The organism is Cellulosimicrobium sp. ES-005, assembly GCF_040448685.1.
Taxonomy (GTDB): Bacteria; Actinomycetota; Actinomycetes; order Actinomycetales; family Cellulomonadaceae; genus Cellulosimicrobium; species Cellulosimicrobium cellulans_G.
Genome location: NZ_CP159290.1, coordinates 1,831,857 through 1,889,394, shown reverse-complemented (window position 1 = coordinate 1,889,394; position 57,538 = coordinate 1,831,857). Strand labels below are relative to the sequence as shown.

Genomic DNA, 57,538 nt, shown 5'->3' with positions numbered 1-57,538 from the left:
CGTGGGTCGTGACCTCGTAGCCGGAGTCGGTGCGCACGTCGCCCGTCGTGCGCCGCGCGTCGACGGACAGGACCAGCACCTGGCTGCCGAAGCGGTCCGCGATCTCGGCGATGAGCTCCGGGCGGGCGATCGCGGCCGTGTTCACGCCGACCTTGTCCGCTCCCGCGCGCAGGAGGCGGTCCACGTCCTCCGCCGAGCGCACGCCGCCGCCGACGGTGAGCGGCACGAAGACCTGCTCCGCGGTGCGCCGCACGACGTCGTACGTCGTCTCGCGGTTCCCCGACGACGCCGAGACGTCGAGGAACGTCAGCTCGTCCGCGCCCTCGGCGTCGTACCGCGAGGCGAGCTCCACGGGGTCGCCCGCGTCGCGCAGGTTCTCGAAGTTGACGCCCTTGACGACGCGCCCCGCGTCGACGTCGAGGCACGGGATCACGCGGATCGCGACGGTCATGAGGACTCTCCTTGGTCGGCCGGCGCGTCGCCGGTCGTGTCGGTACCGGCGCCGTCGGTGCCGCCCTCGGCGGCTTCCTCGGCGGTCACCGGGAACTGGGCGTCGAGGATGTCCACGACGTAGACGAGCGTCTCGCCCGCGAGCGGGTTGGCCGTCTCGCCGTAGGCGAGGTCCGGCGGCACGACGAGCAGCACCTGGCTCCCCACGGACTGCTCCAGGAGGCCCTGCTCCCACCCCTCGATCACCTCGCCGATCCCGATCATGATCGACAGGGGCGCGGTGTCGTCGGTCCAGGTCGTGTCGAAGACCCCGCCGTCGGACCAGCGCACGCCCGTGTAGCGGACCGTGACGACCTGGCCGACCTCGACCTGGCGGCCGTCGCCGCGGATCAGCGGCTGCACGACGAGCCCGCCCGGCGCGGCCGAGTCGGGCGGGATCGCGACGCTCGGCGCGCCGTCCTCGGCGAGCGTGACGGTCGGCAGGCCCTCGACCGGCGCGACCGCCTCGCCCGACGCCCGGGTCGGGAGCACGTCCACGACCAGCGCGACGGGGACGCCGTCGTCCTCCTCGAGCCGCAGGAGGCGCGCGCCCACCCGCTGGCCGCGCAGCAGGTCGCGCAGGTCCCGCCCGACCGACTCGTCGGTCAGCGTGCGCCAGCGCGGCGCGTCGGTGTAGGTGTTCTGGAGCACCGTCCCGTCGCTGACGTCCTGCGCGTACAGGTTGAGCAGGAGCGGACCGCCGTCGACGAGCTCGGCGCCGGCGCCCGGCCACACCACCTCCGACGACGCCTCCGGCACGTCGAGCGGGGCGCGGTACTGCAGCTCCGGGGGCGCGCCGGAGGACCCGACGACCGTGAGGTCGGTGTTCAACGGGGTCGGCGTCGCGTCCTCGGGCTCCGTGCAGGCGGCGAGGGCGAGCGACGCGACGAGCGCCACGAGCAGTGCGAGCGCCCCCCGGGCTCCGGGCGCACGACGACGAGCGGACCGGAGGCCCGGCACGGGGCGCCCGGTCGGAGGAACCAGGTTCGTCACATCACGTCCCGCATCACATCGACTCGATGAGGCGCTCCACGCGCTCGTCGACGTTCCGGAACGGGTCCTTGCACAGGACCGTGCGCTGCGCCTGGTCGTTGAGCTTGAGGTGCACCCAGTCGACCGTGTAGTCCCGGCGTGCCTCCTGAGCGGCGCGTACGAAGTCGCCGCGCAGCTTGGCGCGCGTCGTCTGCGGCGGGACCGCCGTCGACTCGAAGACCTCGAGGTCCGTCGTGACGCGCTCGACCATCCCGCGCGCGGCCAGGAGGTTGTACAGCCCCTCGGTCCGCGAGATGTCGTGGTACGCGAGGTCCAGGCGCGCGATCCGCGGGTCGTCGAGCTCGAGCCCGTGCTTGGCCTGGTACCGCTGGATCAGCCGGTACTTGATGACCCAGTCGAGCTCGCGGTCGACCAGCGAGAGGTCGCCCGTCTCCAGGGCGCGCAGCCCTCGCTCCCACAGGTCGAGGACCTGCTTGACGACCGGCGTGGGCGAGACGTCCTGCTCGACGAACTCCTTCACCCGCTGCAGGTACTCGCCCTGCAGGTCGATCGCGGTGACGGTCCGTCCGCTCGCGAGCTGGACCGGCTGCTTGCCGGTCATGTCGTGGCTGATCTCGCGGATCGACCGGATCGGGTTCTCGAGCGCGAGGTCGCGCATGGGCACGCCCGCCTCGACCATGCGCAGGATGAGGTCGGTCGTGCCGACCTTGAGCATCGTCGTCGTCTCCGCCATAGACGAGTCGCCGACGATGACGTGCAGCCGCCGGTAGCTCTCGGCGTCGGCGTGCGGCTCGTCGCGCGTGTTGATGATCGGGCGGGACCGGGTCGTCGCGCTGGAGACCGCCTCCCAGATGTGGTCGGCGCGCTGCGACAGGCAGTACACCGCGCCGCGCGGCGTCGTGAGGACCTTGCCCGCGCCCGTGAGCACCTGGCGGGTGATGAGGAACGGGACGAGCACGTCCGACAGGCGCGAGAAGTCGCCCTGGCGCCGCACGAGGTAGTTCTCGTGGCACCCGTACGAGTTCCCCGCCGAGTCGGTGTTGTTCTTGAACAGGTGGATGCGGCCGGGCAGGCCCTCGTGCTCGAGGCGCTGCTGCGCGTCCGCGACGAGACCCTCCAGGATCCGCTCCCCGCCGCGGTCGTACGCGACGAGCTGGTGCACGTCGTCGCACTCCGCCGTCGCGTACTCGGGGTGCGAGCCGACGTCGAGGTACAGGCGCGACCCGTTGCGCAGGAAGACGTTCGACGACCGGCCCCACGCCACCACCTTGCGGAACAGGTAGCGCGCCACCTCGTCCGCCGACAGCCCGCGGCCGTCGTCGGACGCGCACGTCACGCCGTACTCCGTCTCCAGCCCGAAGATCCTGCGGTCCATGCGGTCCTACCCCTCGTCCGTCGCGGCACCGGTGTCGGTCGCGTCGTCCGCGAGCAGGTCCTCGAGGGCCTGCCCGGACAGCCGCCGGAAGGCGCGTCGCGGGCGCGTGCGGTCCAGGACGGCCACCTCGAGCTGGGCGGCCGGGATGGTCCGCACCTCCTCGCCGTCGCCGCCCGACCCGAGCGCGCGCACGGCGAGGCGCAGGACCTCGGCCAGCCCCAGACCCGGCTGCCACGCGTCCTGGAGCACGCGGCCGAGCTGGTCGGCCTGCCCGCCCATGACGACGACGCCCTGCTCGTCCGCGACCGACCCGTCGTAGGAGATCCGGTAGAGCTGGTCCTGCGCCGCGGTGCGGCCGACCTCCGCGACGACGAGCTCGACCTCGAGCGGCTTGGACTCCGTGGTGAACACCGTGCCCAGGGTCTGGGCGTAGGCGTTCGCGAGACCGCGGGCGTTGACGTCGGTGCGGTCGTACGAGTAGCCGCGCAGGTCCGCGTAGCGCACCCCCGCGACCCGCAGGTTCTCGAACTCGTTGTACTTGCCCACCGCGGCGAACGCGATGCGGTCGTAGATCTCCGAGATCTTGTGCAGCGCGCGCGACGGGTTCTCCGTGGCGAACGCGATCCCGTCCTCGTAGGCGAGGACCACGACGGACCGGCCGCGCGCGATGCCCTTGCGCGCGAAGTCCGCCCGGTCCTTCATGAGCTGCTCGGGCGAGACGTAGAAGGGCATGTTCACTCGGCGTCACCTCCCGACGCGGGGCCCTGCGACAGGTCGTCCGGCTGGTCGTGCGGGACGGACTCGGCGTTCGTCGCCGCGGGGCCGCGGCGCGGCACGCCCGTGCCCGACCGCTCGGCCACGATCTGCTCGACGACGGCGGCGAGCTCGTCGTCCGGGACGCGCTCGTAGCCGTCCCGGGTCACGACCGCGACGACGGGCCAGATCCGGCGCACCGGGTCGGGACCGCCCGTGGCGGAGTCGTCGTCCGCCGCGTCGTACAGGGCCTCGACCGCCACGCGCACGGACGCGTCCCGGTCGAGCTCGGTGCGCCAGAGCTTCTTCAGCGAGCTCCGCGCGAACACCGAACCGGAGCCCACCGAGTGGTAGGCGCGCTCCTCGTACCGGCCGCCGGTCACGTCGTAGGAGAAGATGCGGCCCGTGGCCCGGTCGAGGTCGAACCCGGCGAACAGCGGGACCACGGCGAGGCCCTGCATCGCGAGGCCGAGGTTCTGCCGGATCATCGTGGACAGCCGGTTCGCCTTGCCGTCCAGCGAGAGCAGGGTGCCCTCGATCTTCTCGTAGTGCTCGAGCTCGAGCTGGAACAGGCGCACGAGCTCGACCGCGATGCCCGCCGTCCCCGCGATCCCGACCGCCGAGAACTCGTCCGCGGGGAAGACCTTCTCGATCTCACGGTTCGCGATCATCGAACCCATCGTCGCGCGACGGTCGCCCGCCATCACGACGCCGCCCGCGACGCCCTCCGCGCCGAACGTGAGCGCCACGATCGTCGTCGCGTGCGGCGCGTCGGGCGCCGCGCCCCCGGACGCGTGCCCGGCGGCGCGACGCGACGGCAGCAGGTCGGGGGCGTGCCCGGACAGGAAGTCCAGGAAGGACGACGACCCGGGGGTCGTGAAGGCGTCGGGCAGACGCCCTGGCTGGTCCGTGCTCATCGGGTTGCCGTCACCCTTCCTACTCGCCGCCCTTCTGGACGAAGCCCCGGACGAAGGACTCCGCGTTCGTCTCCAGCACCTCGTCGATCTCCTCGAGGAGCGCGTCGACCTCCGCGTCGCGCGACTGCGCCTGCGGCGCGACCGGGACCTCGGGGCCCTCGGGCTCGTCGTCGGGACGCCGGTCCTCGTGCGACGCGTGGGTGCGTTCGGTACCCGCCATGGCTGCCTCCTCGTCCGTCGGCCCGGTGCCGCGCCGACGCTCTGTCCGTTCCAACCCGGTCGGGGCTCGCGCCCTTCCCGGCCCTGCTCGCACGCGGCGCCCGTTCCGCGAGGGGCGGGGCGCCGTCGTACGTCCAGCCTAGTCGCCGCCGCTCACGACGGGCCTGCCAGACCCGCCAGGAGCGCCGCCGCGTCCGGGCTCGCGTCGAGCAGCGCGCCGATGTGCGCGCGCGTCCCTCGCAGCGGGTCCATCATCGGGACCCGCTGGAGCGACGGTGCCCCCTGGACGTCGAAGATCACCGAGTCCCAGCTCGCGGCCGAGACCTGGTCGCCGTAGCGGGCCATCACCTCGCCGCGGAAGTACGCGCGCGTGTCCTCCGGGGCGTGGTGCACGGCGGCGCCGACCTCGCGCTCGGTGACGACCCGGTCGACCGCGCCCGCCGCGAGGAGCCGGTGGTAGATGCCGCGCTCCGGGCGCACGTCCGACCACTGGAGGTCCATCGCCGCGAGCCGCGGGTGGCCCCAGTCGATCCCGTCGCGTTCCCGCAGCCGGTCGAGGAGCCGCAGCTTGGCGACCCACTCGACGTCGCGCGCGCACGCGGCGCGGTCCGTCCTCAGGCGCTCGAGCACGGAGGCCCATCGCGCGAGCACGTCGCGCGTGGGCGCGTCGACGCCGTCGGTGCCGGCGAGCAGCTCCGCCGCCTGCGTCGCCACGTCGAGGTACTCGCGCTGGACCTCCAGCGCCGTCAGCTCGCGCCCGTCGGCGAGGGTGAGCCGACGCGTGAGGTCCAGGTCGCGGCTGACCCGCTGCACGTCGGCCACCGGGTCCGCCAGCCGCAGGCCCGCGAGCCGCGACCGCACCTGCGGCCCCAGCTCCTCCAGGTGCTCGACGACGAACAGCACGAGCGACGTCGTCCCCGTCTTGAGGTAGGTCGCGGTCTCGAGCATGTTCGCGTCGCCGATGATGAGGTGCAGCCGGCGCCAGCGCTGCCGGTCGGCGTGCGGCTCGTCGCGCGTGTTGACGATCGGGCGGCGCAGCGTCGTCTCCAGCCCGACCTCCGCCTCGACGTAGTCCGCGCGCTGGGAGATCTGGAACCCGTGCTCCTCGCCCGCGGGGCCGAGGCCGACGCGCCCCGAGCCGGCGAACACCTGCCGGGTCACGAGGAACGGCGTGAGCATCTCCACGAGCACCCCGAACGGGACGTCGCGGTCCACGAGGAAGTTCTCGTGCGTGCCGTAGCTCGCACCCTTGCCGTCGACGTTGTTCTTGTAGAGCACGACGGACCCGCCGGGCACCTGGTCCAGCTCGCGCGACGCCGCGAGCATGACGCGCTCCCCCGCCACGTCCCAGCACACGACGTCGTGCGGCACCGTGACCTCGGGCGAGGAGTACTCCGGGTGCGCGTGGTCGACGTACAGCCGGGCACCGTTCGTGAGGATGACGTTCGCGGCGCTCGGGTCGTCGTACTCCTCCGTCGTCGGCCGTGCGACCTCCTGGAGCGAGCCCTCGGCCGCCCCGCCCCCGGCGGGCTCCGCCACGGGCCCCGAGGGCGCGGGCCGGGTCGGGTCGTCGGTGAGCAGCGACGGGTGCGCCGACGCGCGCGGCACGTGGAACCCCCGTGCGTCCTGCAGCGGGTCCTCGTCGTCGTAGTCCCACCGGGCCCGGCCGCGGGCGCCGTCGCTCCGCGCGGCGAGCGCCCGGTAGGTCGTGACGACCTGGCTCGACAGGAGCATCGGGTTCGCCATCGGCTTCCCCGGCTGCAGGACGCCGTACTCGGTCTCGATCCCCATGACCCGTCGCACGCTCACGCGCTCACCCTATGTCGGTCCTCCGACGGCGCGCGGACCGTGTCCACCGACGACGGCCCCCTCCCACGCAGCGGCGAGACCCCGCCGGTGCGACGGCCCGCGCGAGCAGGTCGCCGACCCGACAGGGTCTGGGGGTGTCGGTCGGGCGGTCCTACAGGTACTGGCCGGTGTTGGTGACCGTGTCGATGGTGCGCGGGGAGCCGCCCTCGCCCTTCTTCTGGACGATCGTGCGGATGAAGACGATGCGCTCGCCCTTCTTGCCGCTGATGCGCGCCCAGTCGTCGGGGTTGGTCGTGTTGGGCAGGTCCTCGTTCTCCTTGAACTCGTCCACGCACGCGGCGAGCAGGTGGTCGACGCGGATGCCGCGCTGGCCCGTGGCGAGGAAGTCCTTGATCGCGGACTTCTTGGCCCGGTCGACGACGTTCTGGATCATCGCGCCCGAGTTGAAGTCCTTGAAGTAGAGGACCTCCTTGTCGCCGCTCGCGTAAGTGACCTCGAGGAACTGGTTCTCGTCCTCCTCGGAGTACATCCGCTCGACCACCGACCGGATCATCGCGTCGAGCGCCTCGCGCTGGTTGCCGCCGTGCTCGGCGAGGTCCGCGGCGTGGATCGGCAGGTCCTCGGTGAGGTACTTGGCGAAGATCTCCTTGGCGCCCTCGGCGTCCGGCCGCTCGATCTTGATCTTCACGTCGAGGCGACCGGGCCGCAGGATCGCGGGGTCGATCATGTCCTCGCGGTTCGACGCGCCGATGACGATGACGTTGTCGAGCCGCTCGACGCCGTCGATCTCGGCGAGGAGCTGGGGCACGATCGTCGTCTCGACGTCGGACGACAGACCGGTGCCGCGCGTGCGGAACAGCGACTCCATCTCGTCGAAGAACACGACGACCGGGGTGCCCTGGGACGCCTTCTCCCGGGCGCGGGCGAAGATCAGGCGGATGTGCCGCTCGGTCTCGCCCACGTACTTGTTGAGGAGCTCGGGACCCTTGACGTTGAGGAAGTAGCTGCGCGCCGCGCCCGACCCGGCCTCGACCTGCTCCCCTCGCGCCCGCGCGACGGTGTGCGCGAGCGAGTTCGCGACGGCCTTGGCGATGAGCGTCTTGCCGCACCCGGGCGGGCCGTACAGGAGGACGCCCTTGGGCGGGTGCAGCCCGTGCTCACGGAACAGGTCGGGGTGCGTGAACGGCAGCTCGACGGCGTCGCGGATCTGCTCGATCTGCGGGCCGAGGCCGCCGATGTCCTCGTACTCGATGTCCGGGACCTCCTCGAGGACGAGCTCCTCGACCTCGGACTTGGGGATCACCTCGAACACGAACCCGCTGCGCGTGTCGATGGTCAGCGAGTCGCCGACGCGGAGCGACGCGTGCGCGACCGAGCCCGCGAGGCGCACGACGCGCTCCTCGTCGGCGCGCCCCACGACGAGCACGCGGTCGGCGTCGAGGATCTCCTTGGCGGTGACGATCTCGCCCGTGCGCTCGTACCCGCCGGCCGCGACGACGGTCATCGCCTCGTTGAGCTTGACCTCCTGGCCGGGGCGCAGCCGCTCCACGTCGAGGCTCGGGCTCGCCCCGACGTGCATCTTGCGCCCGGCGGCGGACACGTCGACCGACCCGTCCGGGTGCGCGGCGAGGAACACCGCGTACGTGCCGGGGGGCTTGGCGAGGTCGTCGATCTGCCGCTTGAGGTCGAGGATCTGGTCGCGCGCGGCCCGGAGGGCCTCGGCGAGCCTCTCGTTCTTCGCGGACAGCAGCGCGAGCTCGCGCGCGCTGCTCTGCGGGGCCTCGTCGCTACGGCCGAATGTCTCGCTCATGGGGTGTCCCCTCTCGCCGGCGGCTCGCCCGACCGCGTGGTGGACGGCGGACGACGGACCCGCGGGAGGACCCGTGCCGACCACCGTCCGGCGGTCGGGTGACGACCTTAGGCACAATTCTCGCCCGAGCACACCGACGACACCCAGGGTGAGACGACCGGGTCCCGATCGTTACCGGACCGTCACGGCCCCGACACCTCGGCCGGGTGCTCGCCCGGCTCGGCGTCGTGGCCGGGGACCTGCTCCGCGCCGCTGGCCTCGGGCTGCTCCGGCCCCTGTCCGACGTCGCGACGCACGCGACGGATCTTCTTCTCCGACACCGGACGCTCACCGAGCTCCTCGGGCGACCACTGCTCGGCGTCGGTCGGGTAGGCGCCCTTGGCCGGGCGGCGCTTGCGCTCCGGCGGCGCGACGCCGTCGGCCAGACGGCGCGCGGTGAGCAGGAAGCCCGTGTGCCCGATCATCCGGTGCTGCGGGCGCACCGCGAGGCCCTCCAGGTGCCAGCCCCGCACCATGGACTCCCACGCGACCGGCTCGGCGTAGCGCCCGTCGGCGCGCAGGTCCTCCGCGAGGCGCGAGAGCTGGGTCGTCGTGGCGACGTAGCACACCAGCACGCCGCCGGGGACGAGCGCACGGGCGACGACGTCGAGGTTCTCCCACGGCGCGAGCATGTCGAGGACGACGCGGTCGACCGTGCCGTCCTCGGTGACGGTCGGCAGCACGTCGGCGAGGTCGCCCACGGAGAGCGTCCAGGCGGGGTGCGCGCCGCCGAAGAAGGTCTCGACGTTGCCGCGCGCGATGGCCGCGAAGTCCTCGCGACGCTCGATCGAGTGCAGCTCGCCCGCGTCGCCGACCGCACGCAGGAGCGACATCGTCAGCGCGCCCGATCCGACGCCCGCCTCGACGACGCGCGCGCCGGGGAAGATGTCCGCCATCGCGACGATCTGCCCCGCGTCCTTGGGGTAGACGACCGCGGCACCGCGCGGCATGGACAGCACGTAGTCCGCGAGCAGCGGGCGCAGCGCGAGGTACTCGATCTCGGCCGTGTTGCGGACGACGCTCCCCTCGGGCTGCCCGATGAGGTCGTCGTGCCGCAGGTAGCCCTTGTGCGTGTGGAACGTCGCGCCCGGCGCGAGGGTGATGGTGTGCAGGCGCCCGCGCGGGTCGGTGAGCTGGACCTTGTCCCCCACGCGCAGGGGACCGCGGCGCTCGTCGGCGCCCGTCGCGCCGGGGCGGTCCGGTGCGTCCGCCGCGGGCGCGGCGGTGTCCTCCGGTCCGGAGGGCGTCGTCTGGGGGCCGGGCGTGGCGGCGGGCTCGGAGGTCACGGGCGACCATCCTACGGGCCAGACGCGGTCAGCGACCGCGCTGCGCGTCCCGCAGCGCCGCCACGACCCGCGCGACCTCGAGCGCCCCGACGACGCGGCCGCCGTCGGTCACGACGACGACGGCGGCCTCGCGCCCGACGCGCGCCAGCGCGGCGAGCATGTCCTGGCCCTGGAGGTGCGCGTCGATCGTCGCCCCCGGGGGCAGCGGCACGGCGACGGCCCCCACGGGCGTGGTCTCGGCGGCGTCCGGCGGCACGGCGGCGGCGGCCGTGGGGTCTGCGTACCCCAAGGGCAGCCCCGCCCCGTCGACGAGCACCGCGAGGACGTGCGGCCCGCCCGCGAGCGCCACCGACCGCCCCACCGCCCCGACCGTCGCCGTGGAGGGCACGGCGACCGCGGGCCGTGCGAGGCCGCGCACGGAGAGCCCCGAGACCGCCTCGCGCGCACGTCCCGCGGCGATCGCCTGCCCGGCACCGCTCCAGAGGAACGCACCGATGAGCGCCGCCCACGCGACGGTCCAGAGGTCGGGCTGGCGGCCGAGCGTCAGCGGCCAGACGAGGGCCCACGCGACGACGCCGACGGCGACCGCGCGCCCGACCCAGCCCGCCGCGACCGTGCCGCGGGTGCGCGAGCCCGTCGCGGCCCACACGGCCGACTCGAGGATCTGCCCGCCGTCGAGCGGCAGCCCCGGCAGGAGGTTGAAGAACCCGACGAACGCGTTGGAGAACGCCCCGGCGTAGAGGAGCAGCGCGGGCACGGAGAACGTCGGCTGCGCCTGGAACGTCACCCAGAACACGACCGCGAGCGCCAGGTTGGTCAGCGGCCCGACCACGGAGATGAGGAAGCCGTCGAGCGGGCGGGCGGACGTCCCCGAGTACGCGGTGTGCCCGCCCCACAGCGTGACGGCGAGCTCGGTGACGTGCTGCCCGCGGGCCCGCGCGACGAGCGCGTGCGCCACCTCGTGCAGGAACACGGAGGCGAACAGCAGGAGCACGAACGCGAACGACACGAGGTACACCTCGTTGCCCAGGTGCGGCGCGAGCCGGCGCACCGTGGGGACGAACAGCAGGGTGAGGATCGCGGCGGCGAGGAACCACGACGGCGTGAGGATGACCGGTGCGCCGACGATGCGGCCGATGACCCAGCCCTTCGTGCGCGGGCCGACCGGTGCGGGCGTGCGGGGGGCGCTGGGCTGGGGTCCGTCCACCCGGAGAGCCTATGCGTTCCGCGCGCCGACCCGGACGTCGGGCGAGCGGCGGGTGCGATGATCGGGCCGTGCACGCTCACGACGACGACCAGGTCGAGGTCCCGCTGACCGGAGGGAACGTCAACGCCGTGGTGCGCGTCGGCGACACCGTGCGGCGGACGGCCGGTCCGTGGACGCCGACGGTCCACGCGCTCCTCGCCTGGGTCCGCGCCCAGGGGGTCTCCGTGGCCCCCGCGCCGCTCGGCCGCGACGCGGCCGGGCGCGAGGTGCTGACCTGGACCGAGGGCGAGGTCGGCGGCTGGCCGCTCCCGGACTGGCTCTGGGACCGCGCGACGCTCCGCCAGTCGGGCGCGATGCTGCGGGCGTGGCACGACGCGACCGTCGGCTTCGCGCTCGCCGGGGCGGTGTGGCGCTCACCCGTGCGCGAGCCGGCGGAGGTCGTGTGCCTCAACGACGCCGCGCCGTACAACATGGTCCGCGCGGGCGGCGCCCTCGTCGGGTTCATCGACGTCGACATGGCGTCGCCAGGGCCCCGGGTCTGGGACGTCGCCTATCTCGCCTACCGGTTGTGCGGCTGGTGCGAGGACATGCCGGCCCCGCCCGGGCTCGCGCCCGAGGAGCGGCTCGCCGAGCTGCTCGTCGGCTACGGCCACGACCGCGCGCCTCGTCCCGACGACGTGCTGTCGACGATGCACGACCGTCTCCTCGACCTCGCCGGCTGGACGGACGCGCACGCCCGGGACACCGCTCGGCCGGACCTCCACGACCACGCGGCGCTGTACCGCCGGGACGCGGCACGCCTCGCGCGAGGCTAGGCGGCGTCGTCGTCCATGAGGTCGACGACCTCGCCGGAGACGAGCCGGGCGAGCAGGCCGAGGTCGACGAGCTCGAGCGACGGCGTCCGGCTCAGGCCGGGCGCGGGCAGGACGGGGACCACGGCTTCCACGCCGAGCGTCGCCGCGCCGGCCGCGCGGGCCGAGGCGATGCCGGCAGGCGAGTCCTCGATCGCGACGCAGCGCGCGACGTCGACGCCGAGGCGCTCGGCCGCGAGCAGGTACGGCTCGGGGTCGGGCTTGCCGCGCTCGACCTCGTCCCCGCACACGAGCACCTGGAACGCGTCGTCCGGCGCGAGCTCCGCGACGGGCGCGGCGAGCTCGCGGTAGGACATCGTGACGAGCGCGCACGGCACGCCGGCCTCGCGCAGCGCCGTGAGCAGCTCGCGCGCGCCGGGCTGCCACGGGACCTCGGCCCGCACCTGCTCGATGACCCGGCCCAGGAGGAACGCGACGATCTCGTCGACCGGCAGGTCGACGCCCCCGCGGTCCCGGATGATCCGCGCGGACTCGCGCAGCGGGTTCCCCACGAGCGACATGGCGTCCTCGTGCGTCCACGTGCCCCCGCGCGCCTCGACGAGCTCGTGCTCCGCCGCGATCCAGTACGGCTCGGTGTCGACGAGCGTCCCGTCCATGTCCCACAGGACGGCCTGCGGCAGGACGGGATCGGTGGACGGGCGCGGGGACGTCACGGCATGGCTCCAAGGACGAGGGGTGGGGGTCCGGGCGGGGCACGACGCTGTGCACCCGGTCCCTCCACCCTACGTGCGGCTACGCCACGCGCGAACCCGCTCCGCCGTCGTCGGGCCCGGCCGCATAGGCTGGGGCGATGACCGAGAACGCGACCGAGGGCACCCGGCAGACCGTGATGATCGCGGCGTTCGAGGGCTGGAACGACGCGGGGAGCGCCGCCACGGCCGCGCTCCAGCACCTGCACGAGGTGTGGGGCGCCGAGGACGTCGACGAGCTCGACCCGGAGGAGTACCACGACTTCCAGGTGAACCGCCCCGTCGTGACGACCGACGACGACGGGCTCCGGGAGATCACGTGGCCGACGACGACGATCGCGTCCGCGACCCTGTCGCCCGGCGGGCGACGGGTCGTGCTCGTGCACGGCATCGAGCCGTCCATGCGGTGGCGCCGGTACTGCCGCGAGCTGCTCGACATCGCGGAGGAGCACGACGTGCGCACGGTCGTCACGCTCGGCGCGCTGCTCGCCGACGTCCCGCACACGCGGCCCATCCCCATGACGGCGACGTCGGAGAGCGTCGGGCTCCAGGCGGTGCTCGACGTCGAGCCGAGCACGTACGAGGGGCCGACGGGCATCGTCGGGGTGCTCCAGCACGCCGCCGCCGAGCGGGGCCTGCAGTCGGTGTCGCTGTGGGCGGCCGTTCCGCACTACGTGGCGCACCCGCCGTCGCCCAAGGCGACGCTCGCGATCCTCGCGCGCATCGAGGAGCTCCTCTCGGAGCCGATCCCCCTCGGGGACCTGCCCGAGGACGCCGAGGCCTGGCAGCACGGCGTCGACGAGCTCGCCGCGGAGGACGCCGAGATCGCGGAGTACGTCCAGCAGCTCGAGGAGGCGAAGGACACCGCTGAGCTGCCCGAGGCGAGCGGCGAGGCGATCGCGCGCGAGTTCGAGCGCTACCTGCGCCGTCGCGACCGCGGCAACCCGGGCAAGGGACCGACGGTCTGACGCCTCCCCGCCGCCGCGGGCGTGCGGCGGCGCGTCAGAGGCGCACGCCGAGCAGCGCGTTGACCGCGCGGGCGACCACGCCGGGCGCGCCCTCGTCGTCGCCGGACGTGTCGCGCCCGGGACGCAGCGACTCCGCGGCCCACGCGTCGACGGCCGCGAGCGCCGCGGGCGCGTCCAGGTCGTCGGCGAGCGCGGCGCGCACGGCGGCGAGCGTCGCGGTGGCGTCGGGACCGCCGTTGCCGGAGACGGCGTCGCGCCACGTCTCCAGGCGGCGCACCCCCGCGGGCAGGTCGTCGTCGGTCCACTCCCACTCACCGCGGTAGTGGTGCGCGAGCAGCGCGAGGCGGATCGCCATGGGGTCGACGCCCGTGGCCCGCAGCTTCGAGACGAGCACGAGGTTGCCGCGCGACTTGCTCATCTTCTCGCCCTCGTACGCGACGAGGCCGGCGTGGACGTGGGCGCGGGGCGCGCCACCGCCCGAGAGCATGCGGTCGTGCGAGGACGACATCTCGTGGTGCGGGAACAGCAGGTCCGCTCCCCCGCCCTGCACGTCGAACGGCAGGCCGAGGCCGTCGCGCGAGATGACGGCGCACTCGACGTGCCAGCCGGGCCGCCCGGTGCCGAGCGCGCCACCGTCCCACGCGGGCTCGCCCGGGCGCTCGCGGCGCCACAGGAGCGGGTCGAGCGCGTCCTTCTTGCCCTCGCGGTCGGGGTCGCCCCCGCGCTCGGCGAAGAGGTGCTGCATGACGTCGCGCGCGAGGCGCGAGACGGAGCCGAACGCGGGGTCGGCCGAGAGGTCGGCGTAGACGTCACCGAGGCCCGGGTCGGTCCCGCCCGCCCCGGGCTCGACCGGCACGCGGTAGGCGAGCCCGGCGTCGAGGAGCTGCGTGACCGCCTCGACGACGGCGGGGATCGTCTCGACCGCGCCCTCGTAGACGTCCGGCGGGACGACGCCGAGCGCCGTCATGTCCTCGGCGAAGAGCGCCGTCTGGTCGACGGCGAGCGCGCGCCAGTCGACGCCCGTCGCGGCGGCGCGCTCGAGGAGCGGGTCGTCGACGTCGGTGACGTTCGACGCGTACCGCACGCGCTGGCCGGCGTCCGTCCACGCCCGCACGAGCAGGTCGAACGCGACGTAGGTGGCCGCGTGGCCGATGTGGGTCGCGTCGTACGGCGTGATGCCGCACACGTACAGGGTCGCGTCCTCGCCCGAGGCCGCGACGACGAGCTCGCGGGTCGTCGAGTCGTGCACCCGGACCGGGAGGCCTCGTCCGGGGAGCTCGGGGATCTGCGGGGCGGGCCAGCTGTGCACGCGTCAACCTTAGCCGTCGGGACGTCGGCGCCGGACCGTCGTCCGGAAGGCGGGCGCCGCGCGCACGGGACACGGACGGCACGCCGCTGCCCGCACCGACGGCGATCCCGCGCGACCGGGCAGGTCCACGCCGGGCGCGGGAGAATGCGGACGTGACGAAGCCCACCGACCCGCGCGTCGACGCCGCGCGAGGCCCCCTGCTCCCCGACGCCACCGTCCTGGCGGCGTGGACCGTGGACCCGGGTGCGGCCGAGGTACGCGAGCTCGACCCCGGCACGCTCGGGGACGCGCGCGCCGGGGACGACCCGGCCCGCGACCACGAGGGCGGCGACCATGACGCGGGCGAAGGCCGGACCCCGCGTGGCCCGGCGACGTGGGCGCGGGTCGCCGACCTCGACGCCGTGCTCGACGCCGCGGCCCGTGTCTCCACGAGCCCGGGACCGACGCACCACGAGCTGTCCCGGCACGCGCACCACCCGCTGGCGCACGTGCGCCGCCTCGCGCCCGACTGGCTCCTGCTCGTCACGCCGACGGCGTGGTTCACCGAGGCGGACCGCCAGGTGCGCACCGGCCAGTTCGCCGCGCTGCTCGGACCGGGCACCGTCGTCACCGCCGAGGAAGGGGACGCCGGCGTGCACGCGACCATGCTCGACAAGCTCGCCGCCCCGGGGGACCCGCGGGGCACGCCCGTCCAGCGGATCGTGTCGGCCGCCGTCCTGGCGATCGTGGGCGGGGCGTCGCAGGTCGAGCTCGGCCTGGGGGACGCGGTCGCGGACACGGAGCGGGTCGTGTTCGACCAGCAGCGCGAGGACCCGGTCGAGCGCATCTACGACCTCAAGCGCGAGATCACCGAGGCGCGGCGCGCGCTCATGCCCGTCTCGGCGGAGCTGCCCGAGCTGCTCGACCCCGACGTCCCGGACCACCTCGCGGTGAACCGGCGCATGCTCGAGCGCGTGGTGACGACCGTCGAGCGGATCGACCGCCACCTCGACGCGCACGACGACCTGCTCTCGGACATGCTGCAGGTCCACATGTCCCAGGTGTCGGTGCGCCAGAACGAGGACATGCGCAAGATCTCGGCCTGGGCCGCGATCCTCGTCTACCCGACCATCGTCGCGGGGGTCTACGGCATGAACTTCCGGAACATGCCCGAGCTGCACTGGGCGTTCGGCTACCCGTTCGCGCTCGCGCTCATGGCGGTCGGCTGCCTCGTGCTCTACCGCGTGTTCAAGCGGGTCGGCTGGCTCTGACCGCGGGTCACGGGGTGGACGTGGCGGTCCCGCCGGGCTCGAGCACGCCGGTGAGCAGGAGCAGCACGACGAGCGCGGCGAGCACCAGGCGGTAGACCACGAACGGCGTGTAGCTGAAGGTCGAGACGATCTTGAGGAACGCGATGATGACGAAGTAGCCGACGACGAACGCGACGAGCGTGGCGATGAGGGTCGCGCCCGCGCCGGGCGCGCCGGGGGCCGGCTCGTCCGCGGACTTGACGAGCTGGTAGAACCCCGAGCCCATGACCGCGGGGATCGCGAGCAGGAACGAGTAGCGCGCCGCGGCCTCGCGCGTGAAGCCCATGAGGAGGCCCGCCGTGATCGTGCCGCCGGACCGGGAGACGCCCGGGACGAGCGCGAGCGCCTGCGCGAAGCCGAACGCGACGGCCTGGCCGGGCGAGAGCTCGCGCAGCGTGCGCCGCTTGGCGCCGATCCGGTCCGCCCAGCCGAGCAGGAGCGCGAAGACGGCGAGCATGAGCGCGGTGAGGTAGAGGTTGCGGAACGTGTTCTCGATCGCGTCCTGGAAGAGCAGGCCGAGCACGACGATCGGGACGGAGCCGAGGGCGATGTACCAGGCCATCGCGGCGTCGTGGTCGTGCCGACCGAGGCGCGACCTCCAGTCCGTACCGTGGTCGCCGCGCACCGAGCGCCACCACGCCGCGCAGATCCGCGCGATGTCGCGACGGAAGTACAGGAGGACCGCCGTCTCGGTCCCGATCTGGGTGATCGCCGTGAAGGCGGCCCCCGGGTCCTGCGAGCCGATGAGCTCGCCCACGATGCGCAGGTGCGCGCTCGAGGAGATCGGGAGGAACTCGGTCAGGCCCTGGACGAGGCCGAGGAGGACGGCTTCCCACGCGTTCACGAGCGGCCACGATACCCGCTCGGGCAGGCCCTCCCGGCACCTCGTCGGCGGGTCGGCGCCCCCGGATGAACGCCGGGCGACGGGCGCGTGAACACCGTCCCGCGGACCCGGCCCGCAGGCTTGGAGGGACGGGTGAACCTCGCCGCTCCCGGGGTCCGTCGCGCGCCCCGACGGTCGCGCGGCGGGGTCCGCCGGTACCCTCGGCTCCCATGGAACACCGCCACCTCGGCAGCACCGGCCTGCGCGTGTCCGAGCTCGGCCTCGGCACCATGACGTGGGCCCGGGACACGGACGAGCTCGACGCCGCCGAGCAGCTGCGCGACTTCGTCGACGCGGGCGGGACCCTCGTCGACACCGCCGCCTCGTACGCCGACGGGGACGCCGAGTCCCTGCTCGGGTCGATCCTGGGGACGAAGGTCGACCGGCGCGACGTGCTCCTGTGCACCAAGGCGGGCGTGCGCCGCACGGCGCAGGGACCGGTCGTCGACGCGTCCCGCGGGGCGCTCCTCGACTCGCTGGACGACTCGCTGTCGCGCCTGGGCACCGACCACGTCGACCTGTTCCTCGTGCACGCGCCCGACCCGCGCACGCCGTTCACCGAGACGCTCTCCGCGCTGCGCCACGCCGTGACGTCCGGCCGGGCACGGTACGTCGGGCTGTCCAACCACCCCGCGTGGGCGACGGCGCGCGCCGCGACGCTGCTCGGCGGTGCCGACGACGTGGGCCTCGCCGCGGTCGAGCTCGAGTACTCGCTGCTCCAGCGCGGCGCGGAACGGGAGGTCGTGCCGGCCGCCGAGGCGCTCGGGCTCGGCCTGCTCGCCTGGTCGCCGCTGGGCCGGGGCGTGCTCACGGGCAAGTACCGCCGCTCGCTCCCCGCGGACTCGCGCGGCGCGTCCCCGCACCTGTCCGGGTTCGTCGAGCCCTACCTGGACCAGTCCTCCTCGGGGATCGTCGAGGCCGTCGTCACCGCGGCCGACGGTCTCGGCCGCGCCCCGCTCGACGTCGCGCTGTCGTGGCTCCTGGGCCGCCCCACGGTGGCGAGCGCGATCGTCGGCGCCCGGACTCCGGCCCAGCTGCGCACGTCGCTCGCCGCGACCGACCTCGAGCTCCCCGACGCCGTCCGCGCGGCGCTCGACGACGTGAGCGACCTGGAGGTCGGCTACCCCGAGCGGTGGTGACGACGGCGCCTCAGCGCGCGCCGTCGGTCTCCAGCTCGCCGGTCAGGACGTCGTCGTCGAGGGTGTCGTCGAGGTCGTCGAGCGCGTCCTCGTCCTCCTCGTCGTCGTCCTCGTCCTCGTCCTCGTCGTCCTCCTCCGCGAGGTAGAACGGCGTCGCCTCCCCGTGGACCTGGCCGAGGGCCTCGTCGTAGACCTCGAAGGCGTCCGCGAGCACGTAGTAGGCGTCGTCGACGGCGGGGTCGTCCTCCCCGCGGCGTGCGGCGACGGCGTTGTAGTGGGCCTCGAGCGCGGCGATGAACCGGTCGAGCGCGGCACGCGGGTCAGCGGTCATACCCTGACGGTAGCGCCGAGAGGGGCACAATGGCACTCGTTAGTCGAGCGGGTTCTCCCGCCCGGCCGACGACCGAGTCAGGCGAGAGAGGACGGTGGCACGTGGAGGAGAGGCCGACGTCACGTCGGCGGTCCGGATGGGCCGCGCACGGCGGGCAGTACGAGTACCGCGTCCTGACGATCGACCGCTCCACGAGCCGGTCGGACGCGAGCAGGCTGCTCACCGACGAGGCCGAGTACGGGCGCTGGGAGCTCGCCCGGACGCGGCTCTACGTCGGGGGCGAGCGCCGCGTGTGGCTGCGCCGCAAGATCATCCGGGTCAGCTCGACCCTGTGAGCCCTGCCCCGTGAGCGGTCCCGGCCGCGGGGACGGCTCCGCGGGCTCCCCGCCGGACGTCTTCACGAAGTCGCGCGCGGACGCGCCCGCGGGCTTCTTCGACTGCGAGGCCGCGGGGCTCGCGTGGCTCCGCGTCCCGGGCGGGCCGCGCGTCGCGACGGTGCGCGGGGTCGGCCCGACCCGGCTCGACCTCGAACGCGTCCTGCCCGCCGCACCGACGCCCGAGGCGGCGCACGCGTTCGGCCGGGCGCTCGCCGTCGTGCACGACGCGGGAGCGCAGGCGTGGGGCGCGCCGCCGCCCGGCTGGTCGGGCGACGCGTTCTTCGGTCCGCTCGACGACCCGCTGCCGATGCCGACGGGCTCGTGGCCCGACTGGCCGACCTTCTACGCCGAGGCGCGGCTGCTCCCGGTCGCGCGCCAGGGCCGCGACCGCGGGGCGCTCGACGCCGACGACGCGCGCCTCCTCGAACGCCTGGGAGCACGCCTCGCGGACCTCGCGCGCCCCGCGCTCGACGACTCCCCCGCGCGCGTGCACGGCGACCTGTGGTCGGGCAACGTGCTGTGGTCCCCGCTCGACCCCGGTCCGGACGGACGACCGGGCGACGTCGAGGCGGTGCTCGTCGACCCCGCGGCGCACGGCGGGCACCGCGAGGCCGACCTGGCGATGCTCGCGCTGTTCGGCGCCCCCTTCCTCGAGGAGATCCTCGCCGGATACGACGCCGCGCACCCGCTCGCGCGCGGGTGGCGCCACCGGGTCGCGCTGCACCAGGTGTACCCGGTCGCGGTGCACGCGGTGCTGTTCGGCGGCGGCTACCGCGCGCAGCTCCGCTCGTCGGTCCGGGCGCTGCTGGGCGACGCCTGAGCGGTCGACCCGGACGGCGTCAGCAGGTGCGCAGCAGGCGGTCGAGCACGCGCACGCCGAAGCGCAGCGAGTCGACCGGGACCCGCTCGTCGACCCCGTGGAACATGCCGGAGAAGTCGAGGTCGGCCGGGAGGCGCAGCGGCGCGAAGCCGTAGCCCGTGATGCCGAGGCGCGCGAGCGACTTGTTGTCCGTGCCGCCCGAGAGCGTGTACGGCAGCACGGTCGCCTCGGGGTCCTCCGCGAGCAGCGAGTCGACCATCGCGTCGACCAGGTCGCCCTCGAACGGCACCTCGAGCGCGATGTCCCGGTGGATCTCCTCGACCCGCACGTGCTCGCCCGCGAGCGCCCGCAGCGTCGCGAACCCCTCCTCCTCGTGCCCGGGCAGCAGGCGCGCGTCGATCGCCGCCTCCGCCCGGCCCGGGATGACGTTCGCCTTGTACCCGGCGGAGAGCTGCGTCGGGTTGGACGTGTGGCGCACCGTCGCGCCGACGAACCGCGACGCGGGGCCGAGCGCGGCGACGAGCGCCGCGACCGACGACGGGTCCTCCGGGTCGTACCGGAGCCCGGTGAGGTCCGCGACGCCGCGCAGCAGCCTGTCGACGGTCGGGGTGAGCGTGTTGGGCCAGTGGTGGGCCCCGATGCGCGCGACCGCCTCCGCGAGCCGCGTCACCGCGTTGTCCTCGTTCACCTGCGACCCGTGACCCGCGCGGCCCTCCGCGACGAGGCGCAGCCACGCGATGCCCTTCTCCGCCGTCTGGAGCAGGTACGCGCGCCGGCCCCCGACCTCGACCGAGAACCCGCCGACCTCGCTGATCGCCTCGGTCGCACCCTCGAACAGCTCGGGCCGGTGGTCGACGGCGTAGCGCGCCCCGTACACGCCGCCCGCCTCCTCGTCGGCGAAGAACGCCACGACGACGTCGCGCGCGGGCTTGCGCCCCTCGCGCGCCATCTGCCGCACGACCGCGAGGATCATCGCGTCCATGTCCTTCATGTCGACCGCGCCGCGGCCCCACAGCAGGCCGTCGATCTCCTCGCCCGCGAACGGGTCGACCGACCAGTCCGCGGCCTGCGCCGGCACGACGTCGAGGTGCCCGTGGAGCACGAGCGCCGGGCGGGTCGGGTCCGCGCCCTCCAGACGCACGACGACGCTCGCCCGGCCGGGCTCCGACTCGAACAGCTCGGGCTCGAGCCCGACCTCGTGCAGCAGCCCCATGACGTACTCCGCCGCGCGACGCTCCCCCGGACCGGTCCCGTCGCCGAAGTTCGACGTGTCGATCCGCAGCAGCTCCCGGCAGATCCGCACCACCTCGTCCTCCCCCCGCGGCACCGTGCCGGAGGGGACGTCGACGGTCGCCGGGGTGCCGGCGCTGGCCTGGGATTCCGGGTACGGAGCGGTCATGGCCACACGCTACCCGTCGCGATCGCCCCGCCCGCCTGTCCCCGCCGCCCCTCCCACATCCCGGACGCTCCCCCACCATGCCAGCCGCCGCGTCGAGCAGGTCGTCCGGGCGCGTCCGGGTCGCGTGACGCGCCCCCATCGCCTGCTCGACCCGGCAGGATGGGCTGGTCGGGTCCTCGGGGTCAGTGGGTGGTGCCGTGGGGGTCCGGGGCGAGGTGGCGGGGGCCGGTGCCGTCGCCCGGGAGCGTGTCCGCGTGGTCGGGGTGGGTGGCGCCGTCGGGCACGTCGATGCGGGACGGCGCCCGCTCCCCCGGCGCGACGACGACGAGCTGGCCCATCATGCCCTGGTCCTCGTGCGTGAGCAGGTGGCAGTGGAACATGTACGGGGTGCTCGGGTCGGTCGCGCCCTCGGCCGCCTCGAACCGGACGAGCAGGCGCGTGACGCGGCCGGGCTGGACGTAGACGGTGTCCTGCCAGCCGTCGAGGTCGGGCGCGGGCGGCTGCCCGCCGACGTCGAGGACGCGGAACTGGACGTCGTGGACGTGGAAGTTGTGCGGGGTGTCGTCGAGCCCGGTGACCTCCCAGACCTCGGTCTCCCCGACGGTCACGACCTCGTCGACGCGGGAGATGTCCATCGACCGCCCGTTGATGGACCGGCCGGAGAGCTGGAACGTCCGCGTCCGGACGGCGTCGGCCTCGTCGAGCACGTCCGCCGGGTCGGTGCCGAGGGTGTCGGGGACGGCGGGGCTCGGCGCGAGCGTGGGAGCAGCGCGCAGCTCCAGGAGGTCGAACGTGTCGTCGCCGCCGGAGAAGCGCTCGAACAGCGGGTTGACGCCGAGCTCGGGCGGGAAGCTGCGCAGGACGGCGCGCTGCCCCGGGGCCATGGTCACGACGACCTCCGCCCGGTCGCCCGGGGAGAGGCGCACGCGCTCGACCGTGCGCGGGGCGGGGAGCAGCCCGCCGTCGGTCCCGACGAGCTGGACCGTCCCGCCGTCGGCGAGGCCGACGTCGTAGACCCGCGAGTCGGAGCCGTTGAGCAGGCGCAGGCGGACGCGCTCGGTCGTGACGTCGAGGTACGGCCCGGGCGTGCCGTTGACGAGCACCGTGTCGCCCAGCGTGCCGACCGGTGAGAGGAACGAGGCGGCGTCGTCGAGCCGCCCGTCGGGGTGGAAGCTCTTGTCCTGGAGGATGACCGGGACGTCGTCGACGCCGTACTCGTGCGGCAGGCCGGCGGCGGGGCCGTCGGCGGCGGCCGGGTCGTCGAGGAGGAACATCCCCGCGAGCCCCCGGTACACCTGGCTCGCGGTCCGCCCGTGCAGGTGCGGGTGGTACCAGAGCGTCGCGGCGGGCTGGTCGATCGTCCACGTGGGCGACCACGTCTCGCCGGGCTCGACCATCTGGTGCGGGCCGCCGTCCATCGCGGGCGGGAGGTGCATGCCGTGCCAGTGGAGCGTCGTCGTCTCGTCGAGCGCGTTCGTCACGTCGACGCGCACGCGCTCGCCGCGCGCGGCCCGCAGGGTGGGGCCGAGGTAGTCGCCGTTCAGGCCGATCGTCGGGGTCGGGGCGGACGCGCCGAGGTCCGCGACGCCCGCGCGCGCCTCGAGCTCGAAGACGCGTACGCCGTCCTCGACCCGGGACTCCGCGAGAGGCGGGACGGCGAGCGGCCGCGTGAACTCCACGGCACCCGCCGTGCTCGTCGCGGCACGCGCCCAGGCGACGCCCACGACCGCGACGACCGCCCCGACGAACAGGACGACGACGAGCCCGAGCACCACGAGGACGCGGGCGAGCGGGCCGCGCCGCCGTCGCGGACGACCTCCGGGTGGTCCGGCGGGCGCACCGGGCGCCGGCGGGACGGCAGGCGGCGGGGTGGTGTACGTGGTCGTCATCAGGTCTTCTCCAGGGTGGACGACGGCGGTCGGCGGGTGCGGGTCGACGGCGGCCCGGCCGTGCGGGCGACGCCGTCGACGCTAGGGACCGGGCGGTGCCGGGCGCGTCCGCTCGGAAGCGTACGCGGGCCCGGAACCGACCCCGAGCGCACGGGGGCGCGGCTCGGGGTGGTGCCGGGTCGGGCGGTGCGGGTCGGGTGTGCGGGTCGGGTGTGCGGGTCAGGGGTTGCGGGTCGGGCGGGATCGGCAGCCGGCCTCAGCGGCGTCGGGCCGCGAGGAGACCGAGCGCCACGGCCCCCGCGAGCGCGCCCCAGACCGCGTTGGTGAGCAGCATCGGGACGATCGCGACGGGGTGGGCGACGGGTCCCTGCAGCTCCCCGGTGAGGATCGGCGACAGCACCGCGCTGAGCACCAGCGCGAGCACGCCGTAGGCGAGCCCGACGGCCACGCCGGTCGCGAGCGGGTGCGCGGGGCGGGCGACGACGATCGCGACGATCCACACGACCGTGAGCACGAGGGTCGTGAGCAGGGGTGCGGCGGGTCGGCCGATCGCGTCGTCGAGGCCGGTGACGCTCAGGAGCGGTCGGACGAGCGCGAGCGCACCGAGCCCGAGGACGAGGGGCCAGCTCAGCGAGCGGACGGTCTCGCCGAGCGTGGGGCGGGCCGCAGGAGCCGGCGCCCTCGACCCTCCGGGAGTGACGGCGGGGCCGGGTGGGACCGGGCCGTCAGGTGGGACGGACGAGGCGGGCGGGGTCGGGCGGTCCGGTGCGGGGCCGGGGATCGGGTTCATGCCGTCGACGCTAGAGATCGGCATCGCCTCGCCGCGTCCGCCCCGGCGCGCGGCACGATGCGTCGTCCCGCGCCCCGCGCCTACGCGTCTCGACGTAGTCGACCCTGACGCGGACCCGCCCCGCGACGGACGCGCGTCGGGGTGCGTCTTCCTAGACTCGATGGTTGTGACGTCCCCCGACCTCCCGCACGAGCGGCCCGCCGGGTCGCCGCCCGCGACCCGGGCGGCGCGCCCGTCGCCGCCGCCGTGGCTCATCGACGCCCTGCTGGGGTTCGCGGTGTTCGACGTCGTCGCGTTCGCCATCGCGGCCGACGTCGGCGGCACGCGCGCCGACCCGTGGGTCGCGTACCCGCTCGCCCTCGTGCTGGGCCTGCTCGTCCTCGGCCGGCGCCGCTTCCCCGTGGGGGTGCTCGTCGCGACGGCGCTCGTGATCTGCGCCTACTACACGCTCGACCTGCCCGCGATCGGCCTCGCCCTGCCCGTCTCGGTCGCGCTGTACTCGGCGGCGGTCGCGGGCCGGCTCGGGTGGGCCGTGGGGGTCGCGGCGGCGCTCGTGGTCGCCTCGACGTACTTCCGGCTCGCCGAGGGCGACGACGTCCGGTACGTCGTCGGGTACGAGCTCGCGACCACGGTCGCGCTGATGGCCGCCGCGATCGCGCTCGGTCACGGCGCGTTCGCCCGCCGGCAGCGCGACGAGCAGCGGCGGCACGCGGACGCGCTGCTGGAGCAGACCCACGAGCTCGAGGCGGCCGACCGGCTCGCGCGCGACCGGGAGGCCGTCGCGCGCGACCTGCACGACGTCGTCGGGCACCACCTCGCCGTCGTGTCCCTGCATGCGGGCGTCGCGCGCGAGGCGCTCGACGACGTGGGACGCGCCGACGGCGCCGGGCGGGAGGACGCGCTCGCGGCGGCGCGCGCCGAGCTCGACCTCGTGCGCACGTCGGCGACGGCCGCGCTGGCGGACCTGCGCGCGACCGTGCGCTCGCTGCGGGGTCCGTCCGGGCCGGCGGGCGTCGCGGAGCAGGCCCGCCTCGACCGGCTCGGCGACCTCGCCCGCACGGCGCGGGCGGCAGGCCTCGAGGTCACGCTGGACGTCGACCTGCCCGCGGGCACGCCGGACGGCAGCGCGGCGGGTGCGGCGGTGTTCCGCGTCGTGCAGGAGGGACTGACCAACGTCCTGCGGCACGCCGGGGCGCGCGCCGCCGTCGTGCGCGTGACGCTCGAGCCCGCGACCGGGACGCCCGGCGACGTGCTCGCGGTCGAGGTGCGCGACGACGGTCGCGGCGCACCGGGCGGCACGTCGGACCGGGAGGGGTTCGGCCTGCGCGGGCTGCGCGAGCGGGTCGCCGTGCTGGGCGGCACCGTCACGACCGACGCGCCCGACGGCGGCGGCTTCCGCCTGCGCGCCAGGGTCCCGGTCGGCGCGGCCGGCCCCGCACCGGCGCCGGCCGGGGCACCGGGGAACGAGGCCGCGGGCGGAGGCCCCGCGTGATCCGCGTCGTGCTGGTCGACGACCAGCCCCTCGTGCGAACGGGCATCCGCGCGCTGCTCGAGCGTGCGGACGACGTCGAGGTCGTCGGCGAGGCCGCCGACGGTCGCGAGGGCGTGGCGCTCGTGCGCCGGTCGCGGCCCGACGTCGTGCTCATGGACCTGCAGATGCCCGTCCTCGACGGGGTCGAGGCGACGCGGCAGATCGTCGAGGGCGCCACCGGCACCGACACGCCGGTCGCGCGCGCCGTGTCGACCGGCCACCGCCCGGACGGTCCCCGCGTCGTCGTGCTCACGACGTTCGACGACGACGCGAACCTCTTCGCGTCGCTGCGGGCCGGGGCGTCGGGCTTCCTGCTCAAGGACGCGAGCCCGGACGAGCTGCGTGCCGCCGTGCGCACCGCAGCCGCGGGCGACGCGCTGCTCTCCCCCGCGGTGACGGCGCGCGTCGTCGCGCAGGCGGTCGACGCCGGGCGGCGGGACGACGCGCTCGCCGCCGCGGTCGCCGACCGGCTCACGGACCGCGAGCGCGAGGTGCTCGCGCACGTCGGGCGCGGCCTGACCAACGACGAGATCGGGTCGGCGCTGTTCATGAGCCCGGCGACGGCGCGCACGCACGTGGGCCGCGTCCTCGCCAAGCTGGGCGTGCGGGACCGGGCCGGCCTCGTCGTCGTCGCGTACGAGACCGGCCTGGTCCGCCCGGGCACCCCGCCGAGGTAGAGGCGTGGTCATGACCACGCCTCTACCTCGCGGTACCGGGCTCTACCTCGCGGTACCGGGCTCTACCTCGCGGTACCGGGCTCTACCTCGCGGTACCGGGGCTCTACCTCGGCGGGGGCGGGTCGTCGGGTCAGGCGTCGAGGCCGCGGCGCGCGAGGAGCGGCGCGATGTCGGCGTCGCGGCCGCGGAGCTCCCGGAACGACTGCAGCGGGTCCTGCGAGCCGCCGCGCGCGAGCAGCACGCGGCGGAAGCGCTCGCCGTTCTCGCGCGACAGGCCGCCGTTCTCGCGGTACCACTCGACCGTGTCCGCGTCGAGCACCTCGGACCAGATGTAGGAGTAGTACCCGGCCGCGTACCCGCCGCCGAACACGTGGTTGTAGTACGTGGTCCGGTAGCGCGGCGGGACGGGCGCGAACGCCACGCCGGCCGCCTCCAGCGCCGCGGCCTCGAACGGCACGACGTCGGCCTCGGACGACGGGACGCCGTCCGGCCCGACCTGGTGCCACGCCTGGTCGAGCAGCGCCGCCGCGAGGTACTCGGTCGTCCCGAAGCCCTCGTTGAACTGGCGCGAGGCCAGCATGGTGTCGACCCACTCGGCGGGCATCGGCTCGCCCGTCACGTGGTGCACCGCGTAGGAGCGCAGGATCGACGGCTCCCACGCCCACATCTCGTTGACCTGCGACGGGTACTCGACGAAGTCCCGCGGCACCTCCGTGCCGGACTGCGACGGGTAGCGCACGTCGGAGAACAGCCCGTGCAGCGCGTGCCCGAACTCGTGGAAGAGCGTGATGACCTCGTCCCACACGAGCAGCGTGGGCTGTCCGGCCGGCGGCTTGACGATGTTGAGGTTGTTGACGACGACCGGCTTCTGGCCGAGCAGGTGGTTCTGGTCGACGAGGTTGTTCATCCAGGCACCGCCGCGCTTGGACTCGCGCGTGTACCAGTCGGCGAGGAACAGGCCGAGCCCCTGACCCGGCTCCCCCGGCGTCTCGCTGTCGAAGACCTCGAAGACGCGCACGTCCGGGTGGTAGCCGACGAGGTCGTGCCGCTCGGCGAAGGAGACGCCGAACAGGCGGTTCGCGGCCAGGAACACGCCGTCGTGCACGACGCGCTCGAGCTCGAGGTACGGGCGCAGCAGCGCGTCGTCGAGCGCGTAGCGGTCCTTGCGCACGCGCTCGGCGTAGAACGACCAGTCGGAGGCGCGCAGCGTCGCGCCCGGCTCGTCGGCCCGCAGCGCCGTCTCGAGGTCGGCCGCCTCGCGGCGCGCGTTCGCGACGGCGGCGGGAGCGAGCCGGTCGAGCATCGCGTTCACGGCCTCGGTCGTCTTCGCGGTCGCGTCCTCGGCGACGTACGCGGCGTGGTGCTCGTACCCGAGGAGGCGCGCACGCTCGGCGCGCAGGCGCACGGTCTCCAGCACGATCTCGCGCGTGTCGTGGTCGTCACCCGTCCCACCGCGCGACTCCGACGCCTGCTGGACGCGCTCGCGGACGTCGCGGCGCGCGAGCGACGCGAGGACGCCCTGCTGGGTGGGGAGCTGCATCTCCAGCAGCCACGCCCCCTCGTGCCCGCGCGAGGCGGCGGCGGCAGCCGCGCCCGCGACCGCGTCCTCGGCGAGGCCGTCGAGCTCGGCGCGGTCCGTGACGAGCACGCTCGCCGCGTTGGCCCCCGCGAGCAGCTTGCGGCCGAACGCGGCCTCGAGCGTGGTGAGGCGGCCGTTGAGCTCGCGCAGGCGCGCCTGCTGCTCCGCGTCGAGCTCGACGCCGGAGCGGCGGAACCGGACGAGCAGCGTGTGCAGCAGCCACGCGGCGTCGGGGTCGAGGATCTGCTCGCCGGCGTCGACGGCGTCCTGCAGGGCGCGGGCACGCGCGTAGAGGCGCGCGTCCATGTAGATCGCGTCGTGGTGCGCGGCGAGCTCGGGCGCGAACTCCTCCTCGATCTGCTCCAGTCCCGGCGTCGCGTCGGCGGAGAGCTGGTTGTAGAACGCGTTGAGCACGCGCGCGAGGTCGCGGCCCGACCGCTCGAGCGCCGCGAGCACGGTGGCCTCGGTCGGGGGTGCGTCGTCGGTCGCGACCGCCTCGATCGCGGCGCGCTGGGCCGCGGTCGCGGCGCGCAGCGCGGGGAGGTAGTGCTCCTCGCGGATCGCGTCGTAGTCGGGCAGCTCGTACGGCAGCGCGGAGGGCGCGGCGAACGGGTTGGCGGGATCGAGGTCGATCAGGGCGGAGGCGACTGCGGGCGCGGAGGTGGGCGCGGGCGCGTCGGTGCGCGTCGTGGGCTCGGAGGTCATGGTGCCCATCTTGACCCCGCGGGCGGGCACGACGGAAACGCATTCGCGGACGCCCCTTGGCGACCGCCGGCGAGTGCGTCAGGCGGCGCGGCCCGACGACGGCGCGTCCGCGGGCCACGGCTCGTTCGGCGCGCGCGGGTCGTCGGGCAGGAGCGTGCCGAGCCACGCGTCGCGGCGCTCGCCGCGCTGGAGCGCGAACCCGCGCACCGTGCCCTCGACCCGGAAGCCGAGACGCCAGGCAGTGCGCCGCGACGGCCAGTTGCCGACGTACGCCTGCCAGAAGAGCCGCGCGAGCCCCCCGCCCTCCGGGTCGAAGGCCCAGTCGACGACGAGCCGGCACGCCGCGGTCATGAGGCCGCGGCCCCGGGCCTCGGGAGCGGTCCAGTAGCCGATCTCGGCCGACCGTCGCCCCTCGGGCGCGTCGTCGAGGCTCAGCCCGACCATCCCGAGAAGGGCACCGACGCCGTCGGGGCCGGGGATGCCCGCAGGGCCGGCGCTGTCGCGCACGCCCCAGGTGAGGACGTCGCCGCGCTCCCAGCCCGGTCCCACGTACTCCGACACGAACTGCACCGCGTCCTCGCGCGCGTACGGGGACGGGACGACCGTCCACGCAGCGGTCTCCGCGTCCTGGCACGCGGCCGTGATCGCGTCGACGTCGTCGAGGGTCGGGGTGGACAGGTGGACGCGGCCGTCGTCGAGGGCGAAGGGGTGCACCCGCACGAGCCTGGCACGTCCCCCGCACGTCGTCACCCGGATTCCCGAGCGTGGCCACCCCGCGGGGCCACCGACCCGGCGTCCCCGTCCCGCGGGTGCGTCACGGGCGCAGGGCGTCCTCCGCGGGCGTCCACGGCAGGCCGTGCGCGGCGGCGACCGCCTCGTTGAGGAGCGCGCCGCGGTGGGTGGACGCCCCCGACCGCAGGAGCGGGACGTCCCGCACCGCGTCGACCCCGCCGTCCGCGAGCGCCGCGAGGTACGGGAGCGTCGCGCTGGTCAGCGCGAGCGTGCTCGTCACGGGGACCGCGCCGGGCATGTTCGCGACGCAGTAGAACGTCGTGCCGTGCACCGCGAACGTCGGGTCGTCGTGCGTGGTGGGCCGCGACCCCTCGAAGCAGCCGCCCTGGTCGACGGCGACGTCGACGAGCACGGCGCCGGGGCGCATGCGTGCGACGAGGTCGTCGGTGACGAGGCGCGGGGCCCGCGCCCCCGCGACGAGCACGGCCCCGACGACGAGGTCGGCCTCCAGCACCTCCCGCTCGATCGCGTACGCGCTCGACACGACCGTGCGCACGTGGCCGGAGAACTCCTGGTCGACGGCGCGCAGGACGGGCAGCGACAGGTCGACCACGCTCACCTCCGCGCGCATGCCCACCGCGACCTCGGCCGCGTTGCGGCCCGCGGTCCCGCCCCCGAGCACGACGACCCGCCCGGGCCGCGTGCCGGGCACGCCGCCGAGCAGGACGCCGCGACCTCCCGCGGGTCGTTGCAGGAGCCAGGCGCCGACCTGGGTCGCCATGCGCCCGGCCACCTCGCTCATGGGGGCCAGCAGCGGGAGCGTCCCGTCGGGGGCCTGCGCCGTCTCGTACGCGACGGACGTCGTGCCCGCGTCGAGCAGGGCACGCGTGCAGGCCGCGTCCGCGGCGAGGTGCAGGTAGGCGAAGAGCAGGAGGTCGTCGCGCAGCAGCGGGTACTCGCTCGCGACAGGTTCCTTGACCTTGCACACGAGCTCGGCCTCGCCCCAGACCTCCTCGGCGCTCGGCACGATCCGCGCACCGGCGTCGGCGAACTCCGCGTCGGGCAGGTGGGAGCCGACCCCGGCCCCGGACTGGACGAGCACGTCGTGCCCGGCCCGCACGAGGTGGTGCGCGCCGGCGGGGGTGAGCGCGACGCGGTCCTCGTGGTTCTTGACCTCGGTGGGTATGCCGATCCTCATGGTCCAGTGTGGTCGCACCGTCCCGCTCCGCGCAGGGTGGCAGGATCTTGTCGGAGAGTGACCTTCCTGCCGCTCGTTCCGGGACCGGCCCGCTGCCAGGGTGGGCGCGTGGACACGACGACTCCCCTCGCGACGCCGCGCGTCGCACCCCGCCCCGCGCCGACGGCGAGCGAGCACGCGCCGGCGGGCACCCTGGGGCTCGCGCGCGGCAGCGCCCTGTACGTGGCGAGCGTGCTCGGCACGGGAGTGCTCGCCCTGCCCGGGCTCGCCACGCGGGTCGCCGGCCCCGCCTCCGTGCTCGCCGTCGCCCTGGTGCTCGTGGCGAGCGTCCCCCTCGCGGGAACCTTCGCGGCGCTGGCGGCGCGGCACCCGGACCGGGGCGGCGTCGCGAGCGCGGTGCGCGTCGCGCTCGGCCCGACGGCGGCCCGCGCCACGGGCTACTGGTTCTACCTGGGCGTGTGCGTGGGCGTGCCCGTCGTGGCGGTGCTGGGGGCGGAGTACGTGGTCGCGGTGGTGGGCGCCGATCGCGGGGCAGTCCCGGTCGTGGCCGTCGCGCTCGTCGTCGTGCCGGCGGTCGCCGTGGGGCTCGGCGTCCGTGTGGCGGGCGCCGTCCAGCTCGCGCTCACGTCGCTGCTGCTCGCCGCCGTCGTCGTGGTCGTCGCCGTGGCGGCGCCGGCGGCGAGCGCCGAGCGGTTCACCCCGTTCCTCAGCGAGGGGTGGTCCGGCGTCGGCTCCGCGGTGAGCCTGTTCGTGTGGGCGTTCGCGGGCTGGGAGGTCGGCACGCACGTCTCGGCGGACTTCCGCGACCCGCGCCGCACCGTCCCCGCCGCGACCGGGATCGCGCTGGTCGTCGTCGGCGTCGCCTACCTCGCCCTGCAGGTCACCACGGTCGGCGTCCTCGGCGCCGAGGCCGGCTCCGGCACCGTCGCCCTGCTCGACCTCGCGCGCACGGGCGCACCCGCCGCGGGGCCCGTGGTCGTCGGCGTCGTCGCGGCGATCGTCACCTCGGGCGTGCTCACCGCCTATCTCGCGGCGTTCGCCAACCTCGGCCAGGCGCTCGCGCGCGACGGCGACCTGCCGCGCCCGCTCGCCGCTCTCTCCGGTCGCGCCGGGGTACCCCGGCGGGCGCTCGCGGTCACGCTCGTGCTGAGCGCGGCGTACCTCGCCGTGCTCGTCGCCACCGGCCTCGACCTCGAGCCGTTCGTGCGCGTCCACACGAGCTGCATGGTGGCGGTCTACGCGCTCGGCATGGTCGCCGCCCTGCGCCTGCTCCCCCGCGGCACGGTCGGCTGGTGGCTCGCGGCCGTCGCGACCGTCCTCACCGGCGTGCTGCTCGTCCTCGCCGGGGCGTCGCTCGTGGCCCCCGCGCTCCTCGCCCTGGCCGCCGTCGCGGTCGCGCTGGCCCGCCGCCGTCGCCCGCCGCGCTGAGCGGCCCGCCGGCCGGAGAGGTTCGCCCTCCTGGCCCGTTCCCCGCAGCGGCGGCGTCCGCTACGGTCGACGGCATGCCCACGTGGACGGACCCGGGCCCCGTCGAGTTCGACGCCGTCGTGATCGCCGCCGGGACGCGCACGGGAGCGTTCGTCGCTCTCCCGTACGACGCCGTCGACCTCTTCGGCACGCGCGGTCGCGTCCCCGTGGTCGCGAAGGTCGACGACGTGCGGTACCACGCCTCCCTCGTCGCCTACGGCGGTCCGCACCTCCTCGCCGTCCTGCGCTCCGTGCGCGCCGCGACCGGCAAGGGCGTCGGGGACACCGTGCACGTCGCGGTCCGGCTCGCCGCGGAGGTCTCGGCCGTCCCGCGGTGAGGCGCCGGCCGCCCGCGCCCCGGCGGTCGCGCGTCAGCCGGCCGCGTCGGGCGCCGTGCGGTCCGACGACCCGGGCACGGCGTCGCCGAGCGCGATCTCCTTCGCCGTCGGCAGGTCCTCCTCCATGGGTGGGTCCTTGTGCCGCAGGTGCGAGAACACCGACCACGCGACGGCGACGAGCGGCACGGACACGACCGCGCCGAGGATCCCCGCGAGCAGCGTCCCCGCCGTCACCGCGATCGCCACGACGACCGGGTGCAGCGAGACCTGCTTGCCCATGACGAGCGGCTGCAGGATGTGACCCTCGAACTGCCCGATGAGCGCGATGCCGATCGTCACGACGAGCGCGATGACGATGCCCTTGGCCGCGAGCGCGACGATGGCCGCGATGATCATCGCGAGGGGCGCGCCGATGATGGGGATGAACGCCCCGATGAAGACGAGCACCGCGAGCGGCGCCGCGAGCGGCACGCCCAGGGCTCCCAGGAAGATGCCCGCGAGGATGCCGTCGACGAGAGCGATGATCACGGTGCCCCGGGCGTAGCCGGAGAACGTGTACCAGCCCGCGCCGCCCGCGACCTTCCAGCTGTCGCGCGAGCGGGCCGGGAGCTGGTTGAGGAACCACGTCCACATGTCCTTGCCGCGGGCGAGGAAGAACACCGTGCAGAAGATCGCGAGGGCGATCGCCGCGAACGCCTCGAACACCGAGCCGGCGCTCGCGGCGGCCTGGCTCGCGATGTCGCCGCCGTGCTCCGTGAGCCACTGCCGGCCGTTGTCGATCCACCCGTTGACGTCGTCCGCCGTGATCGTGACCGGCAGCGGGCCGTTCTCGAGGAAGTCGAAGATCTGCTCGATGCCCTGGTCGAACTGCTCCGCGAGGCTCTGCCACTGCCCCGCGACCGAGGTGATGACGTACGTCAGCAGACCGGCGATGAACAGCAGGGCGGAGAGGATCGCGAGCCCCGTGGCCAGACCCCGCGGCATGATCCGCGCGTAGAAGTCCGTGACGGGCCGCAGGACCGACGTGATGACGAGCGCCAGGAAGACGGCCACGAACACGAGCTGCACCTGCGCCGTCGCGAAGAAGATGAGCGCGACGGCCGCGACGATCATGAGCAGGCGCCACGACCAGCCCGCGGTCGTGCGCAGCCACGCGGGCACCGACTCGTCGTACCCGACCACCGACGGGTTGCGTCGCGCCCCGGCCACCTTGCGTGCCGCGCTCGACGCCCCCGCGAGGTGCTTCACCGACGCCGCCGCGCGGTCCGAGCCGGAGCCGGGCCTCGGGGTCGGCGCTGCTGCCACCGGCCGCTGCTCGTCCGTCACACGTGCCTCCGCCCGGTCGTGGCCACCATCCGCCCAGTCTGCCCCAGGTCGTCCCCCCACGCCGGGTACCGCGGTCGGCCCGTCGTCCCACGTCGGCCCGGCACCGACCGGCGACCGCGATGTGAGGACCACGCCCGAACCGTGCTATGTTTTTCCCCGCACCGGAACGGCGGAAACGCCGGGAAGGTCCACTCGTCCGGGTGGCGGAATGGCAGACGCGCTAGCTTGAGGTGCTAGTGCCCTTTATCGGGCGTGGGGGTTCAAGTCCCCCTCCGGACACCGCGTGGCACACCTCGTGCCACGGAGGCCGGGTCAGGAGATTCTTCCTGACCCGGCCTTCTGCGTATCCCGCCGCCTCGGTCCGGCAGGCCTCGCCTCAGCCGCCCGTGTCGGTCCAGGACGCGACGTCGACGCCGCGGTCGTCGGGCGACGCGAGCGACCACCACGTCGAGGCGCGTCAGTCGTCGGACAACGCGAGCGCTCGTCGAACTGGCAGAACACTCCCCCTCGACGCCGCCGGGGCTGACTCCGGCGCGCCCGGCCCGCGGAATCTCCTCGTCGCGAGTCGCCGTCCGCGCGCCACGAGATGCGGGGTCGGACGTCCCGCTTTACGGTGACGTGTCCTTTCTGATGCTTTTGAGGCGGTATGCAATGCTCGACGTCCATCACTTCACCTACGGTGCCGTGACCCCGCTCATCTCCTACGTGGCCGCGGTCTCCGGGTCTGCCTGCGGCCTGTCCGCGGTCTCCCGCTCCCGTGTCGACGCGCCGTGGCCCGTGCGCTCGGCGTGGCTGTGGCTGGGGGCCGCGGCCATCGGGGGCACGGGCATCTGGGTGATGCACTTCGTGGCGATGCTCGGGTTCACGGTCACCGGCATGCCGATCCACTACGACGTGCCGCTCACGATCGTCTCCGCGCTGGTCGCCGTGGTGGTCGTGTCGGTCGGCCTGCACCTGGTCATGATGTTCGGCTACCGGCCCCTGCTGCTGGCCGTGGGAGGCGCCGTGGCCGGGCTCGGCGTCGCCGGGATGCACTACCTGGGCATGGCGGCGATGCGCATGCACGGGACGATGCACTACAGCGCGGTCTCCGTCGTCCTGGCGGTGCTCGTCGCGGTCGCCGCCGCGACGGCGGCGCTCTGGCTCTGCGTGCACGCGCGGGGCGGGCTGTCCATGACCGTGTCGGCCCTCGTCATGGGGGTCGCTGTCGCGGGGATGCACTACACCGGCATGTGGGGCGTCTCGGTGACGGGTCAGCCGGGCGCACCGGACGGCGGCGTCCCGATGCTGGACCTGCTCGGTGCCCTCCTCGTCGGGGGCGGCGGCTCCGTCCTACTGCTGGTGTTCGTCGTCGTCGGCTCCCGGACGGAGAGCGAGCGGCAGCGGCACGAGGCATTCCGGGACCGCATGGCGCAGGAGACCGTCTCGGTCGGCAAGTAGCGGCACGCGGGTGCGCCGTCTCTCACGGCCGGCGCGCGCGTGCCCGGTCCTCCGTCTCGAGCACCCGGCGCAGGCCCGTGAAGTCACGCAGGAGGATCCGCGCCAGGACCGCGGTCGGGAGCAGCGCCACCAGCCGGAGCGCCGACGCCACGTCGCCGTGGTAGTCGGCGCGCACGCGCGTCCCGCTGCCGTCGGGCGACGTGACGTACTCGACGCGAGAGTTCCAGGGCGCGGTGGAGTGCCACACGACCCGCAGGTCGGGCTCGACGACCTCGAGCACGTCGGTGAACCGCACCCGGAACGGACCGACGCGGTCGACGGCGGCCCAGCGGCTCCCCACCCGCAGCGGCCCGTCGTCGACCGGGCGGCGGGAGACGACCGCGGGCGCGAACTCCGGCCACCGGCCCGGGTCGGCGAGGTACGGGAAGACGCGCGCCGGCGGGTGGTCGAGGTGGACGTCGAGCGTCACGCGTCGCCACACGGTCCGGTCTCCTTCCGCCGCCCGGCGTCAGACCATCGCCGGCACGGGACGGTCCGGGTAGAGCTCGCGCATCGCGTGGTCGTACCGACGCTTCAGGAGCAGGAGGTACAGCACCCGGACGGGCGCGGGCACGTTCGCGCGGAACCACTCCTCCCGCTCGGCCTCGGGGACGCTCGCGAGCAGCAGGCCGAGCTGCAGCGCCACGAGGTCCTTGCCGAGCTCCTTGCGGTGCTTCACGAGGGTGGCGCGCGTGTGCTCCTCCATGGAGTCCCACTCCTGCTGCGACATCACGTCCCCGGCCACGGGGAGGATCTCCACCTCCTCCTGCCCGAGGTGCGCCGACAGGAGGTCCCGCAGCCCCTCGACGTCGGTCGCGAAGGCGTCGCGGAGCCGCGGGTCGGCCGTGGCCACCCACGGCTCGAGCTGCGGCTCGACCCGCGCGAGGCGCACCGCGACCTCGGCGTGCTGCGCCCGCATCTGGCCGACGTGCAGCGCGCACGCGGGCTCGCGCGCCTCGAGGCGGTCCCAGAGCACCCGGTCCTCGGTCTCGTGGTGCAGGTGCAGCGCGAAGAAGTCGAGGTGGGCGTAGCGGCCCACGACGGCCGAGCGCCCGGTGTCCCCGGGCCGGACCTCGCGGACCAGCACGGGGAGCTCGCGGTAGAGCCAGCGGAAGATCCGGTGGACGAGGAACATGCCCGACGTGTCGCACCCGGGGTGCTGCCCCGCGGGCAGCGGCCCGGGGAGAGGGAGCCTGTCGGTCATCTCGTCCTCCGCCCGTCGGACGACGTCGGTGTCGTCGTGGCGCTCTCCGACGCTACGCCCGCCCGCGGCGTGGCCACAATGCCCGGTCCGCAGGTTCACCCGGGCAGCGAGAAGCCCCGCCGTGTGGAGCGGCGGGGCTTCTCGATCCGCTGTCTCATTCGGATCCCGCCGGCGCTCTCACGCCGGAAGCATGCGTCCAGTCTAGGGCGTCGCGACGGCCGCCTCCGACCCCGGCACGACCGCCTCCTCCCCGAGGAGGAGGTCGCGCCCCCGACGATCTCGGCCGACGGCGGGAGCCGGCGTCCCCGCGCCCGTCCGTAGCGTCGACGACGGCGGTGCCCGAGGACCGGGCGCCCGCGACGACGGGAGGACGCATGATCCAGGTGGAGGCGCTCACCAAGCGCTACGGGCCGACGACGGCGGTGGACGGGCTGACGTTCACGGCACGCCCGGGCACCGTGACGGGATTCCTCGGCCCGAACGGGGCGGGGAAGTCGACGACGATGCGGGTCGTGGTCGGGCTGGAGCGGCCCACGTCCGGCACGGCGACCGTCGACGGACGCCGGTACGCCGACCTCCCGGCGCCGCTCCACGCCGTCGGCTGCATGCTCGACGCGCGGTCCGTGCACCCGGGGCGCACGGCGTTCCGGCACCTGCGGGCCCTCGCGCGGACCCACGGGATCGGCCGCGCCCGCGTGGACGAGGTCATCGGGATGACCGGGCTCGAGAGCGTCGCCGGACGGCGCGCCGGGACCTTCTCCCTGGGGATGGGCCAGCGGCTCGGCATCGCGGGAGCGCTGCTCGGCGACCCCGGGACGCTCCTCCTCGACGAGCCCGTCAACGGCCTCGACCCCGACGGCGTCCTGTGGGTGCGGGGGCTCGTCCGCGGCCTCGCGGCCGAGGGACGGACCGTGCTCCTCTCGTCGCACCTCATGCACGAGCTCGCGCTCTGCGCCGAGCGGGTCGTCGTCATCGGCCGGGGCCGGCTCCTCGCGGACGCACCGGTCCAGGAGCTCGCCGCCGACGCGGGATCCCTCGAGGAGGCGTACCTGCGGCTCACCGCGGGGGCGGTCCAGTACCAGGGCCGCGCCTCCGGCGGGTCCGACCGCGCCGCGGCGGGCGGTGCCCGATGACCGCCGCGACCCCCGCCCCGGTGCGCACTCCCCCGGCCCTGGCGCCGGCCACGCCCCCGGGCCCGACGCTCGCGCGCGTCGTCGGCTCCGAGTGGACCAAGCTCACGAGCCTCCGGTCCTCCTGGTGGGCGGCCGCGCTCACGGTCGCGGTCTCGGCCGCGCTGACCCACCTCTCTGCCCAGGCGTCCTCCGTGGACCCCGGGTTCGACCCGCTGGGATCCCTCACGTCGGGCGTGCTGCTCGCCCAGGTGCCCCCGCTCGTCCTGGGCGTGCTCGTCGGGACGGGCGAGCACAGCACGGGCACGTTCCGCACGACGTTCCTCGCCGTCCCGAGGCGCTGGCCCGTGCTCGCCGCGCAGACCGTCGTCACCGCCGCGTTCGCGCTGCTCACGGCCGTGCTCGCGGTCGGCGCCGCCGTGCTCGCCCTGCTCCCCTCGGCCCGGGCACGCGGCATCGCCCTCGATCTCGCGAGCGACGGCACGCCCCGGATGCTCGGCGGGATGGTGCTCCTGCTCGTCGCGACGGCCCTGCTCGGCCTCGCGCTCGGCGCGCTGCTCCGGCGGCCGGTGCCCGCCCTGACGGTCGCGGTCCTCGTCGTCCTCGTCCTGCCCGTCGCGCTCGTGCTCGCGGCCGACCTGGCGGGCGACCCGCTCGCCGCGTCCGCGGGCGTGCCGCCCGCCCAGGCCGCCGTCAACACCGCCGTGACGTTCCTCCCCGCCGGCGCGGGGTCCCTGCTGACCACCGAGGGCGCCGTCGAGGGTGCGCCCGACCTCGGCGCGTGGGGCGGCGGGCTCGTCCTGGCGGCGTGGGTCGCCGTCCCCCTGACCCTGGCCGGTATCCGCCTCCGCGCGCGGGACGTGGTGTGACGTGGCCGCGACGACGCAGACGCCCGCCGCCCCGCCCGCGAGCCGCTCACCGGTGACCCTCCGCCGGGTGCTCGCGGCCGAGTGGGACAAGCTCACGAGCCTGCGCGCGACGGGCTGGCTCGCCCTCGCGACGGTCGCGGCGTCGGCCGCGAGCGCCTGGGCGCTCGGCCTGTTCGCCCGGCCCGACGACGGCGCGTCCGGCGCGCCCGTGGCCGTCGCCGGGTACGTGCTCACCCAGCTCGGGTTCCTCGTGCTGGGCGCGACGACCGGCGCGGGCGAGTTCCGCACCGGCACGGCGCGCGTCACCTTCGTCGCGGTGCCCCGGCGGGTCCCGGTGCTCGTGGCCCAGGCGCTCGTCACGACGACGGTCGCGGCCCTCACGGCCGCGGTCGCGCTCGGCGCGGCGCTCGCGGCGACCGCCGGGCAGCGCGCGGCGACCGGGCTGGTGCTGGACGTCGCGGACCCGGAGACGGCGAGGCTCCTGGTCGGGTTCGTGCTCTACCAGACCGGGGTCGCGCTCGTCGGGCTCGGGCTGGGGGCGCTGCTGCGCCGACCCGACGCCGCGCTCGTCGCCGGGGTCGTCCTGGTCGTCGTGCTCGACCACCTCCTCGCCACGAACCCCGGCCGGGTCGCCGACACGGCACGCTCCCTCCTCCCGGGCGCCGGGGCGCGGCTCCTCCAGGCCGACGAGCGGCTCGCCGCGCTCGACGCGACGACGCTGGGCCCGCACGTCGGCCCGTGGACGGCCGGCCTCGTGCTCGCCGCGTGGGCCGCCGCGCTCCTCGTCGCGGCGGGGTACCGCCTGCGGCGCCATGACGTCACCTGACGTGGACCGGCACGGATGGGAGAGTGGGCCCATGCCCCTGCCGTCCCCCGCCACGTCCGCGCGCGGGACGACCGACGGCGGCGCGCTCACCGAGACCGACGTCCAGCGGCGCGGGCCGCTCGGCCGGCTGGTCGAGGAGCACCCCCGGGCCGCCGACGCCGCGCTCGTCGCCGGCGTCGTGGCGCTCGGGCTCGTCACCGCGGTCCTCGGGCTCGCGACGGTCGAGGGGTCGACCGGGCTCGGCCTCTTCCGGCCCGACGAGCCCGTCGCCCAGATGGTCGTCACGGCGTGGCTCGCCGGGGCCGTCCTCGGGGCGACGCTCCTGCTCGCCCGCCGCGCGCGACCGCTCGTCGTCGCGGCCGCGCTCACGGCGCTGGCCGTCGCCTCGCTCGCGACCGCGGGCGTGCTGGGAGTGCTCGGGGTGTGCCTCGCGTGCGCGGTCCACGCCGTGGCGGCCTCCCGCCCGCCGCGCACCGCGTGGCTGACGTGCGCGGCGGTGCTCGCCGTCGTCACGGTGGCGATCTGGTGGTGGCAGGACATCGGTCTCGCCGAGATCCTGCTCTGGAGCGACCCGGTCGTGTCACCGGACGGCGATCCCGTGCGGGACCTCGCCGAGCCACCCTTCTCCCCCGGCCGCCGGTCCGCGTCCGTCTCGCTCCTGCTCGCGCTCCTGCTCCTCGGCATGGCCACGGGTTCCGGCGCGCGCGCCCGTCGGCTCCACGCCGAGGACCTCACGGAGCGCTACCGGGCCATGGCGCGGGACCGCGACCAGAGCGCCGCGCTCGCCCGCGCGGCCGAGCGCACCCGCATCGCCCGCGAGATGCACGACGTCGTCGCCCACAGCGTCTCGGTGATGGTCGCGCTGTCCGACGGCGCGGGCGCAGCGCTCGACCGTGCACCCGACCGCTCGCGCGAGGCCCTGCGGGAGCTCTCCCGGACGGGGCGCGAGGCGCTGACCGACATGCAGCGCGTCCTCGGTGCGCTCGACCCCGGCGACGAGGAGCCCGTGGCGCCGGACGGGCGGCCCGAGCCGACCGGGACGGACCTCGCGGCCGTCGTCGCACGGTTCCGCGCCGCGGGCGTCCCGGTGACCGCGACCGGCCTCGACGTCCCGCTCCCGGACGACACCTCGCTCCGGCTCGCGGTCGTGCGGGTCGTGCAGGAAGGGCTGACGAACGTCCTGCGGCATGCGCCCGGTGCTCCGACGGCCGAGGTCGAGGTCCGGCGCGGCGCGGACGTCGTCGAGGTCGAGGTCCGCGATTCCGGCGGCACCCGGCCAGGCACGGGCGGCGGGACCGGTCGCGGCATCGTCGGGATGCGCGAGCGCGCGGCCCTGCTCGGCGGCAGCGTCGAGGCCGGCCCGCGACCCGAGGGTGGGTGGGTCGTGCGGGTCGTCCTCCCGTGGTCCGGGCGGGACGCGCCGTGGGACCGGCCGCACGACCGGCCGTACGACGAGGACGACGGAGGGCTCCCGTGACGACCGTGCTGCTCGTGGACGACCAGGCGCTCCTGCGGATGGGCTTCCGGCTCGTGATCGAGTCGGAGCCCGACCTCGAGGTGGTCGGCGAGGCGTCCGACGGCCGGGTGGCGCTCGACCAGGTCGCGGCGCTCGCCCCGGACGTCGTCGTCATGGACGTCCGGATGCCCGGCATGGACGGCATCGAGGCGACGCGACGCGTCGTCGCGGAGCACCCCGCGACGCGCGTGCTCGTGCTGACGACGTTCGACGTCGACGAGTACGCGTTCGCCGCGCTGCGCGCGGGCGCGAGCGGGTTCCTGCTGAAGAACGCCCGCCCGGACGACCTCGTCGAGGCGATCCGTACCGTCGCGGCAGGGAGTTCGGTCGTCGCGCCCCGGGTGCTGCGCCGCATGCTCGACCTCTTCGCCCCGCACCTGCCCGTCGGGGACCGGCCGGCGGACGACGGCGTCGACCCGCGCCTGCGGTCGCTCACGCCCCGCGAGCTCGACGTGCTGCGGTGCGTGGCCGACGGCCTGTCCAACGCCGAGATCGCCGAGCGCCTCGTGCTGTCGTCGACGACGGTCAAGACGCACGTGGGCAACCTCCTCGCCAAGCTCGGGGTCCGGGACCGCGTCCAGGCCGTGATCGTCGCCTACGAGAGCGGCCTGGTCGGCTCCCGCCGCTGAGCGGCACCGCTCTCCGTCGCCGCCGCGTTCACCCCCGACGGGTGAGGCTCCGCCCCGGGTCCGCTGCGACCGTGGTGCCGAGCGCCGGAGAGGAGCCCACGATGACGGCTGCGCAGATCCCCCGACAGCAGGTCCCTGCCGCCACGGGCCCGTGGCACACCGCGTCGACCCAGGCCGTGTGCGCGGCGCTGGACGTCGACCCGGCGGTCGGGCTGACGACGGCGCAGGTCGCCGAGCGGCGCGCCCGGTACGGGCCGAACGCGCTCGCGGAGGAGCGCAGGGAGAAGCCGTGGCAGGCGTTCCTGCGCCAGTACCGGGACCTCATGCAGCTCGTCCTCGTCGGGGCGGCGGTCGTGAGCATCATCGCGCTCGGCGACGTCACGACGGGCGTCGTCGTGCTGGGCCTCACCGTGCTCAACGCCCTCATGGGCCTGCACCAGGAGGGCAAGGCCGCCGAGAGCGTCGCGGCGCTGCAGCAGATGCTCGTCATGACGGCCACGGTGCGCCGCGACGGACGCCAGGAGCAGGTGCCCGCGGAGGAGCTCGTGCCGGGCGACGTCGTCGGCTTCGAGGCCGGGAGCAAGATCCCCGCGGACGGGCGGCTGCTCGTCGCGGCGTCGCTGGAGATCGAGGAGGCGGGGCTGACCGGCGAGAGCACCCCGGTCGCCAAGGGCGTCGAGACGGTCGTCGCCGAGGACGCGCCGCTCGGCGACCGCACCGACATGGCGTACATGAACTCGCAGGTGACGCGCGGGCGCGGCGAGATGGTCGTCACGGCGACGGGCATGACGACCGAGGTGGGCCGCATCTCCGGGATGCTCAGCGGCGTCGAGCAGGACAAGACGCCGCTCACGCGCCAGCTCGACCGCATCACCGTGATCATCACGGTCATGGCGGCGATCGCCCTCGTCGTCGTCGTGGTCCTGGGCCTGGTGCGCGGCGAGGACTTCGACAGCCTGTTCGTGGTCGGGATCAGCCTGGCCATCGCCGCGATCCCGACGGGTCTCCCGGCCGTGGTGACGATGCTGCTGTCGCTCGGCACGCGGCGGCTCGCCGAGGAGGGCGCGATCGTCAAGCGCCTCAAGTCGGTCGAGACGCTCGGGTCGACCTCCGCGATCTGCTCGGACAAGACCGGGACCCTCACGCTCAACCAGATGACCGCGCGCCGCCTCGTGCTCGCGGGACGCCGGTTCTCCGTCGACGGCGAGGGCTACTCCACGACCGGCCGCATCCTCGCGGCCGCCGGCTCGACAGACGTGCCGCTCGAGCCCGTCGCGCTGCCCCTCGCGCTCGCGAGCGACGCCGTCGTGCGCGACGGCGAGTGCATCGGCGACCCCACCGAGGGCGCCGTCGTCGTCCTGGCGGCGAAGGCGGGCCTCGACGTCGAGGAGACGCGCGCCGAGCACCCGCGCGTCGCGGAGGTCCCGTTCGACGCGGCGTACAAGTTCATGGCGACGTTCCACGAGATCGACGGCGCGCTGACGTGCTTCGTCAAGGGCGCCCCGGACGTGCTGCTCGCCCGGTCGAGCCGGTACCTCACCGCCGACGGCGGGTCGGCACCGCTCGACGACGACGCGCGGTCGCGCGTGGTGGCGGAGAACGACGCCCTCGCGGGCGAGGGCATGCGCGTGCTCGCGGTGGCGCGGCGTGCCGTGGGCCGCGACGAGCTCGCGGGCGAGCTCCTCGACGCGGTGCGCGACCTCGAGCTGGTCGCGCTCGTCGGGATCGTCGACCCGCCGCGCCGGGAGGCGCGCGACGCCATCGCGGAGTGCCGCGACGCCGGCATCCGCGTGCGGATGATCACGGGCGACCACGTCACCACCGCGGCGGCGATCGCCGGGCAGCTCGGCATCGAGGGCCGCGCGCTGACCGGGGCCGAGTTCGCCGCGATGTCCGACGCGCAGCTCGAGGCGGAGGTCGGCGAGATCGGGGTGGTCGCGCGGGTCGCGCCGGAGGACAAGGTGCGCCTCGTCGACGTGCTCAAGCGCACGGGCGACGTGGTCGCGATGACGGGCGACGGCGTCAACGACGCGCCCGCGCTCACCCGCGCGGACATCGGCGTGGCGATGGGCATCACCGGAACCGAGGTGACCAAGGACGCCGCGGAGATGATCCTCACCGACGACAACTTCGCGACCATCGTGGCCGCCGTGGAGGGTGGCCGCGGGCTCTACGACAACCTCATGAAGTACATCCGCTTCCAGATGGTCGTGCTCGTCGGCTTCATCCTCACGTTCGTGGGCGCGGGCGTCTTCACGGTCGCGGGCGGCACGCCGCTCACGCCGCTCCAGATCCTCTGGGTGAACTTCGCGATCGACGTGCTCCTCGCGATCGGCCTCGGCTTCGACGCCGCGACGCCCGGCCTCATGCGCCGCCGGCCACGGTCTCCCGCCGAGCCCGTCATCGGGCGTGGGCTCGGGGTCCGGCTCGCCGTCGGCGGCGTCCTCATCGCCGTCGGCTCGCTCGTCGCCGTCGCCTGGGGCGAGGCCGACGCCGACCTGGCGGTCGCGACGACGATGGGCCTCACCGCGATGTCGCTCCTGCACGTCGTGGCCGCGCTCGAGTGGCGCGACCCGCGGGCGAGCATCCTCTCGTTCGAGACCCTCGCGAACGGGCGGTTCGTCGTGCTGCTGCTCGCGTCGCTGGGGCTGACGTTCCTCGTCACGACCCTCGACGGCCTGCAGCGGATCTTCGGCACCGTCGACCTCGACGGGGGCCAGTGGGGCGTGTGCGGCCTCGTCGCGCTCGGGTTCCTCGTCCTGGCCGAGCTCGGCAAGCTCGTGCTCCGGCAGGTGGACCGGCACCGGGGCGCGCCCGCCGACTCCGGCGCCTCCGCCCAGGTCTCGCGCGCCCGGGTCTGAGGGCTCCGGGTCAGGGCACGACGCCGAGCTCGCGGCCCCGGCGGACCGCGTCGCGACGCGAGCTCACGCCGAGCTTGCGGTAGACCGACTTGAGGTGCGCCTTGACGGTGTTCACCGAGACGAAGAAGTCCTCGGCGATCTCGACGTTGCTGGCCATCGAGGGCAGCACGGCGAGGATCGCCAGCTCGCGCTCCGTGAGGGGCTCGACGAGCGGGGCGGGCTCCGGCGCCCGGTCCGCCGGGTCGAGGTGGGCGCGCAGCCGCCCGGCGAGCGCGTCGTCGCGTGCCGTGACCGCGCGGGCGAGCGCCGGACGCAGCTCGCGCACGACGAGGGTGAGGAACGGGCGCGCGACCTGCTCGACGGCGGCGAGGTCCAGGGCGCGGGCCAACGGGACCTCGACGCGGCGGGTGCCCGCCCGCGCCAGGGCGGACGCCTCGACGAGCGCCGCCTCGACCCGCACGACGCCGTCCACCTCGTCCTCCCCCGCGTCCACGAGCCCGGCGACCGCGCGCAGCGCGGCCCCGGTCCGCCCCGTGGCGAGCAGCTCGCGCGCGCCGCACACGGCCACGACGGCGGCCGTGCCCAGCCCCTCCCGCCGGACGCGCACCGGCAGCGCGGGCTGCGTCCCGTCGTCGAGCAGGCGGACCGCGGCGGTCGCCCGGACCCACAGGTCGGCGAGCACCGGCGGCGTCGCGACGGGCCCGAGCGCGTGGTCGGCCGCGACCAGCGCGTGCCGCGCGGCCCCGGCGTGCCCGCGGTCCGCCGCCGCGAGGGCCTGGAGGAGCCGGACGGCCGCCTCGGACGCCGGCTCGCGGCCCCCGGCGTCGGCCGCCAGCGCGTGCGCGAGCTCGCGGTCGAGGGCGGAGTCCGACGCACGCAGGTACCGCACCCACGCCCGGGCCGCGTGCGCCGGGCGCGCGTGGGCGTACCCGTCCCAGCCCCGGGGCTCGGCCTCCGCGACCACCGAGCGCGCGGCCGCCTCCCCCTCGTCGAGCCGGCCCTCCGCGACCGCGAGGAGCGACGCCGCTGCCCGCGCCCCGAGGACGAAGAGCTGGGGCGCCCGCCAGTCGCGACCGGGAGGCGGTGCGAGCGGGAACGAGGCCGTCGCCGGCTCGGTGCCCACCGAGCACCACGCGAGGCCCGCGGCGCGGTGGGCCTGCGCGAGGCTGCGGTAGGTGTCGAGCGCCGGGAACGGGTACGGCGCCGCGTCCGCGGTCGCGAGGGCGGCGCCGGCCGCCGTCGCGAGGGCGCGCACGTCGCCCGTCGCGCGCGCGATCGAGGCGTCGAGCAGCTCCAGGAGCACGGCCGCGGCCGGCTGCTCGACGGGGTCGAGGAGGTCGCGCGCCGTCGCGACGTGCCGACGGGCGGCGTCGTACCGCTCGTCGACGTACGCCAGCGCGCCCGCGCACAGGTGCAGCCGCGCGTCGACGCCGATCGTCGCGTAGGGCACGCGCCGCAGGACGTCCGCGACGGTATCGCGGTGGGGGCCCGCGAGCTGGGCGGCCGTGCCCTCCACGAAGACCTCGCCCACGAGGGTCCAGTCCTCGGCGGCGGCCGCGTGCTCGAGGGCCTGCACCGCCTCGCCGTCGCGCGCGAACCAGCGGGCCGCCGCCCGGTGGGCGTCGCGGAGGCAGGCAGGGTCCTCGGCCCGGAGCTGGCTCAGGAGCATCTCGCGCAGGAGCGGGTGGTACCGGTACCAGGTGCGGCGCTCGCCCGCCGCCGTGACGAAGCCGTCGGCCGCGGCCAGGCCCGGGAGCAGCCGCTCTGCCGGCGCCCCCGGGTCGAGGGCCGACGCGAGGTCGGCGCACACGGCCGAGGCGACGCTCGTGCGGAGGAGGAAGCGCCGGACCGTCGGCTCCTGGCGGTCGAGGACCTCGGCCAGGAGGAACTCCGCCGCCGAGCGGTCGGCGCGCGCGCGGCTCGCGGCGTCGTCCGCCTCGACCCGTAGGCGGACGCCGACCGCCCAGCCGCCGGTCTCGTCGAGGACGCGGCCCACCGCGGCCGGGGACAGCGGTCGGCGGTGGGACGCCGCGAGCGTCGTGACGGACGTGGCGTCGAACGCGAGGTCCGCGGCACCGACCTCGGCGACCTCGCCCTGCGCGCGCAACCGCTGCAGCCGCACCAGCGGGTCGACGCGCGTGAGCACGACGAGATGCAGGGGCAGCGGGTAGCGCAGGAGGTCGTCGACTGTCGCCGCGACGTCGGGGCGCGCCGCGTGGTGGAAGTCGTCGAGCACGAGGACGACCGGCTCGGGCAGCTGCTCGACCGCGGAGAGGACGCGCCGCAGGAGCGCCGACGAGAGCCGGGGCGGGACGACGAGCGTCTCGAGCGGGTGCCCCGGGGGGACCGCGCCCGCGGCGCGGAGCGCGGAGAGGACGTCCGCCCAGAACGCCGCGGGCTTGTCGTCGAACGGCTCCAGGGTGAGCCACGCGACCCGCTGCCCGGTGCCGCCGCGCGCCCACCGCGCCACGGCGGTGGTCTTGCCCCAGCCCGGGCCGGCGGACACGAGCGTCAGGCGCCGCGCCACCGCGGCGCCGACGAGCGCCTCGACCCCGGGGCGAGGAAGCGTCGAGGCGGGGAGCGCCGGGACCGCGGTCCGGGCACGCAGCACCTCGAAGGCGTCGGACCGCGCGACGTCCTCGTGCTCGGCGCGTGGCTCGACCGAGGTCATGAGGGCAGGCTATTCCCGGGTCCCGGGAGGCGCAGGGCGAGCGCGGGGCGGACGGCCGTCAGGCCGGCCCGGCCCCGGTCCCCGGGTCGACGGCTCCGCTCACGGACGAGCCCGTCGGCGCGGCGACCGCGGGTGGTCGGGCGAGGATCTCGACCACGACGAGCACGAGACCCGCGACGAGCGCGACACCGACCACGAGGCCCGGCGTGAGCGAGCCGGCGAGCAGGAGGACGAGCGCCGCGACGCCGATGACGACGACGCGCACGAACGTCTTGTGCCGCCCGAGCCAGTCGCCCACCGGACCCGCCGAGACCCCGCGACCCTCGCCCCAGCCGCGCACGGTGGCGCCCAGGCGCCCGAGCCCCGCACGCAGGCTGCGCGCGGACTCGCTCGGTCCGCCGAGGTACGCGGCGAGCGCGACGACGAGGCCGAGCACCCCCACGGTCCGCAGCGTGAGGCGCAGGTACCCGACCGCCTGGTCGAACACCACCTCGGCCGCGTCGAGCCGCAGCACCTGCCCGGAGAGCGCCCCGAGGTACAGGCCGCGCGCGACCGCGAGGCCGACGCCCAGGGCGACCATGGCCCCCGTCAGCACGAGCCCGGCGACGACGAGCGCACGCGACCGCCGGTTCGCCACGAGGACCCCGGCGGCGAGCAGCCCGAGCACGACCCACGGCAGCCACGTCGTGAGGGTGACGATCTGCGCGTACCGGTTCTGGAGCATGACGAGCTCGGCGGACTGGGCGATGGTGAACGTCGCGTCGACCGACGGGATGCGTGCGGCCACGTCCAGCCCGCGGTCGACGAGCCGCTCCTTGAGCAGGTCGATCAGGCCGGAGAGCTGGATGCTGAGGCGGCCGTCGTCGACCTGGAGGATGTCTCCGTCCTCGCCGCGCATGACCGAGACGAGCTGCTGGTGCGCCACGCGGTTCGCCTGGAGCCAGGCGCCCTCGAACGCGTCGCTCTCCACGAGCCGCGTCGCGGTCTCGTGCACGAGCGACTCGACGCCGCTCTGGAGCGGCGCCTCGAGCGCGGCGAGCGCCTGGGTCGCGCGCGGCGGGACGTCCCGCTCCTCCAGCCCTCCGACGAGGTCGTCGACGAGCGCCCCGACGTCGATGCGGGACATGACCTCCTCGGTGAGGCGTCCCGCGACGGCGGACTGCACGACCGGGTCCGCGGCGAGCGGACCGACGGTCGCGACGTACCGGTCGGTGTCGGTCAGCTCGCGCTGCGCCCACGCCGAGACCGCGCCCAGCGGCGCGAGGAGCGCCCCCAGGGTGATGAGCACGGCGCACGCCACGGCCCGCAGGCGGCGCCGGGGGTGGCGCGCGGCCGTCGGTGCCTCGGCGCCCGCGCCCTGGCCGGCCCCGCCACCCGGCGACGGCCGTTCCCCGAGCCGGCGCCGCAGCTCCGCGTTCTCGCGCTCCAGCGCGGCGAGGCGCGCCGCCACGTCGTCGGTCGCGGTCCCCGACCCGGTCCCCGGCGCGGGCTCGCTCTGGTCGGTCATCCCCGGCCCCTCAGGCGAGCGCCCGCGCCTTGAGGCGCGCGAACTCGTCCGCGTCGATCGTCCCGGCGTCGTAGAGCGCCTTCGCGTCCGCGATCTCGCTCGCGGGCGAGCGGCCCGTGCCCGCGGTCGCCCGGACGTAGTCGTCCATCACCTGACGTCGCGCGCGGTCCTCCTCGGCGTGCCGCTCGGCCATGCCACGCCCCCGGGCGATGACGTACACCAGCGCCGACACGTACGGGACGACGATCAGGGCGACGACCCACAGCGCCTTCCACCAGCCGCTGAGCGCCCTGTCGCGGAAAAGGTCGGCCACGATCTGGAACAGCACGACGAGGTAGGCGATGAAGAAGAACCACCACACCATGAGCCAGAACCAGTCCCAGAAGCCGTCCATCGGGCACCTCTCGTCTCAGGTCGCGAACGTTCGCGATGCTCCCACTGTGGGTCGCGGGGCGCCACCGGTGCTCACCCGCCGGGGGTAGTCGCCCGGCGCACCCACCCGGGTGCCACCCGCACCGGGTGATCCGCGTCGCCCGGTCCACGCGCATCCTGGGGCGACGTGGGCGAGCCGGGAGAGGCACATGGACGGCACGACGATGGTCGAGGTGACGGTGCTGGGCCCGGTGGCGCTCCCTGCTGCCGACCTGGCCGAGCTGGGGGTGCGGCGGACCGCGGAGTGCACGCTGCTCGAGGCGACCGTGCGCGACCAGGCCGCGCTCTACGGACTGCTCCAGCGTCTCGCCGCGCTCGGTCTCGAGCTCCTCGAGCTGCGCACCGCGGCGCCCGGGCAGCGGGCCGACGTGGAGGTCGTCGTCCGTGGCCCCGTGGGCGCGCTGGTCCAGGAGATGCTGCGCGACGTCGGCCGGGCCCTGCCGGGGTCCCTCACCTCCTACCGGCTCCGGGACACCGACCTGGCGGGCCTCCTCGCGGTCGTGGCGGACCTGGGTCCGCAGGCGGTCGACGACGAGTCGCCGGTCTCGGCGATGGACGCGAAGATCGCCCAGCTCCGCGAGCTCGCGGCGCTGCGCGACCAGGGCGTGCTCACGGACACCGAGCTCGCGGAGCAGAAGGCGCGCATCCTCGGGCGCTGACCCGTCGGCCGTCCGCGCCGCGGCCCCGCGACGTTGCGCGAGCGCGTATCCCTTGACACTCGGAAAGCGCCTTCCCTACGCTGCGAGGGTCGCGCGCACGGACGTGCAGCTCGAGCCGGACGGAGAGCAGGACGCGGCGGTCGAGGGGCCGCCACCGACCGCGCGCGCGACCCGTGCGGACCTCCGCCGCGACGATGCGGCCGCGGGACCCGACGGCGTGCAGGAAGCGACCCGGCGACGGACGGCCGGCGGGTCGGGAGACATGACAGCGCTCACCGGTGTGTCGTGCCAGCACCATCCGACGAAGTGGAGCAGACGATGACGTCTACGCATTCGAGCCGACGAGGGAGGACGGCGCTCGCCGTCGCCCTCGCGGCGGTCCTGGGAGGGACCCTCCTCGTGCCACCCGCGGCCGCAGAGGTCGCCGAGGACGAGTTCACCGAGATCCTCAGCTTCGAGGGCTACCAGCGCACCGCCCTCAACGGCCAGGACGGCTGGTCGGCCTCGGCCGCGGCCCGGGTCGTCGCGGACCCGCTCAACGGCAACAACCAGGTCCTCGAGATGGTCGGCGGCACCCAGCGCGCCCACCGCGCGGTCCCCGGGATCGCCGACGGCACGACCGGGACCGTGTTCTTCCGCTTCATGCGGACCGGCAGCGTCGACACGTCGTTCGGCATCACGGACAACGACGCGCCGTCCGACTACGCGCACAGCCGCGCGTACGTGAACAACCAGAACAACGACGTGATGCTCGTGCGGGACGGCGGCGCCTTCAAGCCCGCCGGCGTCTGGTCTCGGGACACGTGGCAGTGCGTGTGGATCGTCGCCGACAACGCGACGGACAAGGTCAGCGTCTACAGCCAGGGCGGCCCGTACGAGGAGATCACCCGGCTGCCCGAGGGCACGGAGCAGCAGTTCGGCTTCCGCCAGGGCGTCACCTCGGCGCTCGACCGGTTCTTCTGGATCAACGGCGCCAGCAGCGCGGGCCGCCTCATGCTCGACGACGTCGCGGTCGACACGGCGGGGCAGAACCTCGCGATCCCGACGGGCAACCCCGCCGACTGCGCCGCGGGCGGCACCACGCCGAACGAGCCGCTGCTCAACCCGCTGCCCGACCCGACGCCGTCGACCCTCGGCATCGAGGTGACGGAGCTGGCCCAGCTCCCGGCGTCGCAGACGACCCCGGCGACGCAGGACCCGCGCCTCGTGCGCCACAACCGCATCACGCACCTCGACGAGATCCCGGACGGCTCGGGCCGCCTCATGGTGCCGGACAACAACGCGGTCCTCTACACCGTGGACAAGGACACGGGCGCCTACGTGCCCTACCTCGACGTGCGCCAGCAGTTCCTCGACAACTTCCACAACAGCGCAGGCCTGGGCACCGGCCTCGGCTCCGCCGAGTTCCACCCCGACTTCGCCGAGAACGGGCTGTTCTACACGGTGCACACCGAGGGCGGCACGGCGCTGACGGAGGACACCCCGGACTACCCCGCGTACGGCAACACCCAGTTCCACAGCGTCGTCACCGAGTGGAAGGCGACCGACCCGTCCGCCCCGGTCTTCGCGGGCACGAGCCGCGAGGTCCTGCGCGTGCCGTTCGCCGGCCGCGTGCACACGGTGCAGCAGATCGCGTTCAACCCCACGGTCACCGAGGGGGACGCCGACTACGGCAACCTCTACGTCCTCGTGGGCGACGGCGGCAACGGCGTCGGCAACGGCAACCCGCAGAACCTCGCGACGCCGCAGGGCAAGGTCTTCCGCATCGACCCGCTCGGCACGAACGCCGCGAACGGCCGGTACGGCATCCCGGCGGACAACCCGTTCGTCGGCACGCCGGGCGCGCTGCCGGAGATCTACGCCGTCGGCCTGCGCGACCCGCACCGCATCAGCTGGGACCCCGAGGGCGACCACACGATGTACCTCGGGCACATCGGCGAGTGGCAGGTCGAGTCGGTGTACGCCGTCGAGCCGGGCGACAACTTCGGCTGGTCCGTGCGCGAGGGGTCGTTCCTCGCCGACAACCGGCAGATCTACCCGCTGCCCGCGAACGACGCCGAGAACGGCTTCACCTACCCCGTGGCCGCCTACGACCACAACCGCGACCCCGGTCAGACCGGCGACGCGGGCGTCGCGCTCAACGGCGGGTTCGTCTACCGCGGCGACATCCCCGAGCTGCGCGGACGCTACCTCTTCACGGACCTCGTGCGCGGCTGGGTGCTGGCCACCGAGGCGGACGAGATGGTCCGCAACGACGGCGACCTCGAGGACTTGGCCGAGATCGAGCACCTGCGCGTGTTCGCCGACGGCGCGGAGACGACCTTCCAGGAGCTCGTCGGCGACCAGCGCGTCGACCTGCGCTTCGGGTCCGACGCCGACGGCGAGCTCTACCTGATCTCGAAGGCCAACGGGAAGATCTGGCAGGTCACCGGCGCGCGGCGCGTCGGGGCGTCCTCGCCCGTCGTGCTCCCCGAGCTCGCCGGGAACGTCGCGGCGCACTACGACTTCGACCACCCGGTCGCGGGCTCGACGACGTGGGAGGCGGACCAGGGCTGGTCCGGCACGAACATCCAGCTCGTCAACGGCGGGGTGGAGATGCGCGTGGCCGACCGGGCCTACCCGGGCGCGGGCGAGGCGCTGCAGACGCAGCAGATGAGCCCGCTCACGGCGTCGAACGACGACTGGAAGGCCGGCGTCTACGACCCCGCGGGCGTGGACTCGCTCGGGGCGTTCGCGGACGCCGACGAGATCTCCGTCATGGGCTGGTTCAAGCCGACCGGCGAGCACCCCGCCCTCAACTCCGGCACGGCGAACCCCGACGACCGCTACAACGCGATCGGCCTCGCCGGGGTGCTGACCGGGGACTCCGACGGCCACGCCGTGCGCGCGCTGCTCGAGGTCATCACCGTCGGTGACGAGCTCAAGCTCGTGGCCCTGGGGCGTCGCGTCGACGGCGGCGGCTCGTGGACGTTCGCGGCCGACCTCCCGTGGGACCAGATCCTCGAGCGCAACCGCTGGGTCCACCTCGCGGCGACGTTCGACTTCGCGGGCGGCGAGATGAAGCTCTACATGAACGGCGAGGAGCTCGAGGGCCGGTACACGGCCTCGAACCCCTGGGGTGCCGGCTCCACCTCCCCGACCGACCCGCGGGGGATCAAGATCGGCGGCAGCTTCCCGCAGGACACGCGGGAAGCCAACCCGTTCCACGGCCGCATGGACGACCTCATGTTCCTCGACACCGTCCCGACGCCGGAGCAGGTCGCGGCGCAGTACGCCCGGTTCGGCGCGCAGCCGGTCGAGCCGCCGGCGCCGCCGTCGTGCGCACCGGCGGGCGAGCCGGTCACGGACGTCATGGCCGCCGAGAACTGGGCGCCCCGCACGCCGTCGAAGTGGCAGTTCCCCGGCGACGCGATCGTCCTCGCCCAGGCGGGCGACAACCCGAACGACGGCATCCGCCGGCCGTTCGAGTACGCCGTCCTCACCGAGGGCCCCGAGCTCGGCTCGTTCGCGCTCGACGCCGAGGTGAAGCTCGACGCCCCGGCGTCGGTGAACAACCGGGACGTGATCGTGGTGTTCGGCTGGCAGTCGGACACGCAGTACTACTACGCCCACCTGTCGCAGGACAACACGATCTACGCCCACAACGGCATCTTCAAGGTCGACGGCAAGGACCGGGAGCGGATCGACGACCAGTGGGACGGCGCGGTCGGGGCTCCCCCGGCGGTCACGGACGAGGAGTGGCACGACGTGCGCGTCGTGCGCTGCGCGGACAGCGGCGACATCGCCGTGTACCTCGACGGCCTCGACACCCCGCTCCTCACCGCGAACGACACGACGTTCACCGAGGGACGTGCCGGCTTCGGGTCGTTCGACAACACCGGCAGCCTGCGCGACCTCGTGGTCACGCCGGCCGCGGAACCGGCCGAGGTCGAGCTCGACGTGGCGGTCTCGCCGCGCTGCCTCGCCGGCAAGGCGTACCTCGCCGTCGCGGCGACGAACGCGTCCGACGTGCCGGCCGACGTGACCCTGACGACCGCCTTCGGGTCCCGCACGGTGGCTGACGTCCAGCCCGGCCAGGCCGCCTACCAGTCGTTCGCGTCGCGGGCGACCGCCCTCGACGCGGGGTCGGTCACGGTCTCCGCGACGGCCACGGTCGACGGCGAGGAGGTGTCGAGCGAGGTGGTCGTCGAGCACGCGGCGCACACCTGCGGGTGACGCCCGGCTCGTGGCCCGGGGGTCCTGACCCCCGGGCCTGACCGCACGAACCGCCCCGGCTCCGTCCAGGCTGCGTCCGACCAGCCCGCGGGACCGGGGCGGTCCGTGCGTGCGGACCGCGGCCGCCGGCGGTCACCCGGCCGCGAGCGCCGCCCCACCGCGCCGGAGCGCGAGGACGAGCGAGCCGGCGACGAAGTAGTCCTCGTCGACCTCGTGCCGCGCCTCCCGGACCGCCCGGCGCAGGTCCTCCGCGCGGGCCGCGAGGGTGCGCAGCGCCGCCTCGTCCGCGGGCACCGCGGAGACGGAGCGCAGCGCGGCGGCGTAGGCGTCGAGCGCACGGGCCGCGAGCGGCCGCAGCCGAGCCCCGAGGGCCAGGTCGTCGCGTCCCTCGCGCTCCCACTCGACCAGGAGCCGGACGAGCGACCCCACGACGTCGGCCGACACCTCCAGCTCCTGCGAGCGCCGCACCTGCGAGACCGCCCAGTCCCGGTGCCGGCGCAGGCGGAGGTTCGCCCGCGCGGCCTCGCGCGTGCGTGCGACGGCGTCGCGCGCACGGACGAGCGTCGGGTCCACCTCGCGGCGGCGTTCCTCCCACTCCTCCGCGGACGGCGGCCGGTCGCCGTCGAGCCCGTCCGCGAGCGCCTCGACCTGGTCCGCGAGCGTGTCGCGCAGCCCGTCGAGCGCGTCCTCCGTGGGGGTGAGCGGCAACGGGGGGACGAGGAGGTTGATCCCCACGCCGATGGCGGCGCCGACGACGACGAGACCGGCATAGGCACCGACGAACTCGACCTTGGCCGCGTTGCCGATGATGAGGACGAACAGCGCCGACGTCACCGCCCACGTGCCCATCTCGCCGAAGCGGCGCCACCCCGCGCACAGGAGCGCGAGCCCCACGACGAGCGCGACGGACAGCGCGCTCGGGGAGAGGACGAGGTCGACGCCACGCGCGATGGCCGCGCCGACGAGGATCGCGAGGATCGCCTGGGCGGACTCGCGGACCGAGCGGGCGAGGGTGCTCGTCGTCGCGACGACGGCGCCCAGCGGCGCGTAGTACGGGTAGTCGGAGAAGGGCTCGGGCGCGAGCACGCCGACGAACCAGGCGAGCGCGGCCGCGACGGCCCCCTTGACCGCGAGCGACCACCGGGGGTGCCGCACCCAGCGCCGGGCCGCGGCGGCGACCGCACGGCGCGCCCAGGTGGGCCCCTCCCCGTCGGGCCCGTGCGGGGCCGCCCGGTCGTCCGTCGTCACGAGCACGAGGATCGCCCCTCGTGCCGGCACCCGCACGTCGCCTCCCCACGGCGGCCCGGGGTGTGAGCGGGAGGGGCCGGTGCTTCACTGGCGGCGTCGGTGCAGAGTCCCGCCGACGCCGTCGGGCACGGTGGCGTCTCGGGCGTGCTGACGCCGCCGCGGTCGGCACGACGACCACGGAAGGACGACGACCCATGCGAGCACTGACCTGGCAGGGACGCGAGAGGGTGAGCGTCGAGGACGTGCCGGACCCGCGCATCGAGGAGCCGACGGACGCGGTCGTGCGCGTGACGTCGACCGCGATCTGCGGCTCCGACCTGCACCTGTACGGGGTGCTCGGGATGTTCCTCGACGCGGGCGACGTCCTCGGTCACGAGGCGATGGGCGTCGTCGAGGAGGTCGGCCCGGAGGCCGGGGGCCTGCAGGTCGGCGACCGCGTCGTGGTCCCGTTCACCATCGCGTGCGGGCGCTGCTGGATGTGCGAGCGCGGCCTGCAGACCCAGTGCGAGACGACGCAGGTGCGCTCCCAGGACAAGGGCGCCGCGCTCTTCGGGTACACCAAGCTCTACGGCCAGGTTCCCGGCGGGCAGGCGCAGTACCTGCGCGTGCCGCAGGCGCAGTACGGACCGATGGTCGTGCCCGACGACGGCTCCCCGGACGAGCGCTACCTCTACCTGTCGGACGTCCTGCCCACCGCGTGGCAGGCGGTCGAGTACGCCGACGTCCCGCCCGGCGGCACGGTCGTGGTCCTCGGCCTCGGCCCTATCGGGCAGATGTCGGCCCGGATCGCGCTCCTCCGCGGAGCGTCCCGCGTCGTGGGCGTCGACCTCGTCCCCGAGCGGCGCGCGATGGCCGAGCGGCACGGCGTCGAGACCCTCGACCCGTCCGCCGTCGACGACCTCGCCGTGGCGGTGCGCGACCTCACCTCGGGCCGCGGCGCCGACTCCGTCATCGACGCGGTCGGCATGGAGGCCCACGGCTCCCCTCTCGCCGAGGCCACGCAGAAGGTGGTGGGCCTGCTGCCGGACCTGCTGTCGGCGCCCCTCACCGAGCGCGCCGGGGGCGACCGCCTCGCCGCCCTCTACACGGCGTTCGACCTCGTCCGCCGCGGCGGCACGGTCTCGATCTCGGGCGTCTACGGCGGTGCCAAGGACCCGTTGCCGATGATGCAGCTCTTCGACAAGCAGCTGACGCTGCGCATGGGCCAGGCGAACGTGCGCCGGTGGACCGACGACGTCCTCCCCCTCGCGGCCGACGTCTCCGACCCGCTCGGCGTCCTGGACCTGCGCACGCACCGGCTCCCGCTCGAGTCCGCGCCCGAGGCGTACCGCACGTTCCAGCGCAAGGAAGACGGCTGCATCAAGGTCGTGCTCGACCCGTGGGCCTGACCACCGTCGAAGCCGTCGTCGTCGGCGCGGGGCCCAACGGTCTCGTCGCCGCGAACGCGCTCGCGGACGCGGGCTGGGACGTCCTCGTCCTGGAGGCGCAGGAGACGTACGGCGGCGCGGTCCGCTCCGCCCAGGTCGCCGCGCCGGGGTTCGAGACGGACCTCTTCAGCGCGTTCTACCCGCTCGCGGCCGGGTCGCCCGTCGTCCGGGGGCTCCACCTGGAGGACCACGGGCTGTCGTGGTCGCGCGCACCGGACGCCCTGGCCCACGTACTGGACGACGGTCGGGCCGCCGTCCTGCGCGAGCGGGCGGTGGACACCGCCGCAGGGCTGGAGGAGTTCGCGACCGGGGACGGCGACGCGTGGCTCGAGCTCGTCGCGGGCTGGGACCGCGTGCGCGACCCGCTCCTGGACGCGCTCTTCAGCCCCCTGCCCGCGGCGGGGCCGGTGCTGCGCGTGCTGCGCCGCCTCGGGGCTGCGGGGACGCTCGACCTCGCGCGCCTGGCCGTGCTGCCCGTGCGCCGCCTCGCCGACGAGACGTTCCGCGGCGAGGGCGGCGGCCTGCTCCTCACCGGCAACGCCATGCACGCCGACGTCCCGCCCGACGCCGCCGGCAGCGGCGTGTTCGGCTGGCTGCTCGCGATGCTGGGTCAGGACGTGGGCTTCCCCGTCCCGACGGGCGGCGCCGGGCGCCTCCCGGACGCGCTCGTCGCCCGGCTGCGCGCCCGCGGCGGGGACGTCGTCACCGGCGCGCGGGTCGACCGGGTGCACGTGGTGCGGGGCCGCGCGGTCGGCGTGAGCACGGCCGACGGTCGGCACGTGCGGGCGCGCCACGCGGTCCTCGCCGACGTCAGCGCGCCCGCGCTCTACCTCGACCTCGTGGGTGCCGACCGGCTGCCGCCGCGGCTCGTGCGCGACCTCGGCCGGTTCCAGTGGGACCACCCGACCCTCAAGGTGAGCTGGGCGCTCGACCGGCCCGTGCCCTGGACCGCGCCCGGCGCCCGGTCGGCCGGGACGGTGCACCTCGGGGTCGACCGGGCCGGGTTCGTGGACGTCTCGGCCGCGCTGTCCCGGGGCCGCGTCCCCGACCGGCCGTTCCTCGTGCTCGGGCAGATGACGACCTCCGACCCGTCGCGCTCCCCCGCCGGGACGGAGTCCGCCTGGGCCTACACGCACCTGCCCCACGGCCTGCGCTGGACGCGCGAGGCCGTCGCGGACGAGGTGCAGCGCGTCGAGGACACGGTCGAGGCCGCGGCGCCCGGGTTCGCCGACGCGGTCGTCGGACGCTTCGTGCAGTCTCCGGCCGACCTCGAGGCCGCCGACGCCAACCTGGCGGGCGGGGCCGTCAACGGCGGCACGTCCGCCGTGCACCAGGAGCTGTTCCTGCGGCCGACGCCCGGCCTGGGCCGGCCGGAGACGCCGGTCGCGTCGCTCTACCTCGCGAGCGCGTCCGCCCACCCCGGCGGCGGGGTGCACGGCGCGTGCGGGTGGAACGCGGCGCGCGCCGCGCTCGCCGCCGCGGGCGCCCGCGGGGCGCTCCGGCGCGCGCTCGTGCGGACCGCGTGGGCGCGGCTCCTGCGCGAGCCCTGACCGCACGCGGACCATCCGCCGGCCACCGGGCCGAGGACGTGCCGGGACGGATCGAGGGCACGTCGTCGGCAGGTCGGGTGCTACGGGTTCCGGCGCTCGGCGAGGAACGC

At 75.3% G+C, this 57,538-nt stretch carries 49 protein-coding genes and 1 tRNA gene (2 of these 50 only partly in view); 22 read left to right on the top strand and 28 right to left on the bottom strand.

From position 1 onward, the window contains the following. The 10 genes from hisF to ABRQ22_RS08170 form a co-directional block, all read right to left on the bottom strand. Positions 1-451 carry the 5' portion of an imidazole glycerol phosphate synthase subunit HisF gene (hisF, locus tag ABRQ22_RS08215; protein WP_253049726.1) on the bottom strand. It extends 320 nt beyond the left edge of the window, so 451 of the gene's 771 nt are visible here — the first part of the coding sequence; it begins with the start codon at positions 449-451; its stop codon lies beyond the left edge, outside the window. Continuing rightward, positions 448-1,386, bottom strand: coding sequence for an FKBP-type peptidyl-prolyl cis-trans isomerase (locus tag ABRQ22_RS08210; RefSeq protein WP_353709186.1), 939 nt, complete (start codon positions 1,384-1,386; stop codon positions 448-450). Before ABRQ22_RS08210 ends, hisF begins: the two co-directional genes overlap by 4 nt. Before the next feature lie 109 nt (positions 1,387-1,495). Then, the gene (gene pafA, locus ABRQ22_RS08205) at positions 1,496-2,857 is read right to left on the bottom strand and encodes a Pup--protein ligase (protein WP_253049730.1); all 1,362 of its coding nucleotides are present in this window, start codon (positions 2,855-2,857) and stop codon (positions 1,496-1,498) included. A 6-nt stretch (positions 2,858-2,863) separates the two neighbouring features. Next, positions 2,864-3,595: a proteasome subunit alpha gene (gene prcA / locus ABRQ22_RS08200; protein ID WP_253049732.1), complete on the bottom strand. Its 732-nt coding sequence runs from the start codon at positions 3,593-3,595 to the stop codon at positions 2,864-2,866. Continuing rightward, entirely contained in the window at positions 3,592-4,527 is a 936-nt protein-coding gene (prcB, locus tag ABRQ22_RS08195; RefSeq protein ID WP_353709185.1) for a proteasome subunit beta, read from the bottom strand. Before prcB ends, prcA begins: the two co-directional genes overlap by 4 nt. Positions 4,528-4,546: 19 nt before the next feature. Beyond that, complete coding sequence (locus ABRQ22_RS08190; RefSeq protein WP_047232853.1) at positions 4,547-4,747, bottom strand: ubiquitin-like protein Pup; 201 nt, start codon at positions 4,745-4,747, stop codon at positions 4,547-4,549. Between the two features lie 152 nt (positions 4,748-4,899). Then, complete coding sequence (dop, locus tag ABRQ22_RS08185) at positions 4,900-6,537, bottom strand: depupylase/deamidase Dop (protein WP_353709522.1); 1,638 nt, start codon at positions 6,535-6,537, stop codon at positions 4,900-4,902. 169 nt (positions 6,538-6,706) lie between these two features. Then, a complete protein-coding gene (gene arc, locus ABRQ22_RS08180) occupies positions 6,707-8,365 on the bottom strand; it encodes a proteasome ATPase (protein ID WP_253049738.1) in 1,659 nt (552 codons plus the stop codon). Positions 8,366-8,547: 182 nt separating this feature from the next. After that, on the bottom strand, positions 8,548-9,561 hold the full coding sequence (locus ABRQ22_RS08175) for a tRNA (adenine-N1)-methyltransferase (RefSeq protein WP_353709521.1): 1,014 nt from the start codon (positions 9,559-9,561) through the stop codon (positions 8,548-8,550). 157 nt (positions 9,562-9,718) lie between these two features. Continuing rightward, positions 9,719-10,897 carry a site-2 protease family protein gene (locus ABRQ22_RS08170; protein WP_353709184.1) on the bottom strand — a complete coding sequence of 393 codons (1,179 nt, stop codon included), beginning with the start codon at positions 10,895-10,897 and terminating at the stop codon, positions 9,719-9,721. A gap of 68 nt (positions 10,898-10,965) precedes the next feature. Between ABRQ22_RS08170 and ABRQ22_RS08165 the strand changes: the two genes are divergently transcribed. After that, positions 10,966-11,712: a phosphotransferase gene (locus tag ABRQ22_RS08165; protein WP_353709183.1), complete on the top strand. Its 747-nt coding sequence runs from the start codon at positions 10,966-10,968 to the stop codon at positions 11,710-11,712. On the opposite strand, the gene ABRQ22_RS08160 is transcribed toward ABRQ22_RS08165, so the two are convergent. Beyond that, complete coding sequence (locus tag ABRQ22_RS08160; RefSeq protein ID WP_353709182.1) at positions 11,709-12,422, bottom strand: HAD family phosphatase; 714 nt, start codon at positions 12,420-12,422, stop codon at positions 11,709-11,711. The two genes, ABRQ22_RS08165 and ABRQ22_RS08160, sit on opposite strands and share 4 nt — an antisense overlap. A 137-nt stretch (positions 12,423-12,559) precedes the next feature. Between ABRQ22_RS08160 and ABRQ22_RS08155 the strand changes: the two genes are divergently transcribed. Further along, positions 12,560-13,426 (top strand): PAC2 family protein, encoded by an 867-nt coding sequence (locus ABRQ22_RS08155; RefSeq protein WP_253049744.1) that lies wholly within the window; start codon positions 12,560-12,562, stop codon positions 13,424-13,426. A gap of 34 nt (positions 13,427-13,460) precedes the next feature. Here the strand turns inward: ABRQ22_RS08155 and mshC are convergent, their stop codons facing one another. Then, positions 13,461-14,735, bottom strand: a complete 1,275-nt coding sequence (gene mshC, locus ABRQ22_RS08150) for a cysteine--1-D-myo-inosityl 2-amino-2-deoxy-alpha-D-glucopyranoside ligase (RefSeq protein ID WP_353709181.1) — start codon at positions 14,733-14,735, stop codon at positions 13,461-13,463. Positions 14,736-14,887: 152 nt separating this feature from the next. On the opposite strand from mshC, the gene ABRQ22_RS08145 reads away from it, so the two are divergent. Continuing rightward, entirely contained in the window at positions 14,888-15,985 is a 1,098-nt protein-coding gene (locus ABRQ22_RS08145) for a magnesium and cobalt transport protein CorA (protein ID WP_353709180.1), read from the top strand. Between the two features lie 7 nt (positions 15,986-15,992). On the opposite strand, the gene ABRQ22_RS08140 is transcribed toward ABRQ22_RS08145, so the two are convergent. Then, positions 15,993-16,868, bottom strand: a complete 876-nt coding sequence (locus tag ABRQ22_RS08140) for an undecaprenyl-diphosphate phosphatase (protein WP_353709179.1) — start codon at positions 16,866-16,868, stop codon at positions 15,993-15,995. 209 nt (positions 16,869-17,077) lie between these two features. On the opposite strand from ABRQ22_RS08140, the gene ABRQ22_RS08135 reads away from it, so the two are divergent. Then, the gene (locus ABRQ22_RS08135; protein WP_253049752.1) at positions 17,078-18,046 is read left to right on the top strand and encodes an aldo/keto reductase; all 969 of its coding nucleotides are present in this window, start codon (positions 17,078-17,080) and stop codon (positions 18,044-18,046) included. 10 nt (positions 18,047-18,056) lie between these two features. Here the strand turns inward: ABRQ22_RS08135 and ABRQ22_RS08130 are convergent, their stop codons facing one another. Further along, positions 18,057-18,377 carry a primosomal protein gene (locus tag ABRQ22_RS08130; RefSeq protein WP_253049754.1) on the bottom strand — a complete coding sequence of 107 codons (321 nt, stop codon included), beginning with the start codon at positions 18,375-18,377 and terminating at the stop codon, positions 18,057-18,059. 101 nt (positions 18,378-18,478) lie between these two features. On the opposite strand from ABRQ22_RS08130, the gene ABRQ22_RS08125 reads away from it, so the two are divergent. Together ABRQ22_RS08125 and ABRQ22_RS08120 are read left to right on the top strand one after the other, a co-directional pair. Beyond that, positions 18,479-18,712, top strand: a complete 234-nt coding sequence (locus ABRQ22_RS08125; protein WP_009861400.1) for a DUF5703 family protein — start codon at positions 18,479-18,481, stop codon at positions 18,710-18,712. A 10-nt stretch (positions 18,713-18,722) separates the two neighbouring features. Next, positions 18,723-19,574 (top strand): fructosamine kinase family protein, encoded by an 852-nt coding sequence (locus tag ABRQ22_RS08120; RefSeq protein WP_353709178.1) that lies wholly within the window; start codon positions 18,723-18,725, stop codon positions 19,572-19,574. Between the two features lie 19 nt (positions 19,575-19,593). Here ABRQ22_RS08120 and ABRQ22_RS08115 read toward each other — a convergent pair whose 3' ends face one another. From ABRQ22_RS08115 to ABRQ22_RS08105, 3 genes are all read right to left on the bottom strand, one after another. Further along, a complete protein-coding gene (locus ABRQ22_RS08115) occupies positions 19,594-20,973 on the bottom strand; it encodes a M20/M25/M40 family metallo-hydrolase (RefSeq protein ID WP_353709177.1) in 1,380 nt (459 codons plus the stop codon). Positions 20,974-21,155: 182 nt separating this feature from the next. Next, positions 21,156-22,862, bottom strand: a complete 1,707-nt coding sequence (locus tag ABRQ22_RS08110) for a multicopper oxidase domain-containing protein (protein ID WP_353709176.1) — start codon at positions 22,860-22,862, stop codon at positions 21,156-21,158. Positions 22,863-23,118: 256 nt separating this feature from the next. Beyond that, positions 23,119-23,652 (bottom strand): hypothetical protein, encoded by a 534-nt coding sequence (locus tag ABRQ22_RS08105; RefSeq protein WP_353709175.1) that lies wholly within the window; start codon positions 23,650-23,652, stop codon positions 23,119-23,121. A gap of 166 nt (positions 23,653-23,818) precedes the next feature. Here ABRQ22_RS08105 and ABRQ22_RS08100 point away from each other — a divergent pair, with 166 nt between their 5' ends. Further along, positions 23,819-25,144 carry a sensor histidine kinase gene (locus ABRQ22_RS08100; protein ID WP_353709174.1) on the top strand — a complete coding sequence of 442 codons (1,326 nt, stop codon included), beginning with the start codon at positions 23,819-23,821 and terminating at the stop codon, positions 25,142-25,144. Further along, a complete protein-coding gene (locus tag ABRQ22_RS08095) occupies positions 25,141-25,860 on the top strand; it encodes a response regulator transcription factor (protein WP_353709173.1) in 720 nt (239 codons plus the stop codon). The genes ABRQ22_RS08100 and ABRQ22_RS08095 overlap by 4 nt, the downstream gene beginning before the upstream one ends. Before the next feature lie 130 nt (positions 25,861-25,990). Here ABRQ22_RS08095 and ABRQ22_RS08090 read toward each other — a convergent pair whose 3' ends face one another. From ABRQ22_RS08090 to ald, 3 genes are all read right to left on the bottom strand, one after another. After that, positions 25,991-28,144 (bottom strand): M3 family metallopeptidase, encoded by a 2,154-nt coding sequence (locus tag ABRQ22_RS08090; RefSeq protein WP_353709172.1) that lies wholly within the window; start codon positions 28,142-28,144, stop codon positions 25,991-25,993. A gap of 78 nt (positions 28,145-28,222) precedes the next feature. Then, positions 28,223-28,858 (bottom strand): GNAT family protein, encoded by a 636-nt coding sequence (locus ABRQ22_RS08085; protein ID WP_353709171.1) that lies wholly within the window; start codon positions 28,856-28,858, stop codon positions 28,223-28,225. A gap of 100 nt (positions 28,859-28,958) precedes the next feature. After that, on the bottom strand, positions 28,959-30,074 hold the full coding sequence (ald, locus tag ABRQ22_RS08080) for an alanine dehydrogenase (RefSeq protein WP_353709170.1): 1,116 nt from the start codon (positions 30,072-30,074) through the stop codon (positions 28,959-28,961). Between the two features lie 108 nt (positions 30,075-30,182). Here ald and ABRQ22_RS08075 point away from each other — a divergent pair, with 108 nt between their 5' ends. Further along, the gene (locus tag ABRQ22_RS08075) at positions 30,183-31,502 is read left to right on the top strand and encodes an amino acid permease (protein ID WP_353709169.1); all 1,320 of its coding nucleotides are present in this window, start codon (positions 30,183-30,185) and stop codon (positions 31,500-31,502) included. 74 nt (positions 31,503-31,576) lie between these two features. Continuing rightward, on the top strand, positions 31,577-31,879 hold the full coding sequence (locus tag ABRQ22_RS08070; RefSeq protein WP_353709168.1) for a DUF1905 domain-containing protein: 303 nt from the start codon (positions 31,577-31,579) through the stop codon (positions 31,877-31,879). Positions 31,880-31,912: 33 nt separating this feature from the next. Here ABRQ22_RS08070 and ABRQ22_RS08065 read toward each other — a convergent pair whose 3' ends face one another. After that, on the bottom strand, positions 31,913-33,184 hold the full coding sequence (locus ABRQ22_RS08065) for an AI-2E family transporter (protein WP_253049778.1): 1,272 nt from the start codon (positions 33,182-33,184) through the stop codon (positions 31,913-31,915). Between the two features lie 215 nt (positions 33,185-33,399). On the opposite strand from ABRQ22_RS08065, the gene ABRQ22_RS08060 reads away from it, so the two are divergent. Next, positions 33,400-33,484 (top strand) — tRNA-Leu (locus tag ABRQ22_RS08060). Positions 33,485-33,856: 372 nt separating this feature from the next. Further along, the gene (locus tag ABRQ22_RS08055; protein ID WP_253049780.1) at positions 33,857-34,645 is read left to right on the top strand and encodes an MHYT domain-containing protein; all 789 of its coding nucleotides are present in this window, start codon (positions 33,857-33,859) and stop codon (positions 34,643-34,645) included. A 22-nt stretch (positions 34,646-34,667) separates the two neighbouring features. Here ABRQ22_RS08055 and ABRQ22_RS08050 read toward each other — a convergent pair whose 3' ends face one another. Together ABRQ22_RS08050 and ABRQ22_RS08045 are read right to left on the bottom strand one after the other, a co-directional pair. Continuing rightward, positions 34,668-35,126: an SRPBCC family protein gene (locus tag ABRQ22_RS08050; RefSeq protein WP_353709167.1), complete on the bottom strand. Its 459-nt coding sequence runs from the start codon at positions 35,124-35,126 to the stop codon at positions 34,668-34,670. A gap of 27 nt (positions 35,127-35,153) precedes the next feature. Beyond that, on the bottom strand, positions 35,154-35,888 hold the full coding sequence (locus tag ABRQ22_RS08045; RefSeq protein WP_253049784.1) for a hemerythrin domain-containing protein: 735 nt from the start codon (positions 35,886-35,888) through the stop codon (positions 35,154-35,156). Between the two features lie 374 nt (positions 35,889-36,262). Here ABRQ22_RS08045 and ABRQ22_RS08040 point away from each other — a divergent pair, with 374 nt between their 5' ends. The 6 genes from ABRQ22_RS08040 to ABRQ22_RS08015 all read left to right on the top strand — a co-directional run bounded on the left by ABRQ22_RS08040 (position 36,263) and on the right by ABRQ22_RS08015 (position 43,719). Next, the gene (locus ABRQ22_RS08040; protein ID WP_353709166.1) at positions 36,263-37,021 is read left to right on the top strand and encodes an ATP-binding cassette domain-containing protein; all 759 of its coding nucleotides are present in this window, start codon (positions 36,263-36,265) and stop codon (positions 37,019-37,021) included. Further along, positions 37,018-37,887, top strand: coding sequence for a hypothetical protein (locus tag ABRQ22_RS08035; protein WP_353709165.1), 870 nt, complete (start codon positions 37,018-37,020; stop codon positions 37,885-37,887). Before ABRQ22_RS08040 ends, ABRQ22_RS08035 begins: the two co-directional genes overlap by 4 nt. Before the next feature lies 1 nt (position 37,888). Next, positions 37,889-38,713, top strand: coding sequence for a hypothetical protein (locus tag ABRQ22_RS08030; RefSeq protein WP_353709164.1), 825 nt, complete (start codon positions 37,889-37,891; stop codon positions 38,711-38,713). 31 nt (positions 38,714-38,744) lie between these two features. Further along, on the top strand, positions 38,745-40,190 hold the full coding sequence (locus ABRQ22_RS08025; RefSeq protein WP_353709163.1) for a histidine kinase: 1,446 nt from the start codon (positions 38,745-38,747) through the stop codon (positions 40,188-40,190). Further along, positions 40,187-40,858: a response regulator transcription factor gene (locus ABRQ22_RS08020; RefSeq protein WP_353709162.1), complete on the top strand. Its 672-nt coding sequence runs from the start codon at positions 40,187-40,189 to the stop codon at positions 40,856-40,858. The genes ABRQ22_RS08025 and ABRQ22_RS08020 overlap by 4 nt, the downstream gene beginning before the upstream one ends. 101 nt (positions 40,859-40,959) lie before the next feature. Next, on the top strand, positions 40,960-43,719 hold the full coding sequence (locus ABRQ22_RS08015; protein WP_253049796.1) for an HAD-IC family P-type ATPase: 2,760 nt from the start codon (positions 40,960-40,962) through the stop codon (positions 43,717-43,719). Between the two features lie 10 nt (positions 43,720-43,729). Here ABRQ22_RS08015 and ABRQ22_RS08010 read toward each other — a convergent pair whose 3' ends face one another. The 3 genes from ABRQ22_RS08010 to ABRQ22_RS08000 are packed head-to-tail and all read right to left on the bottom strand — an operon-like array spanning position 43,730 to position 48,291. Continuing rightward, positions 43,730-46,390 carry a LuxR C-terminal-related transcriptional regulator gene (locus ABRQ22_RS08010; RefSeq protein WP_353709161.1) on the bottom strand — a complete coding sequence of 887 codons (2,661 nt, stop codon included), beginning with the start codon at positions 46,388-46,390 and terminating at the stop codon, positions 43,730-43,732. A gap of 58 nt (positions 46,391-46,448) precedes the next feature. After that, positions 46,449-47,897, bottom strand: a complete 1,449-nt coding sequence (locus ABRQ22_RS08005; protein ID WP_353709160.1) for a hypothetical protein — start codon at positions 47,895-47,897, stop codon at positions 46,449-46,451. A 10-nt stretch (positions 47,898-47,907) separates the two neighbouring features. Then, positions 47,908-48,291, bottom strand: a complete 384-nt coding sequence (locus ABRQ22_RS08000) for an SHOCT domain-containing protein (protein ID WP_253049801.1) — start codon at positions 48,289-48,291, stop codon at positions 47,908-47,910. A gap of 187 nt (positions 48,292-48,478) precedes the next feature. Between ABRQ22_RS08000 and ABRQ22_RS07995 the strand changes: the two genes are divergently transcribed. Together ABRQ22_RS07995 and ABRQ22_RS07990 are read left to right on the top strand one after the other, a co-directional pair. Beyond that, on the top strand, positions 48,479-48,988 hold the full coding sequence (locus ABRQ22_RS07995; protein ID WP_353709159.1) for an SHOCT domain-containing protein: 510 nt from the start codon (positions 48,479-48,481) through the stop codon (positions 48,986-48,988). Positions 48,989-49,306: 318 nt separating this feature from the next. Beyond that, entirely contained in the window at positions 49,307-53,203 is a 3,897-nt protein-coding gene (locus tag ABRQ22_RS07990; RefSeq protein WP_353709158.1) for a PQQ-dependent sugar dehydrogenase, read from the top strand. 132 nt (positions 53,204-53,335) lie between these two features. Here the strand turns inward: ABRQ22_RS07990 and ABRQ22_RS07985 are convergent, their stop codons facing one another. Further along, positions 53,336-54,481, bottom strand: coding sequence for a hypothetical protein (locus ABRQ22_RS07985; RefSeq protein WP_353709157.1), 1,146 nt, complete (start codon positions 54,479-54,481; stop codon positions 53,336-53,338). Between the two features lie 164 nt (positions 54,482-54,645). On the opposite strand from ABRQ22_RS07985, the gene ABRQ22_RS07980 reads away from it, so the two are divergent. Both ABRQ22_RS07980 and ABRQ22_RS07975 read left to right on the top strand, forming a co-directional pair. Beyond that, entirely contained in the window at positions 54,646-55,839 is a 1,194-nt protein-coding gene (locus tag ABRQ22_RS07980; protein ID WP_353709156.1) for a zinc-dependent alcohol dehydrogenase, read from the top strand. Beyond that, a complete protein-coding gene (locus ABRQ22_RS07975; protein WP_353709155.1) occupies positions 55,830-57,428 on the top strand; it encodes an NAD(P)/FAD-dependent oxidoreductase in 1,599 nt (532 codons plus the stop codon). Before ABRQ22_RS07980 ends, ABRQ22_RS07975 begins: the two co-directional genes overlap by 10 nt. An 80-nt stretch (positions 57,429-57,508) precedes the next feature. Here the strand turns inward: ABRQ22_RS07975 and ABRQ22_RS07970 are convergent, their stop codons facing one another. After that, positions 57,509-57,538: the 3' portion of an SRPBCC family protein gene (locus tag ABRQ22_RS07970; protein WP_353709154.1), read on the bottom strand. It continues 408 nt past the right edge of the window; only the last 30 of its 438 coding nucleotides appear in the window; its start codon lies beyond the right edge, outside the window; the stop codon is at positions 57,509-57,511.

Coding starts and splice junctions, on each gene's coding strand:
- ABRQ22_RS08005 (WP_353709160.1), bottom strand. CDS start 47,897: ATGACCGACCAGAGCGAGCCCGCGCCGGGGACCGGGTCGGGGACCGCG.
- ABRQ22_RS08040 (WP_353709166.1), top strand. CDS start 36,263: ATGATCCAGGTGGAGGCGCTCACCAAGCGCTACGGGCCGACGACGGCG.
- ABRQ22_RS07995 (WP_353709159.1), top strand. CDS start 48,479: ATGGACGGCACGACGATGGTCGAGGTGACGGTGCTGGGCCCGGTGGCG.
- ABRQ22_RS08110 (WP_353709176.1), bottom strand. CDS start 22,862: ATGACGACCACGTACACCACCCCGCCGCCTGCCGTCCCGCCGGCGCCC.
- ABRQ22_RS08090 (WP_353709172.1), bottom strand. CDS start 28,144: ATGACCTCCGAGCCCACGACGCGCACCGACGCGCCCGCGCCCACCTCC.
- arc (WP_253049738.1), bottom strand. CDS start 8,365: ATGAGCGAGACATTCGGCCGTAGCGACGAGGCCCCGCAGAGCAGCGCG.
- ABRQ22_RS08045 (WP_253049784.1), bottom strand. CDS start 35,888: ATGACCGACAGGCTCCCTCTCCCCGGGCCGCTGCCCGCGGGGCAGCAC.
- pafA (WP_253049730.1), bottom strand. CDS start 2,857: ATGGACCGCAGGATCTTCGGGCTGGAGACGGAGTACGGCGTGACGTGC.
- ABRQ22_RS08070 (WP_353709168.1), top strand. CDS start 31,577: ATGCCCACGTGGACGGACCCGGGCCCCGTCGAGTTCGACGCCGTCGTG.
- ald (WP_353709170.1), bottom strand. CDS start 30,074: ATGAGGATCGGCATACCCACCGAGGTCAAGAACCACGAGGACCGCGTC.
- ABRQ22_RS08055 (WP_253049780.1), top strand. CDS start 33,857: ATGCTCGACGTCCATCACTTCACCTACGGTGCCGTGACCCCGCTCATC.
- dop (WP_353709522.1), bottom strand. CDS start 6,537: ATGGGGATCGAGACCGAGTACGGCGTCCTGCAGCCGGGGAAGCCGATG.
- ABRQ22_RS08105 (WP_353709175.1), bottom strand. CDS start 23,652: ATGAACCCGATCCCCGGCCCCGCACCGGACCGCCCGACCCCGCCCGCC.
- ABRQ22_RS08135 (WP_253049752.1), top strand. CDS start 17,078: ATGGAACACCGCCACCTCGGCAGCACCGGCCTGCGCGTGTCCGAGCTC.
- ABRQ22_RS08130 (WP_253049754.1), bottom strand. CDS start 18,377: ATGACCGCTGACCCGCGTGCCGCGCTCGACCGGTTCATCGCCGCGCTC.
- ABRQ22_RS08190 (WP_047232853.1), bottom strand. CDS start 4,747: ATGGCGGGTACCGAACGCACCCACGCGTCGCACGAGGACCGGCGTCCC.
- prcB (WP_353709185.1), bottom strand. CDS start 4,527: ATGAGCACGGACCAGCCAGGGCGTCTGCCCGACGCCTTCACGACCCCC.
- ABRQ22_RS08115 (WP_353709177.1), bottom strand. CDS start 20,973: ATGACCGCTCCGTACCCGGAATCCCAGGCCAGCGCCGGCACCCCGGCG.
- ABRQ22_RS08015 (WP_253049796.1), top strand. CDS start 40,960: ATGACGGCTGCGCAGATCCCCCGACAGCAGGTCCCTGCCGCCACGGGC.
- ABRQ22_RS08155 (WP_253049744.1), top strand. CDS start 12,560: ATGACCGAGAACGCGACCGAGGGCACCCGGCAGACCGTGATGATCGCG.
- ABRQ22_RS07990 (WP_353709158.1), top strand. CDS start 49,307: ATGACGTCTACGCATTCGAGCCGACGAGGGAGGACGGCGCTCGCCGTC.
- ABRQ22_RS07980 (WP_353709156.1), top strand. CDS start 54,646: ATGCGAGCACTGACCTGGCAGGGACGCGAGAGGGTGAGCGTCGAGGAC.
- ABRQ22_RS08035 (WP_353709165.1), top strand. CDS start 37,018: ATGACCGCCGCGACCCCCGCCCCGGTGCGCACTCCCCCGGCCCTGGCG.
- ABRQ22_RS08010 (WP_353709161.1), bottom strand. CDS start 46,390: ATGACCTCGGTCGAGCCACGCGCCGAGCACGAGGACGTCGCGCGGTCC.
- ABRQ22_RS08025 (WP_353709163.1), top strand. CDS start 38,745: ATGCCCCTGCCGTCCCCCGCCACGTCCGCGCGCGGGACGACCGACGGC.
- ABRQ22_RS08000 (WP_253049801.1), bottom strand. CDS start 48,291: ATGGACGGCTTCTGGGACTGGTTCTGGCTCATGGTGTGGTGGTTCTTC.